The 42,358-nt window shown below is 68.9% G+C and carries 32 protein-coding genes; all 32 read right to left on the bottom strand.

Features of this window, described 5'->3' with window-relative positions:
- Positions 1-809: DNA translocase FtsK 4TM domain-containing protein (locus tag VGT00_01480; GenBank protein ID HEV8530071.1), on the bottom strand; the 809-nt coding region annotated here is incomplete at its 3' end.
- Positions 809-2,512 (bottom strand): ribonuclease J, encoded by a 1,704-nt coding sequence (locus VGT00_01475; GenBank protein HEV8530070.1) that lies wholly within the window; start codon positions 2,510-2,512, stop codon positions 809-811. The genes VGT00_01480 and VGT00_01475, both read right to left, overlap by 1 nt.
- 52 nt (positions 2,513-2,564) lie before the next feature.
- On the bottom strand, positions 2,565-3,422 hold the full coding sequence (gene rsmA / locus VGT00_01470) for a 16S rRNA (adenine(1518)-N(6)/adenine(1519)-N(6))-dimethyltransferase RsmA (GenBank protein HEV8530069.1): 858 nt from the start codon (positions 3,420-3,422) through the stop codon (positions 2,565-2,567).
- Positions 3,419-4,048: a dephospho-CoA kinase gene (coaE, locus tag VGT00_01465; protein ID HEV8530068.1), complete on the bottom strand. Its 630-nt coding sequence runs from the start codon at positions 4,046-4,048 to the stop codon at positions 3,419-3,421. Before coaE ends, rsmA begins: the two co-directional genes overlap by 4 nt.
- Positions 4,045-7,890 (bottom strand): DNA polymerase, encoded by a 3,846-nt coding sequence (locus tag VGT00_01460; GenBank protein HEV8530067.1) that lies wholly within the window; start codon positions 7,888-7,890, stop codon positions 4,045-4,047. Before VGT00_01460 ends, coaE begins: the two co-directional genes overlap by 4 nt.
- A gap of 296 nt (positions 7,891-8,186) precedes the next feature.
- A complete protein-coding gene (gene glnE, locus VGT00_01455; protein ID HEV8530066.1) occupies positions 8,187-11,246 on the bottom strand; it encodes a bifunctional [glutamate--ammonia ligase]-adenylyl-L-tyrosine phosphorylase/[glutamate--ammonia-ligase] adenylyltransferase in 3,060 nt (1,019 codons plus the stop codon).
- 129 nt (positions 11,247-11,375) lie between these two features.
- Positions 11,376-11,714: a P-II family nitrogen regulator gene (locus VGT00_01450; protein HEV8530065.1), complete on the bottom strand. Its 339-nt coding sequence runs from the start codon at positions 11,712-11,714 to the stop codon at positions 11,376-11,378.
- Positions 11,711-13,219 (bottom strand): glycogen synthase GlgA, encoded by a 1,509-nt coding sequence (gene glgA / locus VGT00_01445; protein ID HEV8530064.1) that lies wholly within the window; start codon positions 13,217-13,219, stop codon positions 11,711-11,713. The genes VGT00_01450 and glgA overlap by 4 nt, the downstream gene beginning before the upstream one ends.
- Positions 13,220-13,230: 11 nt before the next feature.
- The gene (locus VGT00_01440; protein HEV8530063.1) at positions 13,231-14,841 is read right to left on the bottom strand and encodes a Na/Pi cotransporter family protein; all 1,611 of its coding nucleotides are present in this window, start codon (positions 14,839-14,841) and stop codon (positions 13,231-13,233) included.
- Positions 14,838-15,605, bottom strand: a complete 768-nt coding sequence (locus VGT00_01435) for a histidine phosphatase family protein (GenBank protein HEV8530062.1) — start codon at positions 15,603-15,605, stop codon at positions 14,838-14,840. The genes VGT00_01440 and VGT00_01435 overlap by 4 nt, the downstream gene beginning before the upstream one ends.
- A complete protein-coding gene (gene gltX / locus VGT00_01430) occupies positions 15,602-17,023 on the bottom strand; it encodes a glutamate--tRNA ligase (GenBank protein ID HEV8530061.1) in 1,422 nt (473 codons plus the stop codon). The genes VGT00_01435 and gltX overlap by 4 nt, the downstream gene beginning before the upstream one ends.
- Before the next feature lie 19 nt (positions 17,024-17,042).
- Positions 17,043-17,780 carry an SDR family NAD(P)-dependent oxidoreductase gene (locus tag VGT00_01425; protein HEV8530060.1) on the bottom strand — a complete coding sequence of 246 codons (738 nt, stop codon included), beginning with the start codon at positions 17,778-17,780 and terminating at the stop codon, positions 17,043-17,045.
- On the bottom strand, positions 17,777-19,114 hold the full coding sequence (locus VGT00_01420; GenBank protein HEV8530059.1) for an FAD-binding oxidoreductase: 1,338 nt from the start codon (positions 19,112-19,114) through the stop codon (positions 17,777-17,779). The genes VGT00_01425 and VGT00_01420 overlap by 4 nt, the downstream gene beginning before the upstream one ends.
- Positions 19,102-19,989 (bottom strand): decaprenyl-phosphate phosphoribosyltransferase, encoded by an 888-nt coding sequence (locus tag VGT00_01415; protein ID HEV8530058.1) that lies wholly within the window; start codon positions 19,987-19,989, stop codon positions 19,102-19,104. Before VGT00_01415 ends, VGT00_01420 begins: the two co-directional genes overlap by 13 nt.
- A gap of 7 nt (positions 19,990-19,996) precedes the next feature.
- Positions 19,997-21,307 (bottom strand): nucleotide sugar dehydrogenase, encoded by a 1,311-nt coding sequence (locus VGT00_01410; protein HEV8530057.1) that lies wholly within the window; start codon positions 21,305-21,307, stop codon positions 19,997-19,999.
- A gap of 8 nt (positions 21,308-21,315) precedes the next feature.
- Complete coding sequence (locus VGT00_01405; GenBank protein HEV8530056.1) at positions 21,316-22,419, bottom strand: DegT/DnrJ/EryC1/StrS family aminotransferase; 1,104 nt, start codon at positions 22,417-22,419, stop codon at positions 21,316-21,318.
- The gene (lptD, locus tag VGT00_01400) at positions 22,416-24,656 is read right to left on the bottom strand and encodes an LPS assembly protein LptD (protein ID HEV8530055.1); all 2,241 of its coding nucleotides are present in this window, start codon (positions 24,654-24,656) and stop codon (positions 22,416-22,418) included. The genes VGT00_01405 and lptD overlap by 4 nt, the downstream gene beginning before the upstream one ends.
- 14 nt (positions 24,657-24,670) lie before the next feature.
- Positions 24,671-25,972 (bottom strand): Mur ligase family protein, encoded by a 1,302-nt coding sequence (locus VGT00_01395; GenBank protein HEV8530054.1) that lies wholly within the window; start codon positions 25,970-25,972, stop codon positions 24,671-24,673.
- On the bottom strand, positions 25,969-26,829 hold the full coding sequence (gene accD, locus VGT00_01390; protein HEV8530053.1) for an acetyl-CoA carboxylase, carboxyltransferase subunit beta: 861 nt from the start codon (positions 26,827-26,829) through the stop codon (positions 25,969-25,971). The genes VGT00_01395 and accD overlap by 4 nt, the downstream gene beginning before the upstream one ends.
- Before the next feature lie 251 nt (positions 26,830-27,080).
- Positions 27,081-27,899 (bottom strand): tryptophan synthase subunit alpha, encoded by an 819-nt coding sequence (trpA, locus tag VGT00_01385; protein HEV8530052.1) that lies wholly within the window; start codon positions 27,897-27,899, stop codon positions 27,081-27,083.
- Positions 27,896-29,155: a tryptophan synthase subunit beta gene (trpB, locus tag VGT00_01380; GenBank protein ID HEV8530051.1), complete on the bottom strand. Its 1,260-nt coding sequence runs from the start codon at positions 29,153-29,155 to the stop codon at positions 27,896-27,898. The genes trpA and trpB overlap by 4 nt, the downstream gene beginning before the upstream one ends.
- Positions 29,152-29,778: a phosphoribosylanthranilate isomerase gene (locus VGT00_01375; GenBank protein HEV8530050.1), complete on the bottom strand. Its 627-nt coding sequence runs from the start codon at positions 29,776-29,778 to the stop codon at positions 29,152-29,154. Before VGT00_01375 ends, trpB begins: the two co-directional genes overlap by 4 nt.
- Before the next feature lie 78 nt (positions 29,779-29,856).
- Positions 29,857-30,642: an indole-3-glycerol phosphate synthase TrpC gene (gene trpC, locus VGT00_01370; protein HEV8530049.1), complete on the bottom strand. Its 786-nt coding sequence runs from the start codon at positions 30,640-30,642 to the stop codon at positions 29,857-29,859.
- Positions 30,643-30,730: 88 nt separating this feature from the next.
- Positions 30,731-31,948: a nicotinate phosphoribosyltransferase gene (locus VGT00_01365; protein ID HEV8530048.1), complete on the bottom strand. Its 1,218-nt coding sequence runs from the start codon at positions 31,946-31,948 to the stop codon at positions 30,731-30,733.
- Between the two features lie 199 nt (positions 31,949-32,147).
- On the bottom strand, positions 32,148-33,017 hold the full coding sequence (gene galU / locus VGT00_01360) for a UTP--glucose-1-phosphate uridylyltransferase GalU (GenBank protein HEV8530047.1): 870 nt from the start codon (positions 33,015-33,017) through the stop codon (positions 32,148-32,150).
- A complete protein-coding gene (locus tag VGT00_01355; protein HEV8530046.1) occupies positions 33,014-33,889 on the bottom strand; it encodes a mechanosensitive ion channel family protein in 876 nt (291 codons plus the stop codon). Before VGT00_01355 ends, galU begins: the two co-directional genes overlap by 4 nt.
- On the bottom strand, positions 33,886-35,280 hold the full coding sequence (locus VGT00_01350) for a sigma-54 dependent transcriptional regulator (protein HEV8530045.1): 1,395 nt from the start codon (positions 35,278-35,280) through the stop codon (positions 33,886-33,888). The genes VGT00_01355 and VGT00_01350 overlap by 4 nt, the downstream gene beginning before the upstream one ends.
- Positions 35,277-36,737, bottom strand: a complete 1,461-nt coding sequence (locus VGT00_01345; GenBank protein HEV8530044.1) for an ATP-binding protein — start codon at positions 36,735-36,737, stop codon at positions 35,277-35,279. The genes VGT00_01350 and VGT00_01345 overlap by 4 nt, the downstream gene beginning before the upstream one ends.
- Before the next feature lie 13 nt (positions 36,738-36,750).
- The gene (locus VGT00_01340) at positions 36,751-38,010 is read right to left on the bottom strand and encodes a type II secretion system F family protein (protein HEV8530043.1); all 1,260 of its coding nucleotides are present in this window, start codon (positions 38,008-38,010) and stop codon (positions 36,751-36,753) included.
- Positions 38,011-38,013: 3 nt separating this feature from the next.
- Positions 38,014-39,756, bottom strand: coding sequence for an ATPase, T2SS/T4P/T4SS family (locus VGT00_01335; protein HEV8530042.1), 1,743 nt, complete (start codon positions 39,754-39,756; stop codon positions 38,014-38,016).
- The gene (locus tag VGT00_01330; protein ID HEV8530041.1) at positions 39,753-40,136 is read right to left on the bottom strand and encodes a tetratricopeptide repeat protein; all 384 of its coding nucleotides are present in this window, start codon (positions 40,134-40,136) and stop codon (positions 39,753-39,755) included. Before VGT00_01330 ends, VGT00_01335 begins: the two co-directional genes overlap by 4 nt.
- A 266-nt stretch (positions 40,137-40,402) precedes the next feature.
- Positions 40,403-42,358, bottom strand: a 1,956-nt coding sequence (locus tag VGT00_01325; GenBank protein HEV8530040.1) for an AAA family ATPase, incomplete at its 5' end; no start/stop codon positions are given.

Genomic DNA, 42,358 nt, shown 5'->3' with positions numbered 1-42,358 from the left:
TTGCCGAAGTCGAAGGTCTCCTGCCAGGCCAGGCCCTTCTCCACGAGGGAGCCCTTGAGCTTGGCGGGCTCCTTGACGACGAGACGAGGCGGATCGGCCGGCTCATCGGGCTCGACGGCGGGATCGAGTCTGCCGGGAGGGGGCCGCACCGCCGGGCTTGCCGTCTCGGTGCCGTGGAAGAAGAGGAGCGCGCGGAGCCGCGCACCCAGCGCGCTCGACATGACGTGGAGCGAGATCCGCGTGATGAGGAGCATGGCGACAGGGATGAGGACGAGCAGGATGATCCAGGCGCCCACGGTGCCGACGGAGGCGCGGAGAGCCTCGGAGACCGCCCAGCCGAGCACGCCGCCCTTGTGGATGCGCTGCTCGGAGAGGGTGTCGGACATCCGGGTGAGAATGCCCGTGGCGCTGATGAGGAGCAGGGCGAGGCCGAGGCCAGCGGGCCAGCCCGTGACCATGCGCGAGCGGATGAAGGCGGAGGCGCCATAGCCCGCCAGGAGCAGCGGGAAGAGAAATCCCGCATAGCCGAAGGCCCAGAAGAAGATCCAGCCGAGCCAGACCCCGACGGGGCCGACGGGACTCGACTGATCGAGCAGGTGCACCGTCGGCTCATAGGCAAAGAGGGCGACGCCGCTGAAACCGGCAAGGGCGAGAGCCAGGATACCTTTGACCTCCCGTACCCAGCGGCCCTGCTCGCGCCTGGCCCGGCGCGCCGCGCGCCCGGCCGCCTCGGCCCGCGCGCCGGCTCCCGGCCCCGTTCCCCGCTCGACCCCTCGGTCGGCCGGTCGTTCCGCCACTCGCTCGGCCATCAGACCTCCAGGACCAGCGGGATCACGACCGGCTTGCGGTCGAAGCGCTGGTTGATGAAGCGGCGCACCGCGCTCCGCACGATGGCGCCGATGAGCTCGCGATCGATCACCTCGGGCTCCTCTCGGGCCGCCAGCGCTTCGCGGACGGCGCGCTTGACCTCTTCCATCAGCTCGTCGGAGTCCTTCATGTAGACGAACCCGCGAGAGGCGATCTCGGGTCCCGCCACCACCGAGCCCGAGATCTTGTCTATGGTGAGGGCGACCACGACCATCCCCGCCTCGGCCAGGAGCTGGCGGTCCCGCAACACCACCTGCCCCACATCGCCGATACCCTTGCCGTCCACGAAGATTCGTCCGGTCGGGTACCCCGTGAGCACGCGGGCGCCAGATTTCGAGAGCTCGAGGCCCACCCCGTCCTCCACGAGGAAGACGCGGTCACGGGGAATACCCACGCTCTCGGCGAGGCGGGCGTGCTGGAGAAGATGACGGTACTCGCCGTGCACGGGCATGAAGTACCGCGGGCGCGTGAGCGCGAGCATGTGCTTCAGATCCTCCTGGCTGGCATGGCCCGAGACATGAACGAAGGCCACGTCCTCCCACAGCACCTCGGCGCCAAGGCGGAGGAGGGCATTGATCGCGCGTCCGATGACGCGCTCATTGCCCGGAATGACGCGCGAGGAGAAGATCACGAGGTCGCCCGCGCCCACCGAGACGTCCTTGTGCTCTCCCGCGGCGATGAGGGAGACGGCGGAATGGGTCTCGCCCTGGCTGCCCGTCGACAGGATCACCTGCCGGCGCGCGGGCAGCTCTCCCAGTTCCTCGAGAGAGACGAGGAGCCCGTCCGGCACCTTGAGGTAGCCGAGCTCGGAGGCCACGGCGACATTGGCGACCATGCTGCGCCCGAGCAGGGCGACCTTGCGCGAGGAGGCGGCGGCCAGATTGAGCACTTGCTGGATCCGGTGGATGTGTGACGCGAAGGTGGCAACGAGAATTCGTCCGTGCGCCTCGGCGAAGCGGCCCTCGAGGGCCGCCCCCACCTCCGTCTCCGAGCCGGTGCGCCCGGGGCGGCCGGCATTGGTCGAGTCCGAGCAGAGGGCGAGGACCCCGCGATTCCCCAGGGCACGGAACCGCGCGTAGTCGGGCTGCGCGGCGTCCACCGGGTGCTCGTCGAGCTTGAAGTCACCCGTGTGGATCACGGTGCCCACCGGCGTCTCGATGGCGAGCCCGATGCCGTCGGCGATGGAATGCGTCACCCGGATGGGCTCGACCACGAGCCCGCCCACCCGGATCTCGTCGCCCGGCTGATAGGGCCGGAGATCCGCGCTCGCGAGGGCGCCCAGCTCGGTCAGCCGGTGGCGGGCGATGGCGAGGGTGAGCGGGGTTCCGTAGACCGGCACGTCGAACTCGCGCAGGAGGTAAGCGAGGGCGCCGACATGGTCCTCGTGGCCATGGGTCAGGACGACGGCGCGAAAGCGGGCGCGCTGCTCGCGGAGATAGGTCCAGTCCGGGATGACATAGTCGACCCCCGGCATCTCATCATCGGGAAAGAGCAGGCCGCAGTCCACGGCGATGATGTCATCACCCGTTTCGACGAGCATCATGTTGAGCCCGATCTCACCCAGCCCGCCCAGCGGGATGAGGCGGACGGCGGGCTCGGCGGGAACATCGATGGGGACCGGTGAAGGCCTGTAAATAGTGCTCACGGCGGCGCATTCATGGTATCACCACGCGCCGTGGCGGCGAAAAAGCGAGGCGTCAGCCGTGCGTCCGCGCCAGCCTGGCAAACTCCGCGATGGTGAGGGTTTCCGCCCGCCGGCCAGGATCCACGTCGGCCGAATCGCAGAGGGAGCGCGCGCGCTCGGCCGCGATCCCAAGTCCCGCCGCCAGGGCATTGGCGAGGTTCTTCCGGCGCTGGCTGAAGGCCGCCAGCACGACCATACGAAAGCGCGCGCCCTCAGCCGCGGGCACCAGAGGCTCGGGGCGGCGACGCAGATGCACCACGGCGGAATCCACCTGAGGCGGCGGCCTGAAGGCGCCGGGCGGCACCGTGAAGACCAGATGCGACTCGCACGACACCTGGGTCAAGACGGAGAGGCTGCCGTAGGTCCTTCCGCCCGGCGACGCCTCGATGCGCTGGGCCACTTCCTTCTGGAGCATGAGGGCCATCTCGTCCACGACCGGTCCGGCGTCGACCAGGGCCTGGAGGATGGGCTTGGCCACACTGTAAGGGAGATTGGCGGCCACGATGACGCGGCCGCCGGCCTCCGGCTTGAGCCCAGCCATACTCGCGTAGTCGAACGTGCGGGCATCGGCGTCGCGGATCTCGACATGGGAGACCCCCGCGAAACGCTCACGGAGCGCGGAGGCCAGCGCGTGATCCACCTCGAGGGCCACCAGTCTCCCCGCGGCTCTGGCCAGGCGTCCTGTCAGGGCTCCCTGACCGGGCCCAATCTCGACCACCAGGTCTCGCGAGGTCGGCTGAACGAGCGCGACCATGCGCTCGGACACGGTCTCGTCGAGGAGAAAGTGCTGGCCGAGCGCGCGCGTCTTACCGGAAGCCGCGCGGCGCGCGGGACGGGGAGCCAGCGCGCGCGCGTTGCGGCGCGGGCTCACGCCGTGAGCCTGCTCTTGAGCTCGGCGAGGAGCGAGGCGTAGACCGCCCGCACCTGCCCTTCGGTCTCGGCGCGCGTGCCGGAATTGTCGATGACGTAGTCGGCGCGCTTGGCCTTGTCGGCCACGGGCATCTGGCTCGCGATCCGGGCGCGGCACTCGGCCTCGGGGCGGCCGTCGCGCGTCATGAGGCGGATCAGCTCGGTCTCGGGATCGGCGTAGACGACGACCACGCGATCCATCCGGGACACCCCGCCCGACTCGAAGAGCAAGGCCACGTCCCAGATGACGATGCCCTCGTGGCCTTCCTCCTCGAGGACGGAGAGGATGCGCTGCTGGCGGAGGCGTATGGCCGGATGCGTGATCTCCTCGAGCCGTTTGCGCTTGGCGGCATCGGCAAAGACGATGGCGCCGAGGGCCTTGCGGTCCAGGTGCCCGTCCTCCTGGACTATACCCGGGCCGAACTCCTCGACGATCTTCGTATAGGCGGGCTGGCCGGGCATGACCACCTCCCGCGCCAGGAGATCGGCGTCGATGACGCGCGCGCCCAGGTGCGCGAACATCTGGCTGACCGTGCTCTTGCCCGTGGCGATGCTGCCCGTGAGGCCGACGAGCAGGAAGCGCCTCACGCCTGTTCCCAGTCGGCTCCGGTCTTGATGTCCACCTTGAGCGGCACGTCGAGAGCCATGGCCGACTCCATCACCTCACGGGTCAGCGCCTCGAGCCGGGCCAGCTCGTCCTCCGGCGCCTCGAAGAGCAATTCATCGTGCACTTGAAGGAGCATCCGCGCCTTGAACCCGCCCTCCGCGAGGGCCTTGGCCATCCGCACCATGGCGATCTTGACGAGGTCGGCCGCGGTGCCCTGGATCGGCGCGTTGGTCGCCATGCGCTCGGCGAAGCCGCGGAGGTTGGGATTGCCGCTCTGGAGCTCCGGGATGTACCGTCGGCGGCCCAGCAGCGTCTGCACGAAGCCGCGCTGGCGCCCCTCGGCCACCGTGCGCTCGAGATAGGCCTTGACCTTCGCGTGGCGCCCGAAGAACCGGTCGAGAAACTCCTGCGCTTGCTTGGGAGTGAAAGATAGCTGGTTCGACAGGCCGAAGGCGGTGACGCCGTAGATCACGGCGAAGTTGGTGGTCTTGGCGATGGCGCGCTGCTCGGCCACGACCGCGGTGACCTCGACCCCGAAGACCTCGGCGGCCGTGCGCTGGTGAATGTCCTCGCCCGCGCGGAAGGCGGCGATGAGGCTCTCCTCGCCCGAGACGTGGGCCAGGATGCGGAGCTCGATCTGCGAGTAGTCCGCGGCGAGGAAGCGCCAGCCGGGCTCGGGCAGGAAGGCCGCGCGGATGCGACGACCGAGCTCCGTCCGGATCGGGATGTTCTGGAGGTTGGGCGCCGACGAATTGTGAACCACAATGCCGTCCGCAATGTACTCCTCGCCCTCGACAGCGATGTCGTACATGGGCACCGGTGGCTCCCAGGACACAGATCGCGCCGCGACCTCGAAGTACTGCCGAGATACCGCCTCGTCCAGGAATTCAGGCACATCAGTGTCGCCCGTCTTCAGAGCGCTTATGATCGACTCGGCTCGACGCAGCGTGCAGGTAGTTCGACCCGCGGCGAATCTATGGACAAAGACGTAGAGAGCCGGGAGACCTTTCCCGTCTGAACGCCTCTCGCAGTCATACAACGTCGACTTGCTGCTCAGGATCTCGTGAGGATTGGGAAGAGTTAGAACTTCCGCCGTGCTCCTCTCAGTGGGTTTGCTGAGCAGCCGATCGAGTTGACCTCGCTTCTTGGCAGAGATGAACCCAATCTGGTCGCGAAACGTGCGCTTGAATCTGTCCCCCAGCACAAACAAGGTGTGGCGCGGCGCGTATCCACGTGGATCGTCCCTGCCATCCGCGATGCTCGACGGTATTCCAAACAGACTTAGAAGGTGGTGAACTCCTTCCAGCATGTCGCGTGACACCGACCGCACCGAAAGAGCACGGGAAGCCGTTCCATCCCCCTCAAAGTATCCACGGAGGAATGAAGCCGCGATTTCTCTTGGCGCACTGAACAGTCCGGGAGGCACTTGAATGACCTTCGAGGTACCGCCCGCCCCGAGCTGCTCTAAGAGGCCGCACACGTCCATGCTCGACAGCATCAAGATCGGGCACGTTCGAGTCCTTCGGAAAGTCGGCGTCTTTCCGAACAACTCACGGATGACATGAGTGAAATGCCGAACCAGATCCTCGTCATGCCAGTCAAAGGCAAGGACTAGTTGGGCTGGCTTTCCATTGTAGTTGCTGTGCGCGATGTGGCCATCGGCCATCGCGTATCCAACTAACTCGGCGAGATCCTGGCTCCAGCCGGTGGGCAGAGAAGGCGTCTTGCGCGTGCGATAGGCTGCAGTCGGTTCCACTTCAAACTCGATCGAAGAACCGAACAACCCCGCAGTGAAGCTCATGTAGAGAGGATCGCCGGGCTTCAACGCGGACGCTTCGACCCACTGACCCAGGCTCCGCAGCTTATGATCAGGACTACAGCGGAATACCACTCCCGTGGAAAGGACAATCGCCACGACAGATTTCACGCCTGTCTGTTCGGAAGCGAGCACACGGCGCGGACCACGCGCCGTGCGTATGAAATCCCCTGGGCGGACGTCTTCGATGCCCACAAGTCCACTCTGGGTGTTTACTAGAGCGCCCGCGGGAAGACAGGACAGCCGGCCCGTGGCCGCGACGAGCTGATTGAAGGAGGTGTGGATGCGGCCGGTGGACGGATGGATCAGCCCCGGCAGGGCATCGGCGTAGGTGGACTTGAGCTTGGCGAGCGTGCGGTGCTCGATGATCTTGGCGGGCAGCTCGTGGCCGAGGGCGAGCTGCTCCAGGACGTCGGCATCGGTGGAATAGCCCGTCTTGGTCTTCTTGACGGGCGGCAGCTTGAGCTTCGCGAAGAGCACCTGGGCCAGCTGCTTGGGCGAGCCGATATTGAACTCGCCGCCCGCCAGCGAGTAAATCTGGCGCGTGAGACCGACGAGGGTGCCGTCGAGCTCCTTGGAGAATTCTTCGAGCCGCGCGGGGTCGACCCGGATGCCGTGGCGCTCCATGAGGGCGAGCACGGGCACGAGCGGGCGCTCGAGATCGTCGTAGAGCGCGTCGAGACCGACTTCGTTGAGCGCGCGCGGCAGCATCTCCCAGAGCTGCCACACCCAGCGGGCGCGCGTCCCGGGGGCGGCGAGGCCCGGCCCTTCGCCCAGCAGCTCGGCGCAGACCTCGTCGAGCTTGTAGCTCGTGCGGGCAGGATTGAGCAGGTAGGCGCCCACGGCCGTGTCCTCGAAGACCGGAACGATCCCGCCGCGGGACAGCCACCACTCGATCACCGGCTTGACGTCATGGCCGATGAGGCGACGGCCGCCGAAGTCGGGCGCCACCGTTCCGAGGGTCAAGACCGCGGCGCCCGCCGCCGGATGAAAGAGGCCGAGGGCTCCGAGGGCGGGTTCGGGCGGCGAGCCTTCCCCCACCCAGTCCACGGCGACGGGCGCATCGGCGGGGACATCGGCGAGCCAGCGCTCGAGCGCCTCGGGTCCCGTCAGGCTCGGGAGCGCCTCCGCGGTGATCTCGGGCGTGGCCGAGGCGGGAAGCTGGCGGATGAGCGTGTGGAACTCGAGCTCGCTCCAGAGCGCCCGCAGCCGCTCCCAGTCGGGCTCCTGGCGGCGGAAGTCCTCGAGACTCTGCGCGATGGGCACCCGCGTGCTCACGGTGGCGATCTCGCGCGAGAGAAGGGCGGCCTGGCGGTTCGCGGCCAGCGCCTCGCGGAGCTTGCCGGGCACGAGGGTGAGGTTCTCGTAGAGCCGCGACACGCCGCCGAACTGGCTGATGAGCTTGACGGCCGTCTTCTCTCCGATCCCCGGCACGCCGGGGATGTTGTCGATGCTGTCGCCCATCAGCGCCAGCAGGTCAGGAATCTGCTCTGGGGTCACGCCCCACTTGGCGGTGACGGCCGCCCCGTCGTACCACACGGGCTCCCCCCGGGCGTTGGCCGAGAGGACGCGGACACGCGGGCTCACGAGCTGGAGCATGTCCTTGTCGCTCGTGACGAGGACCATCTCGACCGGCTCGCTCTTCATGCGCTCCACCAGGGTGCCCAGCACATCATCGGCCTCGAAGCCCGGCACTTCCAGAAGCGGCAACCGGAGCGCCTCGAAGACGCGCATCACCAGGGCGATCTGGCTCCGGAGGTCGTCCGGCATCCCGGGACGCGTCTCCTTGTAGGTCGGCAGCTTCGCTTCCCTGAACGTCGGCCCCGGCGGGTCCCAGGCCACGGCGGCGTACTCCGGATTCTCATCACGGAGGAGCTTCCAGAGCATCGTGGACATGCCGAAGACGGCGTTGGAGGGCTGGCCCTTCGAGTTCGAAAGATAGGGCAGCGCGTGATACGCGCGGTAAAGATATCCGGGGCCGTCCACGACGAACAGGCGGGCGTTCATACCGCCTAATTGTTACACAGCCCGCGAGTCCCGTGCCGGGACAGTGCTGTCCGCTGTGGGTCAGTCTTGGCAGTGGCACTGGGGCAAGTTGCGAGCCAGACGAGGAGCGAGCGGGCCGGCAGCCCGAGGCGTACGTGGCCGTTCGAGCCGAGCAGCGCAGCCACGAGGCGAGGGCTGAATTGACGTACGTTGAGGGTTGCCGGCCCGCTCGCAACGTGGCAGTTCGAGCCGAGCGGCGCAGCCGCGAGGCGAGGGCTGAGTGGATCTGGCGAAGTAAATTGACCCAGTGCCTGCGGTCAGCCGGGCAGCACCACGCGATGGTAGAGCTCGCGCACCCACGCGGTGCGGCGCCGGTAGTCGTCGAGGAATTCCTTGCGCGAGGGGTACTCGAGGCTCTTGGCGAGCCGTGCCGGGATGGGCCCGGCCAGCTCGATCGTGTCGCTGGGGCGCGCTCCGAAGAGACGGAGATCCGCCGAGACGCGACGGAGGAATCGATAGTTGTCCGCGAGCTGCGTGGCCTCTTCCGCCGGCAGGAGTCCTGACCCTCCGATCGCCCGCAGCGCCGTCACCGTGTGCGGGCTGCGTATCGCCGGATGCTCACGCCCGTGGCGCATCTGGATGGCCTGGGTGATGAACTCGACGTCCACGAGCCCCCCGCGGCCGAACTTGACGTGCAGGCGCCCCGGCGTCTCCTTGCCGAGCTCCTTTTCCATGCGTCCCCGGAGCGCGCGCATCTCTTTGAGGTCCGGCGGAGGCGCCTCGGGTCCGTACACGAGGGCCTGGATGGCCTGGCGCACGGACCGCCCGAGGCGCGGATCGCCGCCCACGAGGCGTGCGCGCGTCAGCGTCTGGCGCTCCCACGGGTCCGCCCATTCGCGGTAGTACTGGCCGAGGGCCTCCAGGCTCGAGGCGAAGCCGCTGCCCTTGGATCCGGGACGAAGGCGCAGGTCCACGGGCACGACCACGCCGGCCGCGGTGACGTCGCCCAGGATCGAGGAGAGAGCCTCGACGGCGCGGTCGTAGAACACGTGGGCCTCGACGCGCTCGGGGCCGTCCGTCTCCCCCGCCCCACCGTAGATCACGAAGAGATCGAGGTCGGAGCCTGTCGACAGCTCGCGTCCACCGAACTTGCCGAGCCCGATGACGCTGGCGGGGACGAGCCGCCCAGCGGAATCCACGGGGACGCCGAGGGTCGCCGCCGCCTGGTCGAGGGCCATGAGCCAGCCCGCGGCCAGCGCCGCTTCCGCCAGCGCCGTCATCTCCCGAGAGAAGCGATCGGCATCGGTGACTCCAAGAAGCAGCCGCCAGATGATGCCCAGCTCTTCGGCCTGCTTGAGCCGGCGCAGCCGGTCCATGCGCTCGGGCAGCGCCAGCGCCGGAGCCAGCGCAGGGGCCAGCGCGCGTCGGAAGTCCGCCCGCCGTCTCGGTGCCGCGAAGGTGGCAGGATCGGCCAGCCGGCTCAGCAGCTCCGGCTGCGTCAGCAGGAGCTGGGTCAGGAGCTCGCCACGAGCGCAGAGCTTGACGAGATTCGTGTGCAGGTGGGGACGATCGGCCAGGAGCTCGAGATACGCCGTGCGCGGTCCCGCCGCGGCGATGAAGCGCTCGAACTGATTGAGCGCCTCATCCGGGTCGGGGCTCTGCCAGAGCGCGTCGAGGAGCACGGGGAACATGGTCCGGATGGCGCGTCGCATGGGCTCGACGTAGGGGACGAGAGGCCGCCCCTCGAGGACGAGCCGCAGGTTCTGGCGCGCGCGGTCGGGATCGACGAAGCCGGTGGCCTTGAGGGCCGTGTACGTGGGGACCCGAGGGGCCGACTCCTTTGCCTCGGGTGGCGCGGCGAAGAAGGCGGCGAAGGCCTGGTGCACGCCGTCGGTGACCCGCCGGTATTCAGCCTCGAAGGCGCGGCGGGCCGCTGCGGGAGGAAGCGTGGAGCCGAGCCGCCGGGCCAGCCGGCCCAGCGCCACGGGGTCCTCGGGAAGCGTGTGAGTCTGGAACTCGTTGACGATCTGCAGCCGGTGCTCGACGGTGCGCAGAAAGACGAGGGCGTCGCCCAGGAAGCGGCCGAGGGACTGCGAGAGGTAGCCGCGCTCCGTGAGCCGGAAGATCGCGCGCAGGCTGTTCCGCTCGCGCAGCCAGGAATCATCGCCCGAGTAGAGGAGCTGGAGGGCCTGGACGAGGAACTCGACCTCGCGGATGCCCCCGCGCCCGAGCTTGACGTGGCGACGCTCGATGCCCTTGCCGCTGAGCGATCGGTCGATCTGGCGCTTCATGCCTCGCACGGCGGCCACGATGTCTGGATCGAGGCCGGGCCGGAAGACGAATGGCCGGATCAGGTCGAAGAAGCGGTCCGCCACCTGGGCGTCGCCCGCGCAGAAGCGCGCTTTGATCAGCGCCTGGCGCTCCCAGAGCTCGGCGCGCTCGGCCAGATAGGTCCGGTAGCCGCCGAGCGACAGGATGATCCCGCCCATCCGGCCCTCGGGCCGGAGACGGAGATCCACGCGGAAGGCGTACCCTTCCTCGGTCACGGACTCGAGGGCGGCCACGATGTCCCGCGCGGCGGCGGCGAAGTAGTCGCCGTTCGGGAGGCGGCCCTCCGACCCGCCTGAGGTCTCCCCGTCCTCTCCGTAGACGAAGACCAGATCGATGTCCGAGGAGTAGTTCAGCTCATCGCCCCCGAGCTTGCCCATGCCGATGACGGCGAGGCCCGTGGGCGCGCCCTCGGACCCCTGGGGGACGCCGAAGCGCTCGCGCAGACGCTCCTCGGCCCATCGCCACGCGGCCTCCACACACACATCGGCGAGCCGCGAGAGCTCTTCGGTGGTCACGGTCAGATCGGCGTCACCCAGCAGATCGCGGGAGCCTATGCGCAGGAGCTGGCGGTACTTGAACCGGCGGAGCGCGTTCCAGCGCGCGTCGAGCCGCTCGAAGGCGCTCGTGTCCTGCTCGAGGACGGCGGCGAGCTCGTCGCCATGCCACTGCCGCATGGTCCGGCCCTCGAGGAGCCAGGGGAAGAGCGTGGGATGCCGGCGCAGCGTGTCGGCCAGGAACTGGCTGGTGCCGCCGAGCCTCGCCATGAGATGGAGGGCGCCGGGGTGCGAGCCGAGGAGACGGAACAGCGCGATGCGATCGCCCTGGGCGGCCAGGCGCTCCAAATTGTTGAGCGCCATGTCAGGATCGGGCGACTCCGCCAGTGCCTGAAGCAGCCGCGGGAGGAGCGGGGCCAGGAGCTCGGCATCCCGCGGCTCCGGCGTGAGCGCGTGGAGGTTGGCTAGGGCGGCGCGCGGGTCAGCGAAGCCCAGCCGCTTGAGCTCGGCCAGCGCTTTGCGATCGCGCGGAGCCGCGGTGAGCAGGTTCATGGAGGCGCTGATCCTCGGATCATCTGCTACCACCGCCCCTCACCTTACTCAGCCCTCGCCTCGTCGCTCGAGGCGAGCGTCTCGGCTCGAACTGCAGCCCTCTCCCCCGAGGGGGGAGAGGGAATCTTTTCAGATGGCCGCTTCGCCCGTCTCGCCGGTGCGGATGCGGATGGCGTCGCCCATGGGCAGGACGAAGACCTTGCCGTCGCCGATGGAGCCCGTGCGGGCGGCGGAGGCGATGAGGGCCACGATCTTGTCGACCTGCTGGTCGGGCACCACCACCTCGATCTTGACCTTGGGCAGGAAGTCGATGGTGTACTCCGAGCCGCGATAGAGCTCGGTGTGGCCCTTCTGCCGGCCGAAACCGCGCACCTCGGTCACCGTCATGCCGATGACGCCCACCTCGGTCAGCGCTTCCTTGACGTCGTCCAGCTTGAACGGCTTGATGATGGCTTCGATCTTCTTCATCGCGACCTCCGTGGCGACCGGGCGCCGTACTGGCGGAGCACCTTTCGGTACAGGGTAACGTACTCGCGGGCGGAAGCGTCCCACGAGAAATCCTGCGTCATGGCGTTGTGGACGAGGGTCTCCCACTGGCGTGGCTCACGGAACACCGCGACGGCCCGCCCTACCGCCTCCCGCAAGGCGTCCACGGAAAAGTCGTCGAAGATGAATCCCGTGCCTGTCCCAAGCCGGGCATCCCACTCCTCCACCGTGTCGGCGAGGCCCCCCGTGCGCCTCACGATGGGAATGGTCCCGTAGCGCAGGGCGATGAGCTGCCCCAGCCCGCACGGCTCGTAGCGGGAGGGCATGAGGAAGCAGTCGCCGCCCGCGTACATGCGCGAGGCCAGCTCGGCGTCGTAGCCGACCCGCACGGCCACGCGGCCCGGATGCTCGGCGGCGGCCTCCTGCCACGCCGTCTCGAGCGGCGTCTCGCCCGAGCCGAGGAGGGCGATCTGGCAACCAGCCTCGAGGAGTCCGGGTAGCCCTTCCAGCACGAGGTCGAGCCCCTTCTGGTCGGCCAGGCGCGTGACCATGGTGATCAGCATGGAGCGATCGGCCTCGAGCCCCAGCTCGCGGCGGAGCGCTTCACGGCACAGAACCTTGTCCTCGGGCTGCGCAGCGGAGTAATGGCACGTGAGGGCGGGATCCTTCGTGGGATTCCAGGTCTCATAGTCGATCCCGTTGATCACGCCGAAGAGGTCCGCGCTTCGGTCCTCGATCACGCCTTCGAGCCCGATGCCGAAGGCCGGCGTGCGGATCTCCGCGGCGTACGTCCGACTCACCGTGGTGAGGAGATCGGCGAAGGCCAGCCCGGCCTTGAGGAAATTGATCTTGCCGTAGAACTCGATGCCGGCCGGGGTGAAGAGGTCCCAGCCGAGGCCGGTCATGGGCATGTCGTAGTGCCAGAACACGCCCTGGTAGGCGAGGTTGTGGATGGTGAAGAGCGTGCCCAGCCCGCCGAGCTCCGGGTGATCGCGGTAGAGCGTTTTGAGGTACACGGGGATGAGCCCCGTCTGCCAGTCGTTGGCGTGGATGAGCTGAGGCCGCCAGGGCGAGGCTCCCTCGCGGCCGAGAGCGATGAGGGCCTCGAGGGTGCCCCGGCAGAAGAACGTGAAGCGCTCGCAATTGTCCAGGTAGTCGCCGTCCGCGGTGCCGTAGAGCGCCTCGCGATCGAAGTAGGAATCCTGCGCGAGGAAGTAAACGGGCACGCCGCCCAGCCCCGTCGTCTCGAGGAGCTGGCCCTCGACGAGGCCGTCGCCGATGGGGACGAACACGCGCTCGATCACCGTCCGCATCCCCGCCCCCTGCTGCTTTACATCCCGGTAGCGGGGAATCAGGACGCGCACGTCGTGGCCGAGGGCGTGGAGGGCCTGAGGCAGCGCGCCCGCCACGTCGCCCAGGCCGCCCGTCTTGGCGAAGGGCGACGCCTCGGAAGCCACCACGAGCACGCGGAGTCGCGGAAACGGCATGTCCAGATCCCCTATGCGTCCTCTTCTAGGATGGGGAAGACGAGCTGGGTGATGTGCGAGGAGATACGCTTCAGATTGGTCAGCACGTCGAGGTGGATCTCGGAGGTTTCGAGCGACTCCGCCAGCCCCTGCCGGAGCCGGGCCAGGTGCGAGCTTCGAAGCTCGCGCTCGCGCTGACGGATGAACGGTCGCTGGTCGAGCACTTCCTGGGCGAGGGCCCGGTCGCTCGCCGCGAAGGCCGCGATGGCGCGCTCGAGGTTCTTGGAGATCATGCCGTGGAACTCCAGCAGCTCGGCCTCCCCCGCCTCCGAGAAGCGCCGCCCCTGATAGAGCTTCTTGCGGGCGAGCTCCATGAGGTTCTTGTCGATGATGTCGCCGATGTTCTCGAGATTGCCGATCATGGAGATGAGCCCGATCTCCTTGCGGGTCAGGTCCGGGGACATGGTCTCCTGACCCAGGCGCGAGAGGAAGAGCTTGATCTCCCGTTCGAGGTAGTCGAGCTGGTCGTCGCGCCGCTCGACGTCTTCCAGGAGCTCCTGGTTGTCGCTGCGCAGGACGAGCATGGCGTCCCGCAGCATGCCCTGGGCCACGTCGCCCATGCGCAGAGCCTCGCGCGTCGCCTGCCCCAGGGCCAGCCCGGGCTGGTCGAGGTAGCGGTCGTCGAGATAGCGGGTCTTGAAGGGGTTGTCGGCGGTGGTGATGTCGTCGGGCACCATGGCCGTGATCATGCGCGCGGCCCATGGCGCGAAGGGCAGGAACACGGCGCTGATCGCCACATTGAAGAGCGTATGCGTGTTGGCAACCTGGCGCGCGGCATCGCTCGCCGTGGCGCCCACGAGGACAGCCAGGGGGTGAATGAAGGGGAACACGAGGGCCACCCCGAGCACCTTGAAGGCGATGTGGGCGAAGGCCACGCGCCGGGCCTCGGCCGAGGAGCGCAGGCTCGCCGTCAGCGCGGTGGCGCACGTCCCGATATTGGCGCCGAGCACCACGGGAATCGCGCCGCTGAGAGGCAGGAGCCCCTGGTTCGCGAGCGAGAGAATGATCCCGATGGTCGCGGCCGACGAGGACATGCCGGCGCTGAATGCCGCGCCGACGAGAAGGCCCAGGCCGGCATTCGCCGACAGCGCCACCAGCACCTGTCGCGCCAGCCCGCTCTCCGCCACCGGAGCCACCGCCTCGGTCATGAGGCGCATCCCGAGGAAGACGAAGCCGAAGCCCAGCACGGCCTGGCCCACGCTCTTGACGAGGCCGCGCCGGCCAAAGAAGGTGAGCCCGAATCCCGCCGCCACGAGGAGCAGGGCCAGATCCTGGATCTTGAAGGCGAGGAGCTGGACGGTGAGGGTCGTGCCGATGTCGGCGCCCAGAATGACGCCCAGCGACTGACGGAACGTCATGAGTCCGGCCGAGACGAAGCCGATGACCATCAGCGTGGTCGCCGAGGAAGACTGCAGGAGAACCGTGGCCAGCGCGCCGGAGCACACGGCGTTGAGCCGCGTGCGCGTGGCGCTCGTCAGCAAGTGCCGCAGGTGGCCTCCCGCCGCGCGCTGGAGCCCTTCGCCACAGAGCTGCATGCCGTAGAGGAGCAGGGCCACGCCGCCGAAGAGGGCCAGGAGGATCATGGGGCGCGAGGCGTGGGCGTCGGGTAGCCCAGGGCGATGTCTGACTCAGCCCTCGGCTCGCCTTCGGCTGCACCTCGAACGATCAACTCAGCCCTCGGCTCGCCTTCGGCTGCACCTCGAACGATCAACTCAGCCCTCGGCTCGCCTTCGGCTGCACCTCGAACTACAGCTGCCAGATGCCGGGTGTTGTTGACGGAGTGTACGCGCGGCGGCCTCACTTCGGTAAGCGAGCCGTTGGATACCGTCAGTCGCCAGATCGAGGACAGGGGCAGCCCGAGGCAATGGGCGAGATAAGCGCTGATGACGCCGCCGTGGCACACCACCAGCACTTGCCGGCCATTGGGATGCGCCCGGGCGATCTCGGCCATGGCCCTGACCACGCGAGCTTGCACGTCCGCAAGCGGCTCGCCTCCCGGAGGCAGACAGGCGACGGGATCCCGCACCCACTGGGCGTAAGGATCGCCCGGCAAGGCGCGGATCTCCTCGACCGTCCGCCCCTCCCACTCCCCCAGACAAAGCTCGCGGAGATCCTCGACGGGCGTGACGGGCACATCGGTGCCGGCCGCGGCGATCTCGGCCGTGCGTCGTGCCCGCGCGAGCGGGCTCGTGTAGACGGCGACCACGGGCCGGCTCTGGAGAACGCGCGCCAGCGCCTCGGCCTGGCGCGCGCCGAGATCCGACAGCTCCACGTCCTGGCTGCCCTGGAAGCGGCGGATGGCGTTCGAGACCGACTGCCCGTGCCGGGCCAGGAGAAGATGGCTCATCGTCGGCGCTCCACCGCAGTCAGGGCCGCCTCGAGCCGGGCCAGCGTCTCCGCCTTGCCCAGGAGCGCCGCCACCTGGAAGATGGGCGGGCTTTCGGTCTTGCCCGTGATGGCGATGCGCGTGAGCTGGGCCAGGTCCACGAGCTTGAGCCCCATCTCGGCGGCCAGGCCGCGAACGAGAGCCTCGAGGCTCGCGGGGTCGAAAGCTTCCTGAGCCTGGATGCGCTTGATCAGCACGGCATAGCGATGCGGCGCCTCGGCCGTCCAGAACTTCGCGGCGGCCTGCGGATCATAGGCCGGGGGCGGACGGAAATAGAACGCGGCCTGCTCGGCCATCTCGACGAAGGTGTGCGAGCGCTCCTTGAGGCTGTCGGCGATCCGGGCGAGGTGCACGCGATCGGCAGGGACGGGCAGCCCGGCCCGCGCGAGAAAGGGCTCGAGCTCGACGGCCAGGCGCTCGGGCGGCATCATCTTGATCCACTCGAGGGAGAGCCAGAGGAGCTTGTCGCGGTCGAAGACGGCGCCCGCCTTGCCGACATGGGCGAGATCGAAGTGCGCGGCGATCTCCTCGGGCGAGAGAATCTCCTGGTCCCCGTGGGACCAACCGAGCCGCGCCAGGTAATTGACGAGGGCCTCCCGCGGAATGCCCTGATCCCTGTACTCCTCGACGGTGGTGGCGCCGTGGCGCTTGGACATCTTGCTGCGGTCGGCGGCCAGGATCATGGGCAGGTGGGCGAAGACGGGGGCGGGATAGCCCAGGGCCGCATAGCAGGCGAGCTGCTTGGGCGTGTTGTTGAGGTGATCATTGCCCCGGATGACGTGGGTGATCTTCATGGTCAGGTCATCGACGACCACGCAGAAGTTATAGGTCGGCGTGCCGTCGGTGCGCACGAGGATCCAGTCGTCGAGCGTGTCGTTGTCGAAGGTGACGGTGCCCAGTACGGCGTCCTCGACCACCGTCTGCCCGCCCGTCGGCACCTTGAGCCTCAGCGCGTGGGGCTCGGAGGCGGGAACCTTCGCGTCGCGGCAGGTGCCGGGGTAGCGGAAGGTCTCGCCGCGCGCCTGCGCCTCTTTCCGCAACGCGTTGAGGATCTCGGGCGTGCAGCGGCAGCGATAGGCGCCGCCCTCCGCGAGGAGCCGCTCGGCGTGCGCGCGGTAGATCTCGAAGCGCTCGGTCTGGCGATAGCCGGGAGCGGGCGGCCCCTCGTCCCATTCGAGCCCGAGCCAGCGGAGGACGTCGAGGATGGGGGCGAGGTACTCCTCGGTCGAGCGCGAGCGGTCCGTGTCCTCGATGCGCAGCACGAACACGCCCTGGTGCCGCCGGGCGAAGGCCCAGTTGAAGAGCGCGGTGCGAGCGCTGCCCACGTGAAAGGAGCCCGTGGGACTCGGCGCGAAACGAACTCTGACGGTGTCAGGCATACGTGATCATCTTACCGCGTTAGAAGCGAGCCCGGCGCATGACCGCACGCGGAAGCAGCCGGATGACGAGCATCACCCAGCGCCAGATGGGCGGAGCATAGACCACCGGCTTTCCCCGGTCGAGGGCGCGGAGAACCACGCGCGCCACCGACTCCGGCTCACCCGCGAAGGGAGGCACGGGCAGCCCCACCGTCATGGCCGTCTTGACGAAACCGGGTCGCACCGAGACCACGCGTACTCCGCGGTCGGCGTAGGCGAGCCCGAGTCCGTCGAGATAAGCTGACAGGCCCGCCTTGGAGGCGCCGTACAGATAGTTGCCTCGCCGTGCCCGATCGCCCGCCACCGAGCTGAACGCGCAGATCGTGCCGCCACCGCGGCGGGCCAGCCGCTCGGCGGTCTGCTGGCAGAGCACCACCGTGCCCGTGAAATTGACCTCGAGGAGCCGGGCGAGACGCGCGGTGTCGCGCTCGAGCGTCTCCTGGGGGGCGAAGTCGCCGCCCGTCACGATCAGCGCGTCGAAGCTGCCCAGGGCGCGATCGGCCGCGTCGAGGGCTGCCTCGAAGCCCGCGGGCTCCGCCAGGTCGAGATGGCCCGTCGGCACCGGTCCGCTCGCGCCGCGCGCCACGAGATCCCGGGAGGACGTCAGGAGCTCATTCGGGTCCCGTCCGAGGAGGGCCAGGGCGTCGCCGCGGCCGGCGAGAAGCCGCGCCAGGGCCCGTCCCATGCCGCGCGTGGCACCAACCATCACGGCCTTCACGATTCATCTCCGAGCAGGCGCGCCGACAGGGCCGAGCCGAATCGATGCTCCGGATCCCACCGATCCCGCACGCGCCGCCACTCGGGCAGCCGAGGCACCATGCGCTCGAAATCCTCCCGGCGGGTGGCGGCGTCCTTGGCCAGATAGATCCGGCCCCCCGCGCGGATCACCGTGGCGTTGAGCAGATGGACGAGGTCCTCGGTGGCGGGGCCACGGTACGGCAGATCCAGCGCGAGCGTCGTGCCCTCGAGGGGAAAGGACAGATACGCGTCGGACTCCGGGCCAAAATCCTTGATCACCGCGAGAAAGGACGCCGCCCCGGCCCGGCTCAGACGATCGAGGAGCTCCGAGAGCACGGGCGCGCCCGCCGCGCGCGGCACCACACACTGGTACTGGAGAAAGCCGTGGCGGCCATAGAGGCGGTTCCAGTCCCGGAGGGAGTCGAGCGGGTAGAAGAAGGCGTCATGGGACACGAGGCGCCCGCCCGTTCTCCGGCACTGGATCCGGTAGTAGGCCGTGTTGAAGGCCCGCATGAGCGCCGGGCTCAAGAGCCATGCGGGCCCGTCGAAGGGGACGGCGCGCGGAGTGTTCTCGCGAGGCGGAACGCCCGGCGCCTCGCCGCGCGAGGCGTGGCGGCCGCGGATCACGATGCCGCGCCCGAGGCCGGACCCGGTGGCCAGGCAGTCGATCCAGCCCACGGTATACGGCCAGTCCTTGCCGGCATGTCTCAGCCGATCGAGCATCTCGGTCAGTCCGGCGGCCGGTTCTGTTTCAACGAACATCCACGGCGTCTCGATGGGCTTGAGGCGGATCGTCGCCTCCGTGATCAGCCCCGTCAGTCCCATGCCGCCGACCGTGGCGAGAAAGAGCTCACGCTCGCGGTCGGGGCCGCATTCCACGAGGCGCCCGTCGGCCGTCTCGATCACGAGGCGGCCCACGAATCCGCCGAAGGATCCGTCACGGTGATGGTTCTTGCCGTGCACGTCGGAGGCGACGCAGCCGCCCACGGTCACGAACTTCGTCCCCGGGCTCACCGGCGTGAACCAGCCCCGCGGCACGAAGACCCGGAGAATCTCCGCGAGCGAGAGCCCCGCCTCGCAGGTCAGGGCCCCCGTGGAAGGCTCGAAGGCCAGGATGCGGTCGGCCCGCACCGTCTCGAGAACGAGGGACTGGGCGGAGGCGGGCACCGCGGCGTCGCCATAGGACCGCCCGAGCCCGCGCGGAAGCACGCGGCCGGCGCGCGGAAGCCTCAATCGCTCCGGTCGCGCCACCGCCGCGCGGCAGACCGGATGGCGACCCCAGCCCGCGACGGTCTCGAGGCTCAGCCCATCCATCGCGGGCCGTAGATGATGGCGAGGGTGGCGAGCATCCAGAGAACGGCATCGAGGAGGAGCGCGCGGTCGGTCACGAGCAGATCGGAGGGATTGCCCCCGAGATCCCGCCGGTACAGGAGGTAGAGGTAGCGGAAGATGCCGTAGAGCACGAAGGGCAGGGTGAGGGGCAGAAGCCGCGTGTGAAACTTGGCCACGGTGTCCGCCGACATGGTGTAGAGGGCATAGGCCGTCACCGTCGAGGCGGTGACCACCGAGATCATCTGGTCCAGGAAGCCCTCGCTGTACTCGGCCAGGATGGGCCGGTGGGCCGCCGCCTCCCCCGTGAGGGACAGGAATTCGTGGCGGCGCTTGCCGAGAGCCAGGAAGAGCGCGATCTGGATGGTGCAGATGAGGAGCCAGCCCGAGATTTCCACGTCCACCGCCACCGCCCCCGCCACCGCGCGCAGCACGAAGCCGGTGGCCACGGTCAGCACGTCCAGGATGACGAGGTGCTTGAGCCAGGCCGAGTACGCGGTCAGGAGAAGGGCATAGCCGAGCGCGGTCAGGCCGAAGACGGGCGAGAGCGAGAAAGCGGCGGCCAGGCAGGCGGCGGAGAGCACGACGCCGATGGCCACGGCCGCGCGGATGGACAGCGCGCCCGCGGCGACGGGGCGCAGCTTTTTCTGCGGGTGCAAGCGGTCCTTGTCGACGTCGGCGACATCGTTGAACAGATATATGGCCCCGCTGAGCCCGCAGAAGATGACGAAGGCGGCGGCGGCGCGCCAGGCCAGCGGCGTGAATACCTGTTGCGCGAAGACCACGCCGGCAAAGACGAAGAGGTTCTTGACCCACTGGCGGGGACGGAGCGACCTCAGGACGGCGGCAAGGATGCTCATCCCGTCCTTACAAGCGGATCACATGCGGCTGGGCACCCAGCGGTCCCGTGAGATTGCGCGTGTCGAGGACCAGCCGCGCTTCGCGCACGAGGCGGACGGGGTCGAACTCGCGATGGGCGGTCAGGACGAGCACCAGATCGTAGGATCCGAGGGCCGCCGTCCAGTCCACCGCGGTCAGCGACCGGCTCCCCACCGTGAGCGTGGGCACGTGGGGGTCGGCATAGTCCACGCGCGCCCCCCGCAGGACGAGGGCGTCGATGATCTCCACCGCGGGCGAATCGCGCACGTCCCCCACCCCCGCCTTGTAGGCGACCCCGAGCACGAGCAGGCGTGAGCCCTTGAGGGGGCGGCCCAGGTCATTGAGGGCGTCCGTGGCAAGCTGTACGGTGTAGGCCGGCATGCCCCGGTTGATCTCGTCGGCGAAGGCGATGAAGCGGGCCTCGTAGCCCATCATGCGCGCCCGCCACGAGAGGTAGTAGGGATCGCTGGGCAAGCAGTGGCCGCCGATGCCGGGTCCGGGCTGGAAGGACATGAAGCCGAAGGGCTTGGTGGAGGCGGCCTCGATGATCTCCCACACCGAGAGCCCGAGCCGCCGGCACATGATGGCCAGCTCATTGACGAGCGCGATATTGACGCTGCGGAATATGTTCTCGAAGAGCTTGACCAGCTCCGCCGCCTGGGGCGAGGAGACGGGCACGATGCGCTCGACGATCTGCCCGTAGAGCGCGGAGGCCAGGGCCAGGCAGGACGAGGTGACGCCCCCCACGACCTTGGGAATGTTGGTGAGCCCGTACCGGCGGTTGCCAGGATCGATGCGCTCCGGGGAGAAGGCGAGGAAGAACTGGTGGCCGACCGTGAGCCCCGAGGCGGCGAAGCGGGGCAGCAGCACTTCCTCGGTCGTCCCTGGATACGTCGTGGACTCCAGCACGATGAGCTGGCCAGCGCGCAGGATGCGCGCCACATCTTCCGCGGCCGCCACGATGTGGGAGATGTCGGGCTCCTTGGACTTGCCCAGCGGCGTGGGCACGCAGATGATGATGGCGTCGGCGGCCGTGAGCGCCTCGATCCCGTCGGCCACGACCAGACGCTTCGCGGTGACGAGGGGCGCCAGTTCGTCGCTCGGCACGTCCTCGACCGGACTCACCCCGGCCCGAATCATCGCCGCGCGGCCCGGGTCCGCGTCGACCCCGATCACGGGCAGGCCCGCCTTGGCAAAGGCCACGGCCAGAGGCAGCCCGACATAGCCGAGCCCGATGATGCCGATGGTGGCGTCCCGCCGCTCGAGCCGCTGCTTGAGGTCCTCCCCCACCTGGCCCATGGGCGCGCTCAATGAAGCCGCCCGAGCGCGTCGCGGATCACGCGGGCGATCAGCTCGACCTCCGCGTCGGTCAGCTCCGGAAAGCACGGCAGGGACAGCACCTCGGCGGAGGCCCGCGTGGCGTGCGCGAAGGTCCGATCGGGATCAGCCACGGCGAACATGGGCTGATCGGGAATGGCGATCGGGTAGTGGACAGCGGTGCCGATGCCGGAATCGGCCAGGGCCATGGCGAGGGCGTCTCGCTTCGGCGTCCGCACGGTGAACTGGTGGTAGACGTGGCGAGCGGGCGCGCGCTCCTCGGGCAGAACGAGCGGCGCCCCCCTCAGCAGCTCCCGGTAGCGGGAGGCGATCCTTCGTCGCGACTGGTTCCACTCCTCGAGGCGCCGGAGCTTCACCCGGAGGAGCGCGGCCTGGAGCTCGTCCAGTCGGCTCGAGTAGCCGAGCTCCACGTGCTCGTACTTGCGCGCCGATCCATGATCACGGAGCCGGCGCACCTGCTGGGCCACGTCCTCACGCGGGGTCAGGATCATGCCCCCGTCGCCGCAGCCGCCGAGGTTCTTCGTGGGATAGAACGACAGGCACGCGGCGTCGCCCCAGGCCCCGGCCGGCTTGTCGCCATACGAGGCTCCCACCGCCTGCGCGGCGTCCTCCACCACGGCCAGGCCGTGGGCGCGGCCGAGAGCGGCGATCGCGTCCATGGCGGCGGGCTGACCATAGAGGTGGACGGGCACGATGGCGCGAGTGCGCGGCGTCACCGCCTTTTCCGCCAGCGCGGGATCCAGGTTGTAGGTCGCGGGATCGATGTCCACGAAGACCGGCCGCGCCCCCACCATGAGCACGGCGGTCGCCGAAGCCACGAAGGAAAAGGCCGAGGTGATGACCTCGTCCCCTGGCCGCACGCCAACCGCCCTGAGGGCAATGACGAGGGCGTCGGTGCCCGACGCGACCCCCATGCCGTGCGCGACGCCGCAGAGCCGGGCCAGCTCGCTCTCGAGGGCCGCGCCCTCGGGCCCGAGGATGAACCGGCAAGAGCCGAGCACGCGCTCTGCCGCCGCCATCAGCTCGGCTTTCAGCGCATCGTGCTGCCGCTTGAGGTCGATCTGGGGGATCATCGGCTGGCCGCGCGACCGCTCGTGCCCACCTGACCGACCCCGAGGAGATTGACGGAGAACCGGATCTCATCGTCCGAGGCGTAGCGGTGAATGACTTCTACGCTGATCGCCCAGCAGTCGAAGTGGATGTCGAGCCCTCCTCGGGCCTCCGTGGCCCTGCCGTTGGTCAAGTCCCAGTAGCTAGCGGTTTTGACGTTCAGAAAGCGTGTCAGCCGCGCGGTCGCGGAAGCCTGGAGGAAGCGGAAGCCCCCCTGCTCGTTGAAGCGCGGCCCCAGGGTGACCGAGAAGTCGCGGAAGATGGCGCTGATATCGGCGTTCGCGTCCCGGACACCCAGGCCGTAGACATTGTACCGGGCATCGGCGCGGAAACGGAGGTGCTCGTTGGGCTGGATCAAGATCTCGGCCACCGCGTCCTTGAAAGGCTCGGAGACGGGCAGGAAATTGTAGGTCTGGCTCAGGGTGAGGCGCGCGAGCTCCCATCGCACCGGCTCCTCGTTGGGACCCGAGACCGTGCGCGCGTTCAACCGATTGACGAGGGTGTACGTGACCTCGTGGGCCTTGTTCTGGGCGTCGATGCCGGTCCGCGCCTCGTAGCCCGGATCCAGACCGACCGAGGGGCCGCCCCCGGGCTCGTACTGCGGATTGTCCTTCTGGTTGATGCCGCGAATCTCGAGGAAAGTGGCGCGCGGCTCGATCACGTGCTGCAGCGCGGAGATGCCGGCGACCCCGTCCGTATTGAACACGCGCGAGACGCGGGTCTCCAGCTGTACCCCAGCCTCGACCTGCTGGCGGACCCGGTCATCGGCGACCGTCTTCTCGACACTGACCGGATAGCCATTGCCGGGGCCCTGCGAGATCTCGCTCGCGACCACCCGCTTGTTGTAGTAGGTCAGACGCCCCCCCAGGAAAGGCGTCACGGTGAAGAGCCCCGCCACGGGAATCGGGTAGAGGAGCCGGGGGTGGAAGTCGCCTCGCACGCCCTCGCTTCCGATCTCGCGAATGAAGCTGACGAAGGAAGCCTGGGTCTCGTAGAGGAGCCCGGGTACTCCGGGTACGGGCTGGCGGAGGCCCTCTAGCTTGATCTCGGGCGCCCGCTGCAGCTCCACGGGCCGCGGGGTGGTCAGATCCTGGTACCAGTACACGCGGCCGACGAGGTTCCACGACTCCCACCGCTGCGTCAGGAAGACATTGGTCTCGGCCCGCTGCCGCACCCGGGCGCCTGTCGAGTCGGCGTACGTCTTGTAGATGTCGTCGTCAGAGGTGACGTTCGAGTCGATCTTGAGCGACATGCTCGGCGTGATCTGCCAGCCGTGCCTGATCTGGATCCAGCCGCGGTTCTCGTCGAGCCCTTTCGAGCCGCGCGAGTCGAGGAAGGATTCGTTCACGCCGAAGGCGGTGATCTGCCCCTGCGTCTCGCGCGACACGATGTAGCGATAGTCGAGCTCCAGGCCCATCCCCCGCTTCGTGAAGGTATCGAGGGCAATCGTCAGGTCCTGGCTGTCGCTGATGGCCCAGTAGTACGGCACCCGGGCGAAGTATCCCTTCCGCGAGTTCTGACCGAACTCGGGAAAGAGGAAGCCCGACTGGCGCTCGCGTCTGAGGGCCGCCGCGAAGAAAGGCCACCAGGGAATGACGGGCACGCTCTTGACCCAGAAGGAGGCGTCGCGCCCGAAGATTATCCCGTCGAGGTCGGCCTGCCCTGAGCCCAGATGGACGGACCAGTCGGGCACGTCGCCTTCACACGTCGTGAACACGCCCTGGCGCAGGCCGTACACGCTCTCCCCCATCCGGTCGAAGCGCTCCGCGGAGAGGCGATAGTAAGGCGGGATCTGGGCCGAGCCCTTGTAGACGACGCCCGTGCCGGTATTGAGGTTGTAGTCGACGCGCTCGCCGACGAGCCGGTCCTGCCCGTCGAAGAAGACGACCTTGCCCTGGGCCACCGCCTCACCCGTGGTGCGGTTGAGCTCGACCCGATCGGCGATGAGGCGGCTGCCTCCGCGCGTGATCTCTACGTTGCCGGTGGCCAGGAGCAGATTCGAATCGCCACCGATCTGCTGGATGCGGTCCGCGACGACGCTCGTCTCGCCACCGCTATCCTGGAGTGTCAGGGGAGGCTGCTGGGCCCAGGTCTCCGCGTGCGGGTAGAGGCCGCAGAGCACGGCCACCAGGGCCAGTGGGCCGAGCCGTGTCGCAAGTCTCGCGGGCAGACAGGGATTGGGCGTCTTTTTTAGAGACACAGGCCCTCATCCTATCAGCGGCCGGAGTTGCCTTCGCTAAAAATATCTGTCTTTTCAGTGGCTTGGACGAGAGTCGGACCAATGAGGGATAGAGAACCCGCCACACAAACCATGGGGGTAAGTGGATCGGAAAGCGCCATCTGTAGGGCCTCAGCGGGAGTGGGAGCCAGCTCGGTCATGAGGCCCGGGCGCAGTCTCTCGGCCAGAGCCTTGACTGAGGCCGCTGGAGCCGCCCGCGGGTGCTCGCTGGCGGTGAAGATGACACGCCGAGCCAAAGGCAAGAGGGGGAGCAGGATGCCAGCCTGATCCTTGTCGGAAAAGATCCCGATGATGAAAGTGCCGCGCCGCCCCGGGAAATACGCTTCGAGCGAGGCGGCCAGGGCCCTCGCGCCGGCCGGATTGTGCGCCCCATCGAGCACGAGGGGAGGCGGCCCCGGCAAAATCTGGAAGCGCCCGGGCCAGCGGGCGGCCCCAAGGCCGGCGCGGACGGCGGCTTCGGACACGCCAAGGAGATGCGCGGCGGTGGTGGCCAGGAGCGCATTGCCCGGTTGAAAAACTCCGAGGAGGCCCACGCGCACGTCCCGGAGGTCGAAGCGCGGCCCCTCGAGATCGAGCCACAAGCCATCGAGCCCGCTCCGGCGCACCCGGGCGTGAAGATCCCGTCCCTCGAGGAGGAGGGGCACCCCGGCCTCGGCCGCGCGCCTGACGATCACCGACTCGGCGCCGGGCTCCTGTCTAGCTGACACCGCGGATCCGCTGCGGATGATGGCTGCTTTCTCCGCGGCGATGGCTTCGATGGTGTCGCCCAGGTAGGCCTGGTGATCGAGGTCGATGCGGCTCACGACCTCGACGGCCGGGCGGCCCACCGTGGTCGAGTCGAGCCGCCCACCCAGGCCGACCTCGAGCACGGCCACCTCGACTCCTTCACGGGCGAAGTGATCAAGGGCAAGGGCGGTCAGCGCCTCGAACATGGTCGCGTCGAGGCGGGCGACGAGGGTGCCGAGCGCCTCCACGCCGTCGGCGAAATCGGGTTCGGAGATCGAGCGGCCGTCGACGCGAATGCGCTCGCGGATATCGATGAGGTGGGGCGAGGTGTAGAGCCCGACCCGGCGCCCCGCGGCCTGGAGGATGGCCGCCAGCATGGCGCACACCGAGCCCTTGCCATTGGTGCCACCGACCTGGACCAGGGTCATCGCCCGCTCGGGGTGGCCCGCAGCCTCGAGCAGGGTCTCGATGCGCTCGAGGCCGGGGCGCATCCCGGCCATCTCGCCGCCCCGCAGCCCGGTGATGCGGGCCACGGCCTCGCGGTAGGTCATGGAGCCGGCTGGGAGGGACCCGCGAAGAAAGCGAGAATGCGGCGGAGCGTGTCTCGGAGCTCTTGGCGCTCGATCACGAGGTCGATCTGGCCGTGCTCGAGGAGGAACTCGGAGCGCTGGAAGCCCTCGGGCAGGGGCTGGCGTATCGTCTCGGCGATGACGCGCGGGCCGGCGAAGCCGATGAGGGCGCGGGGCTCGGCCAGCACGAGATCGCCCAGCATGGCGAAGCTGGCCGTGACGCCGCCCGTCGTCGGATCCGTGAGCAGCGAGATATAGGGGAGACGCTCGTCGGCCAGCCGCTTGAGGGCGGAGGCGGTCTTGGCCATCTGCATGAGCGATAGGATGCCCTCCTGCATCCGTGCCCCTCCGGAGGCCGACACGATGAAGACGGGCACGCGCTTCTGCACGGCGAGCTCGATGAGGCGCGTGAGCTTCTCCCCGACCACCGAGGCCATGCTCCCGCCGAGGAAGTCGAACTCGAACACTCCCACCGCGACCTCGTAGCCGGCGATGCGGCCGAGTCCGGTGATGACGGCTTCCTCCAGACCCGTCTTGCCGCGCGCCGCCTTGAGGCGGTCGACGTAGCGCTTGGTGTCCTTGAAGCCGAGGGGATCGCGCGAGCGAAGTCCCATCTCGCGCTCCTCGAAGGAGCCCGCGTCCAGCAGCGAGGCGATGCGCTCCGGGGCGGTGATGCGGAAGGGGTAACGGCACTTCGGGCAGACGCGCCCGGCGCGGTCCACCTCGGCGCGATAGACGATCTCCTTGCAGGAGTCGCACTTGACCCAGAGGCCCTCGGCGATATTGACCTTCTTGGGCCTCTCCTCTTGCTCTCCCTTGCCCTTGAAGAACCAGGCCATGGCTACGTAGCTCGGAGGAGGGCTCCGCCCCCCTTCCGAAACCTCCCCCCGACGCAGGGCGAGCCGCAGGACGTCGTGGGCGCATTGCGAGCCGCAGCACGGCCGGGGGCGGGGGCCCCCGCGTACGAGGCGAGCCATACGAGGAAGCCCCGCCGTCCGAGGCGAGCAATCTGAGTACTGCGCCGGCCAAGCCGGCGCTCGAAGCGGAACACTCCTGCTCGCGAGAGCATGGAAATCATTGGGCCAGCCTCCTAGGCCGACACCCTCAGCGGCTCTTTGAGCGAAGCGATGAAGTCCCCTACCCGGCCGACCAGCTCCTCGGAGCCGCCATAGCGTTCGACGAGCTGAACGATGGCCGAGCCCACGATGACGCCGTCGGCCGCGCGTCCCACCGCGGCCGCCTGCGCGGGAGTGCCGATGCCGAAGCCCACGCAGATGGGCTTGGTGGTGATGCCGCGAAGCGTGCGCAGGTGCTGCAGGAGATCGGGCGGCAGCTCGGCGCGCGCGCCCGTGACGCCGGTCAAGGAGACCATGTAGAGGAAGCCGGTGGCCGCCCGCGCGATCGCGCGCATCCGATCGGGCGTGGAGGTCGGGGCGACGAAGTGGATGAGGTCGAGACCCGCGGCCTCGGCTTCCCGTCGCAGGGGGCGGGCTTCCTCGGGCGGCAGGTCGGCCACCATGACGCCGTCGACGCCGCACTCTACCGCCGTCACGCAGAAGGCCTTGAGACCGAAGGCCAGGAGGGGGTTGTAGTACGTGAGGAAGACGACGGGCACGGGCGTGTCGCCGCGGAGATCGCGCGCCAGCTCGAGCACGCGGGGCAGCGTGACTCCGGCCTGGAGCGCCCGCTGAGTGGCCCGCTGGATGACCGGCCCGTCGGCCAGAGGATCCGAGAAGGGCACGCCCAGCTCGACGATATCCGCGCCCCGCCGCGCGGCTTCGATCACGAGCCGCTTCGTGAGCGATACGGACGGGTCGCCCGCGGTGAAGTACGGGATGAGCGCGCGCTCACCCCGCTCTCGGAGCGCGGCGAACGTGGTGGCCAGGCGCCCGGTCGCCGTCGTGGTCACCGCCGGCCTGCCGCCGAGGCGGCCCGCGCCGCCGCCACCCCGTGTCCATTCCCGGCGAGCGCCTGCTCGACCGTGTGCACGTCCTTGTCGCCCCGACCCGAGAGCCCGACCACGATGAGCTGGCTCTTTTTCATCCCGCCGGCCACGCGCATCGCATAGGCCACCGCATGCGCGGACTCTAGCGCGGGCATGATGCCCTCGAGCTTGGCGAGGGCCTGGAAGGCGTCGAGGGCCTCGGCGTCGGTGGCCGACTCGTACTCGAAGCGGCCCTGCTCCTTGTAGTACGCGTGCTCGGGTCCCACGCCTGGGTAGTCGAGCCCCGCCGAGATCGAATGCGCCTCGGAGATCTGGCCGTCGTCGTTCTGGAGAAGATAGCTCATGCTGCCGTGGAGCACGCCCACCACCCCCGCCCCGAGCGCGGCGCCGTGGCGACCCGTGGAAAGACCGTGACCCGCGGGCTCCACGCCCACGATGCGCACGCGCGGGTCGCGGATGAAGGGCCAGAAGAGGCCGATGGCGTTGGAGCCCCCGCCCACGCAGGCCACGAGAAGATCAGGGAGCTTGCCCGTCAGCTTCCGCGCTTGCCCTCGCGTCTCCTCGCCGATGACGCGGTGGAAATCGCGCACCATCATGGGATAGGGATGCGGGCCCATGGCCGAGCCCAGAAGGTAGTACGTCGTCCGGACATTGGTCACCCAGTCGCGCAGCGCCTCGTTGACGGCATCCTTGAGCGTGCGCGAGCCGCTCTCCACCGGGATGACGGTGGCGCCCAGCAGCTTCATGCGAAACACATTGAGGGCCTGGCGCTCGATGTCCACGCTGCCCATGTAGACCTGGCACTCGAGCCCGAGGAGCGCCGCGGCCGTGGCGGCGGCCACCCCGTGCTGGCCGGCCCCTGTCTCCGCGATGACCCGGCGCTTGTCCATCCGCTCGGCCAGGAGGGCCTGCCCCAGGACATTGTTGATCTTGTGCGCTCCCGTGTGGCACAGGTCTTCGCGCTTGAGGTAGATCCGGGCCCCGCCGCATCGCTTGGTGAGCCGCTCGGCGAAGTAGAGGGGCGTGGGCCGGCCCGCGTAGGTCGCGAGAAGCTGCCGGAGACGCGTCCGGAACCGGGCGTCCCCGCTCGCGGCGCGATACGCCTTGTCGAGCTGGAGGAGCGGGGCCATGAGCGTCTCCGGAACGAAGCGCCCGCCGAAGCGGCCGAAGTGGCCCGCGGCATCGGGCAGGGCGGAGGGATTGCCGATCCGCCTCGTCACGAGGCCTCCAGGGGTGCCGACTTGGCGGCGGCCACGAAGCGACGCACCTTGTCCGGACTCTTGGTCCCGGGCCGGTCCTCGACGCCGGAATCCACATCCACTCCCCAGGGGCGCGCCACGGCGATGGCGCGGGCGACATTGTCCGGGGTCAGCCCGGCCGAGAGAATGACGGGATGGCGCCGCGGCACGCGGCGGGCGAGCTCCCACGGGACGGGCTCTCGTCTCTCGCCATCGCTCCACCGGGCGGGCGAGTCGAGGAGGAAGGCGGCCACGCGGTAGCGCTCGAGTCCGTCGAGGTCGGCGGGGCCGCCCACCTTGATGGTCTTGATCAGGGGCAGCGTGAAGCCGGCCAATGCCTCGGGGGGCTCGTCGCCATGGAATTGCAGGGCGCCCAGACGGCACTCCTCCGCCACGGCCTTGACGTGGCCAGCGGCATGATCCCAGAACACTCCCACGGGCGTCACGAAGGGCGGCAGGCCGGCGATGATCTCCGCGGCGGCCGCGGGCGCGATATACCGCGGCGTCCCCTCGACGAAGATGAAGCCGAGCGCGTCGGCGCCCGCCTCCACGGCCACGCGCGCGTCCGCGGCATTGGTGATCCCGCAGATCTTGACTCGGGTCATATTAGCCCTCGCCTCACCGGGCTCCTCGCCTGCTGCTCGTCGGCCCCGTCTCAGCTCGAACTCCCATTAGCCCTCGCGTCATCTTAGGGTGAGCTCGCGCACCTTGGCGGCGATGTCGATAGCCCGCACCAGGCCTTCCCCCACGAGCACCGCGTGGGCGCCTGCCTCCACCACCCGCCGGACGTCGGCAGCGGTGAAGATCCCGCTCTCGCTGACGGCGGTGTGCGCGCGCGGCACCCGCGGCAACAGATCGAGCGAGGGCTGGAGACTGGTCTCGAGCGTCTGGAGATTGCGGTTGTTGACGCCGATCACGGGCGCGCCCAGCGCCACCGCGCGCTCGAGCTCGGCGGCCGTGTGAACCTCCACAAGGGTGGAGAGCCCGACGTCCTTGGCCGCGTGGTGGAGATCGTGCAGCCGGGCCTCGTCGAGGGCGGCCACGATGAGCAGCACCGCATCCGCGCCGGCCGCCCGAGACTCCCAGAGCTGATACTCCTCGAGGATGAACTCCTTGCGGAGAAGCGGCACCTCGACGGCGGCCCGCACGGCGACCAGGTCTTCCAGCGAGCCGCGGAAGTACTTCTGGTCGGTGAGCACGGAGATGACTGCGGCTCCCGCCGCGGCATAGTCACGAGCCTGGCTCGCCGGGTCGAGGGCCGCATTGAGGGTGCCCTTGGATGGAGACGCTCTCTTCACCTCGGCGATGAGCCGGACACCACCCGCCGCCTGCGGCCGAAGGGCCGCCTCGAACTCGCGCGCGGGGCCGAGGCCTCGGCACGCGGCCTCCAGCTCGGCCTGCGGCCGCTCGGCGCGGAGGCGTCGGAGTTCCTCGCGCTTGTTCGCGACAATCTCATCGAGCACGCCCATTGAACGACCTAGTGGGCGACTTGGTGGGCCGATGCGGTGAGCCCGGGGGCAGGATTGGCCCGGCCCGACATCGCCCCGCGTCGCCGAGTTAGTAGTCGCCGCGGAGCCCGTGCTCGCGGGCGGGAGTGAGCTCGATGCGCGCCATCTGCTCGAGCACGTGCTCGCGGAGCGTTCGGGGAGGCGGCAGGTCGCGGACAATCCTACCCCCCGCCACCAGCGGCTTGAGCAAGGCCTCGGCGGGCCGCCCGTCTGACCCGATGGGTGCCGCCTTGCCCGCGGGCAGCACGATGTTCCGGCACGTCCCGGGCATCCGCCAGACCTGCTTGGCGCCCGATCGCTTGCCGCGCTTGGCCATGGGCCGCCCCTCGATCTCCATGATGTCGAGCGCAAAGGAGAGGACGGGGGCATTGGCAATTGATGTCCCCACGCCGTAACCGTCCACCAGAGGGTTGAGCTTGAGGATCTCGTACTCGTCGATACCGCCCGAGGCCAGGATCTTGACGTGCTCGAAGCCGCGGATGTCGAGCTCCCACCGCACCTCTTCGATGATGCGGAAGAAGTCGCCCCGGCGAGATGACGGGGTGTCGAGCCGCACGGCGTAGAGATCCTTGCCGAGCGCCTCCGCCACGCGGATCGCCTCGAACTTCTCGTCCTGGAGGGTGTCGATGAGCGCCACGCGACGCACCTTGGGATCGATGACCTCGTGAAAGGCCTTGAGCGCCTCCACCGTGTCGCCGAACATGAGCACGAGGGCGTGGGGGATGGTTCCCGTTGGGTCGGCATCGATCAGCTCCGCCGCCTTGGTCACCGCCACGCCGTCGCAGCCGCCCACGAAGGCATTGCGCTCGATCATGGGGGCCAGCGCCGGGTGCATGCGCCGGGCCCCGAAGGAGATCACCGCTCGCTCGCCCGCCGCGCGCTTGCACCGGGCGGCCTTGGTGGCGATGCCGGAAGCCTGGCAGAGCAAGCCCAGGAGCGCCGTCTCGTACTCCGCCCACTGGACGTAGGTGCCCTCGATCACGAGCACGGGCTCGTGCGGGCCGAAGATCGTGCCCTCGTCCATGGCCCAGACGTCGACGGGCAACCCCTCCAGCAGCACCGCCGCCTCTTCGATGCCGGCCAGGATGCCGAAGGTCCAGTCCGCTTGTGGAAAGCTCTTGAGTCGGATCTCAGCCTTGACGCGCTTCGTGATGCCCTTGGCCTTGAGGATCTGGATGGTCCGCTGGAAGTAGACATCCGACACCTGGCCCGCCTTGATCTCGGGCTCGGATGCCGTGTGGAAGGCGCGCCTCGGTTGGTTCGCCATGCTGATGGAGGGCGCGAGATGCCGACCCTCAAGTGGGCGGATTGTCCCAGAATCCCTCGGGGAAGTCAAACGGCGGAGGGGCCTCGACGAGACGCAAGTCCACGCGCGGAAAGGACTTTGTTCAGCCCTCACCTCGCCGCTCCCCTCGCCTTCGGCTCGGGCCGCGTCTCAGCTCGAACTGCCAAGCCTTCGTCTCGAGCTACTCCAGGTTCAGGCCCTTGAGGTAGGCGCGGAACGCATCGGCCAGATCAGGCCGGGAGAGCGCGAACTCGACGGTGGCCTTGAGGAAACCGAGTTTTTCTCCCGTGTCGTGGCGCCGTCCCTCGAACTCGACGGCATAGATCGGCCGGCGGCCCCGGAGTGTCCTGAGCCCGTTGGTCAGCTGTATCTCTCCGCGCGAGTCGGGAGGCGTGTCGGCCAGGATAGGAAAGAGATCCGGCGTGAGCACATAGCGGCCGATGATGGCCAGGTCTGACGGAGCGTCCTTGGGCTCCGGCTTCTCGACGAGATCCAGCACCTCGAAGACGCCGCCCCCCACGCCTCGGGGCACGATGACGCCGTAGCGGCCGATCTCTTCCTTGGGGATGCGCATGACGGCCAGCACGGGGCCCTGGTGACGCTCGAAGACGTCGAGGAGCTGCCGCATGCACGGCACCCGGGAGACGATGATGTCGTCGCCGAGGAAGACCCCAAAAGGCTCGTCCCCCACCAGAGGCCGGGCGCAAAGAATCGCGTGACCGAGCCCGAGCGGCTCCTTCTGCCGCACGTAGGAGACGGAGGCCATCTCCGAAATGGTCTTGATCTGGGCCAGCTCCTCGACCTTGCCCCGGTCCTGGAGGTAGTACTCGAGCTCGAAGGCCGCGTCGAAGTGGTCCTCGATGGCGCGCTTGTTGCGCCCCGTGACGAGAATGATCTCGTCGAGCCCGGAGGCGACCGCCTCCTCCACCACGTACTGGATGGTGGGCTTGTCGACGAGCGGCAGCATCTCCTTGGGCTGCGCCTTCGTGGCGGGGAGGAAGCGGGTGCCCAGGCCCGCGGCGGGGAAGACGGCCTTGCGAACCCGCGTCATGCCCGTGCCTCCTGCGGCTTGAGGTAGATGGCCCGCTGGGGAGCAGCCAGCTCAAGCCCATCGCGGTCGAAAGCTTCCTTGATCCGGCGTCGGAGGTCGGACTCCGCGTCCCCGCGCTCGGGCGGAGCGACCTTGACCGAGAGTCGCAGTCCCACCTCCGTCTCGCCGAAGCGGACGATACCCTGAGCCAGCGGGGCGTCGAGTCCCAGCCCTGTCTCGGCCGCCCACTCACGGCCGACCCGCTCCAGGACCTCCAGGGCCCGTCGCACATTGGTGTCGTAGGTGACGCCGACATCCACGACGGCGCGGGCCCAGCCCCTATTGTAGTTGGCGAATTGCGTCAAATCCCCGTTTGGCACGATGCGCTGGGCGCCATTGAAGAGGCGCAGCTTGGTGACGCGAAGCCCGATGGCCTCGACCACGCCGGTGTGCCCTCCCACTTCGATCACGTCGCCAACCTTGACGAGGCCCTCGAAGAGGATGAAGAAGCCCGTGATCACATCCTTGATGAGGCTCTGGGCGCCGAAGCCCACGGCCAGTCCGAGCACGCCGGCCGAGACGGCGAGGGCCCGGACATCCACGCCCACTTCCTGGAGCACGACGATGGCGACGACGAAGGACAGCGCGTAGAGCGCGAGGTTGTTGAGGAGGGGGGCCAGCGTCTGGACACGCTGGACCCGTCCCGGCTCATCGGCGCCCGCGGCCCGGCGCAGCACGCGATCGACCACGTGACCGAGGATGCGGTAGGTCGCGAAGGCCAGGAGGAGGATCAGCGCGACCGCCACGAGCCGGGCCAGTACCGCGACGCCCGGGCCTTCGAGGTGCGTGAGCCGCCCGACCAGCTCGGCCACGCCTTCCGCCAGGCCGCTCATGCGCTCTCCGGGCTCTCCCCCGCCATGCGGACCTGGATCTTGAGCTTCTTGACGCGGTACCAGAGGCTGCGCTCGGTGATCCCGAGGATCTTGGCCGCGCGGGCCTGGACACCGTGGGCCTTCTGGAGGGCGTCCAGAATGGCGCGCCGCTCCCACTCCTCGAGCGCTTCGTCGAGGGAGCCCTGCACGGCGAGCGCCGCCTCGCCCGGGGCGGCGGGCTTGGCCCCGCGTTGCACGGCCGGCGGCAAGTGCTCGGGCAGAATGACGCCATCGGAGAGCACCATCGCCCCTTCGAGCACGTGCTGGAGCTCGCGGATGTTCCCCGGCCACGGATACGTCCACAGGCAGCGGAGCGCCTCCGTGGACAGGGTGGCCGGCTGCCGCCACAGACGCTGCGCGGCCCGGTCGAGGAGATGGGTGACGAGCTGGGGCAGGTCGTCGACTCGGTCGCGGAGCGCGGGCATCATGAGACGCACGCCCTGGAGGCGGTAGAAGAGGTCCGAGCGGAACCTGCCCTCGGGCGCGAGGCTTTCCAGGTCCTGATGGGTGGCCGCGATGATGCGGACGTCGGCGCCGATGGATCGGGTGCCCCCCACGCGCTCGAACTGTCGCTCCTGGAGCACGCGGAGAATCTTTGACTGCATGGCGAGCGGCATGTCGCCGATCTCGTCGAGGAACAGCGTGCCCTCGCGCGCCAGCTCGAAGCGTCCGGGCCGGGCCCGGATGGCCCCCGTGAACGCGCCGCGCTCGTGGCCGAAGAGCTCGGACTCCAGGAGACCCTCGGGGATGGCCGCGCAGTTGACGGGGATGAAGGGCCCGTCCTTGCGAGGGCTGAGCCGATGAATGGCCCGGGCCATGAGCTCCTTGCCCGTGCCGCTCTCGCCCTGGATGAGCACCGTCAGGTCCGTGGGCGCGGCGCGCTGAGCCATGTCGAGCACGCGCTTGAGAGACTCGCTCTTGCCGATCAAGTCATCGAAGCCGCCCGCGGCCTGCCCTTCCCGGAGCGCCCGCACCTGCATCTGCAGGCGTCGCCGGTCGAGGGCGCGGGCGACCACGACCTGGAACTCGGCCATCTTGAGCGGCTTGGTGAAGAAGTCGTACGCCCCGCGCGTGATGGCATTGATGGCGATCTGCCGCGTGCCGTGGGCGGTCATCACGATGATGGGCGTCTCCGGCGCGAGATCCCGGACGCGCGGGATGGCGTCGAGGCCGTCCATGTCGGGGAGCCGGACGTCGAGCAAGATGAGATCGTACTGGGCGGCCTTGAGCTTGTCGAGGAGGGCGCCCGCCGTGGGCGCCACCTCGGCCTCATAGCCCTGACGCACGAGCGCCTCGCGGATCACGAACGCGAGGTCCTCGTCGTCCTCCGTGATCAGGATCTTCTCGCTCACGGCTTGGCTCCGGCGGTCATCACGGGCGCCGTGGTGGGGAGCTCGGCGACAAAGCTGGTCTCCGACTTGCCGTCGCTCTCCACGGTGAGGGTGCCCCGGTGAGCCTCGATGATCTGGCGCGCGATGGGCAGCCCCAATCCCGTCCCCCGCGCCTTGGTCGTGAAGAACGGCTGGAAAATGCGCTCGAGAAGCTCGGGGGCAATGCCCGCGCCGGAGTTCCAGACGAGGACGCGGACATAGTCCCCTCCGCGAGGCTCGACCCGCACCCGGACCGTCCCGCCCTCGGGCGCGGCCTCCAGCGCATTCTGGATGAGGTTGGTGAAGACCTCGGACAGGTGAAAGGGGTCGCCCCAGACGGGCGGCACGGCATCGGAGTCGACTCGATCCAGCACCAGCCGGGAATCGGGCGGCAGCATCCGGATCAGCTCCTCGAGGGTTTCCGGCAGCGATACCGCCTGCCACGTTCCGGGCTCCGGCTGGGCCAGGGTCAGCAGGTTCTCCACGAGGCGGTTCTGGCGGTCCACGCCGAGGAGCACCCGGTCGATGTACTGGCGACGATTGTCGCCCGCGGGCAGATCGGCCTGAAGCAATTCGAGGAGCCCGCGGATGGTGGCGAGCGGCGTCCGGATCTCGTGCGCGATGCGGGCGGCCATGCCGCCCAGGAAGGCGAGCTGGTCGGCGCGGCGGATCTGCTCGCGGATGCGCCGCTTCTCCGAGGCGTCACGGACGACGAGAACCTGGGCCGTCGCCGCGCGCCCCCAGTCACGGCGCTGAGCCGTGATCTCGAGCAGCAAGGCATCCCCCTTGGCCGTGACGATGGCGACCTCGGTCTCGTGGACGGGATCGAGCCCGCCCGCCTCGTCCTCGAGCAGACGGGCCAGCGGGTCATTGCCGGCGGACCGGGGCAGGGCCCCCGTCTCCGACAGGATAGGCTCGCCCCGATACGCCTCGAGCGACAGTCCGAGAAGCGCCTCCGCGGTGGTGTTAAAGGATACGAGGGTGGCCGAGGGTCCGAGGAGCAGCATGCCTTCGGGCAGCCGGGCCAGGATGTCGCTGTCGCGGATGAATCGGTCCATGGACAGGGTGAGCCGGTCGACCGACGCGTCGAGCACGCCCAGCTCGTCCCGCACCGTGGTCGGCTTCCTCCGCACGCCGGGCTCGTCATCCAGATGCGGTGACAGCGCCTCCGCTTTCTCGACGATGCCCCGGATGCGCCCGGCCAGGTTCAGGCCGACGATGAGGCCGCCAATGGCCGCGAGGGCGCCGGCTACGGCGGAACCCGTGAAGAGCAGCACGGTCAGCTGTCGGGTCTGAGGGCCGGAGAGCTCGGCGGCAAAGGGGCGGGCCAGGTACAGCATGAAGAGGCCGCTGGCCGCCGCCGCGGCGGCCATGAGCAATGAAAACACCACGTAGAGACGGAGCGATACGCGGTACGCAGGGCTCGCCGGGCTCGTCATGATCCCAGGGCCGCTACCTGCCTCTCATCGCCTGACCGAGATTGAAGATGGGCAGATAGAGCGCGAAGATCACGCCCCCCGCGATACCGCCCATGATCACGATCATGATCGGCTCGATCAGCGAGGACAGGGTGGCCACGGCCTGATCCACCTGCTGCTCGTAGTAGGCAGCGGCCTTGGAGAGCATGCCGGGCAGCGTGCCGCTCTCCTCGCCCGTGGACACGAGCTGGGTGACCATGCTCGGGAAATGACCGGTCTGGCGGAGCGTCTCGGCGATGGTGCCGCCGTCGCGCATGCGCTGGGTCGCGTCCGTCAAGGCCTGTTCGATGACCGAATTGCCGGCGACCTTGGAGACCGTCTCCATGGCCTCGATGAGCGGGATGCCCGCGTTGAGGAGCACGCTGAGGGTGCGGCAGGTGCGCGCCAGGATCGCCTTGCGGATGAGGCCCCCGAAGAGCGGCATCTTGAGCTTGCAGGTGTCGAAAAAGCGGCGTCCGCCGTGAGTCTGGTACAGCGCGAAGAGCAGCGCGGCCATCACCAGCACGGCGAGGACGACGAGGAGCAGCCAGTTCCGCATGATACTGCTGATCTGGATGAGGATGCGGGTGGGCAGGGGGAGCAGAGCCCCCGCCTTCGAATAGACGCTCTCGAAGACCGGCACGATCTTGATGATCATGAAGATGACGATGAGGGTCGCCACGACCAGGATCACCGCGGGGTAGGCGATGGCGCCCTTGACCTTGCGCCGGATGGACTCGGTCTTCTCCAGATAGGTGGTGAGCGTGTCGAGCACGACGGGGAGCGAGCCCGAGACCTCGCCCGCGCGCACGATCGAGACGTAGAGGCGGTTGAAGACGTGGGGGTGCTGCGCCAGCGAGTCGGCGAAGGTCGCCCCGGCCGTGATGTCGTCCCGCACCCGCTCCAGCACCTTGCTGAAGACCTTGTGGGTCGACTCCGCCGCGAGGGCGGTCAGGATGCGCACGAGGTGGAGGCCGCCGCCCAGCATGGCGGCCAGCTGTCCGGTGAAGAGCAGGATGATGCTGAGGTTGACGCCGCTGGACATCCGCTTGAAGGACTGGCGGAAGGCCTCGCCGACCGATTCCCTCCCGATCCCGCTGGTCGCGGCACGGCCGCCCGCCGTCTCCCGTAGGGACAGCACCACCTGGCCCCGCTCGCGGAAGCGGTTGATGAGCTCGGCCTGCTCGACCGCCTCGGCGGTACCCCGGCTCACCGCGCCCTTGCGGTCGGCGATCTCGTACTGGAAAACCGGCATGGCCTAGTCGATGTCCGCGGCCACGGTCAGGACCTCTTCGAGGGAGGTCAGGCCCCGCGCGGCCTGGCGAAAGCCGCACTTGCGAAGGGTGACCATCCCCGATCCCATCGCGTAGCGCTGGATCTTGTCTCCATCCGCGCCGTCGATCAGCATGCGACGGACCTCAGAGTCCACCGCGAACACTTCGTAGAGGGCCATCCGGCCCGCGTAGCCCACGTTGCGGCAGCTCTTGCAGCCGCGGCCGCGATAGAGCACCTCGGGCCCGGGATCCGGCGCGAACAGGGCCATCTCGTCCGCGCTCGGTTTGTACGACTCCTTGCAGTCCTTGCAGATCTTGCGCACCAGGCGCTGCGCCGCGGCAATGTTGACGGCCGAGGCGACCAGAAACGGCTCCACGCCGATATTGACGAGCCGGATCAGGGTGGACACGGCGTCATTGGTGTGCAGGGTCGAGAGCACGAGGTGGCCGGTGAGGGCCGCCTTGACCGCGATCTGCGCCGTCTCCTGGTCGCGGATCTCACCGACCATGATGATGTCGGGATCCTGGCGGAGGATCGAGCGGAGAGAGCGCGCGAAGTCGAAGCCAATCTCGCTCTTCACCTGCACCTGCTGGATGCCGGGCTGACGGTACTCGACCGGATCCTCGACGGTGACGATGTTCTTCCGCGGGGACTTGATGAACTTGAGCGCGGTGTGGAGCGTCGTTGACTTGCCGCTGCCCGTCGGGCCCGTCATCAGCACCATGCCCCACGGGCGGCGGATGCCTTTCAGGAACAGCTCGAGCTGCTCCGCCTCGAAGCCGAGGTTTTCGATGCTGTAGCGCTCGACCACCGCGGCCTTCTCGAGGAGGCGGAGCACAACTTTTTCGCCATAGAGCGTGGGGAGAGTGGAGACGCGGAAGTCGAACTCCTGCCCGTGGATGCGGGAGGAGAAGCTGCCGTCCTGGGGCAAGCGTCGCTCGGCGATGTCGAGCCGCGAAATGATCTTGATGCGTGAGACCACGGCCAGGTGGAGCTGGCGGGGGATCTCGAGCAGGTCGAAGAGCAGGCCGTCGATGCGATAGCGGACGCGCGTACGGTCGTCGTGCGGCTCCACATGGATGTCGGAGGCGCCGTCGAGCGCCGCGCGGCCAAGCACGTAGTTGACCACGCGCACGACGGGAGGATCGTCGGCCTGCGTCTGCAGCTGCTTGATGTCGACCACGCCCTCGGCCACGCTGGTGGCGGGACCGACGTTGAGTCCGAGATCGACCTTGAGAGCGTCGTCCAGCCCCTCGGCACTGACGCCCTGGGTGGCCTTGCGGTAGGTTTTCTCGATCGCCTCCTGGATAGCGCTGGCCGGCCCGATCCGGAAGTCGACCTCGAGGCCCGTGGCGCGCCGGAGATCGTCTATGGCCATGACATTCAGCGGGTCCGCCGTGGCGACGATGAGCCGTCGTCCCGAGCGCTGCGAGGCGATGACCCCGTATTGCCGGGCCACCTCCTCGGGCACGAGCTTGACGACGTCCGGGTCGAGGGCGGCCAGCTCCTGGCGCGTGATCGAGTCCTTGCGGAACTGCGCGCCCAGGTACCTGAGCAGGATGTCCTCGTCGATCAGCTTCATGTCGATGAGGATCTGCCCCAGCCGCTCGCGGGTCTTGCGCTGCCGCTCCAGAGCCTGGTTGAGCTGCTCGGTGGACAGAAGCTTGTCGCTGACGAGCATCTGGCCCAGCGGGCTCCATGCCCAGCGGTCGGGGGCCGTGCTCATTCGCCCGCCCTGCGCGCTCCGAGCTCTTCGAGGCGGGCGAGCACTTGGGCACGCTCGGAGCCGCCGGCGCCCTTCTGCGAGAGGAACGCGCGGTAGTGTCGCGTCGCCTCCGCCACTCGCCCTTGCCGGTCGAGGGCCACGGCCAGATTGCGGTGGGCCTCAAAATGGCCCGGGACGACGCGCAGGGCGCGACGGAAGCATTCGATGCCCCTGCCGGCGTCGCCGGCCCGGACCAGGACCACGCCCAGGCTATTCCAGGCTTCGGCGTCGGTGGGATCCAGGTCGACGGCCTTGCGGAAGGCAATCGCGGCCTCGTCCATCTGGCCACCCTGAGCGGCTTCGGTGCCCTCGCGCACCAGGCGCGCCACCCGGTCAGCCACGGATGGGGCTCGCGGTATCTCGGCGACCGCTGTGTCAGCAGCCGTTGCCGTCCCGACCGGCGCGACGACGGAGCGGGACGAGATCGGATGGGGTCGGAGCACGATTCCGGTGGCGAAAATACCCATTAGAACCAGAATAACCAAAGTCCCCACGATAAGCCATTGTCGGCGTGGCTCGGCCGACTCCCCCAGGTGGGGGATACCCCCCAGGCCCGGCCGGGGCGTCCGCCGCTCATCCATGCCCATGAGGCGGTCAGCCAGGCGGCTCACTGGGTCCCGCCTTCGAGGATAGTTGGGTTGAACCGGCCACCGACCACCCGCGACAGCGCCATGGTCGTGCGGGGACCGACGACGCCATCCTCTTGGAGGCCCCCGACTGCCTTCTGAAAGCGCCTCACCGCTTGCTGGAATCGGCCGTCATAAGTCCCGGGAAGAGGCCCCGACAGGTAGCCAAGCTTCTGGAGGCGCAGGGCGAGGGTGGTGAGCACCGTTGGATTCATGGCCTGCCAGGGATCCGGCGGCAGCTGGTCGACATTGCGCCATACGATCCAGGCCGAGCGTGTCCATGCGGGGTCGAGCGAGTTGAGGGCGAAGCGGGCCTCCTCGCCGGAGGGGGAGATGAGGGTGGCTGTCTCGGCTCCGATCGACTTCAACAGATAGGGGCGCCCCGCCGGTGCGTCGGCGAGCTCGACCAGCGCGGGCAACCCTATGGCTCGGAGATCAGCAAGCGTCGTCGATGGCAGAAAGGTGGCCGCGAGCTGATAGCGCGCCGCCGTTCCGGCGATGTCGAGGCCGCCGTCCGGCAACATCGGCCATGCCGGGAGTGTTCGATCGGTCGAGACGTCCGCCAGTCCCCACAGCCCGAGCAGTCGGGCCATGAGCTGGCGCTGGGCCTCGAGGACGGGACTGCTCAACCTCGCGTCGATGGGAGCGCTGAGGGCAACTGCGGAAGCCGCCACGGAAGGAGACACGGGCGGGGCGACGCCTGGAGCGACGGGCGCGGGCAGCGGGCGCGGCATGGCGGGTACCGCGGGCGCGAACGGAGCCGCCGGGGTGCCGTGCGAAGCCAGCGCGGCCGCGCCGGGCGCGGACTTCGGGACCGGTGTGGCCGTGGGCTCGGGCGTCGGAGGAAGAAGCGGGCGCCCGCCTGCCTCTTGAGCCGCTAGGTTGGGCGCGATCATGGGCGCCCACGCCGGTGGTGTCGACGCGGGAAATGCCGGCACGGGAGCTGCGGGAGCCGGAGGCGCCGGGGAAGCTGGCGCCGCGGGTACCGTGGCCGCGCGCGTGATCGCCGCGGGTGCCTGGACAGGGGCCGGCTTCGCGAGGCGCCCCGTCAGCTTGAGCGGGCCTGGATGCCATCCGCCCCAGTACGCCGCCGCTCCGCCCGCGCCCAGAAGCACGGTGAGGGCGCCCGCGACGATCGCGGCGCGGCGCAGCTTGCCCCGGGGCGACCATGTCCGCGTGTAGCGGTTGCGTCCACGACGGCCGCCCTCGAGATTGCGCACCGCGCTCGTGACGAGGGTCGGCGTGATCTCCCGGACACGGTTGCTGAAGCCGGCCATCAGCGCGCGGTCACAAACGAGGTTGATGACGCGCGGGATTCCGTGGCTGTACTGATGGATCTTGGCGAGGGCGGAGCGGTTGAAGGGCAGCTCTCCCGGCAACCCCGCGATGCGCATCCGGTGCTCGACGTAGCGGAACGTTTCCTTGCGCGGCAGAGGCTTGAGATAGCAGCGGATGCCGATGCGCTGGTCGAGCTGACGGAGCTCGTTGAGCTTGAGCTTCTCCTCGAGCTCCGGCTGGCCCACGAGCAGGATTTGCAGGAGCTTGCGCGTGGCCGTCTCGAGGTTGGAGAGGATGCGGATCTGCTCGAGAGACTCCACGCTCATCTGCTGCGCCTCGTCGACGATCACGAGGACGGTCTTGCCCTCGCCACCCGCGGCGAGCAGGTACTGCGACAGCGTGGCCAGCAGCTCGCCCTTGGCGGTGCCCCGGCGCTCGACGCCCAGATCGTCGAGAATGGTCCCGATGAGCTCGGCGTCGGAGAGGTGCGGATTCAGCACCAGAGCGCTCTGCACGCTGTCCGGCAGCTCGCGCAAGAGCGTCCGACACAGCGTGGTCTTGCCCGTGCCGACATCGCCCACGAGCGCCATGAGCCCCTTCTGGCTCGTGATGCCGTAGAGCAGGGCGGCCAGGATCTCGTGGTGGCCCTTGGACCGGAG

The organism is Candidatus Methylomirabilota bacterium, assembly GCA_036002485.1.
Classification (GTDB): Bacteria; Methylomirabilota; Methylomirabilia; order Rokubacteriales; family CSP1-6; genus AR37.
The sequence above is the reverse complement of the archived record's forward strand: the minus strand, read 5'-3'. Positions and strand labels throughout refer to the sequence as shown.

Bases quoted from the DNA above. Each gene is read 5' to 3' on its own strand.
- VGT00_01460 (HEV8530067.1), bottom strand. From the start codon at position 7,890: ATGAACGCCCGCCTGTTCGTCGTGGACGGCCCCGGATATCTTTACCGC.
- glnE (HEV8530066.1), bottom strand. From the start codon at position 11,246: ATGAACCTGCTCACCGCGGCTCCGCGCGATCGCAAAGCGCTGGCCGAG.
- VGT00_01450 (HEV8530065.1), bottom strand. From the start codon at position 11,714: ATGAAGAAGATCGAAGCCATCATCAAGCCGTTCAAGCTGGACGACGTC.
- glgA (HEV8530064.1), bottom strand. From the start codon at position 13,219: ATGCCGTTTCCGCGACTCCGCGTGCTCGTGGTGGCTTCCGAGGCGTCG.
- VGT00_01440 (HEV8530063.1), bottom strand. From the start codon at position 14,841: ATGATCCTCCTGGCCCTCTTCGGCGGCGTGGCCCTGCTCCTCTACGGC.
- VGT00_01435 (HEV8530062.1), bottom strand. From the start codon at position 15,605: ATGAGCCATCTTCTCCTGGCCCGGCACGGGCAGTCGGTCTCGAACGCC.
- gltX (HEV8530061.1), bottom strand. From the start codon at position 17,023: ATGCCTGACACCGTCAGAGTTCGTTTCGCGCCGAGTCCCACGGGCTCC.
- VGT00_01420 (HEV8530059.1), bottom strand. From the start codon at position 19,114: ATGGATGGGCTGAGCCTCGAGACCGTCGCGGGCTGGGGTCGCCATCCG.
- VGT00_01415 (HEV8530058.1), bottom strand. From the start codon at position 19,989: ATGAGCATCCTTGCCGCCGTCCTGAGGTCGCTCCGTCCCCGCCAGTGG.
- VGT00_01410 (HEV8530057.1), bottom strand. From the start codon at position 21,307: ATGGGCCAGGTGGGGGAGGACCTCAAGCAGCGGCTCGAGCGGCGGGAC.
- VGT00_01405 (HEV8530056.1), bottom strand. From the start codon at position 22,419: ATGATCCCCCAGATCGACCTCAAGCGGCAGCACGATGCGCTGAAAGCC.
- VGT00_01395 (HEV8530054.1), bottom strand. From the start codon at position 25,972: ATGACCTACCGCGAGGCCGTGGCCCGCATCACCGGGCTGCGGGGCGGC.
- accD (HEV8530053.1), bottom strand. From the start codon at position 26,829: ATGGCCTGGTTCTTCAAGGGCAAGGGAGAGCAAGAGGAGAGGCCCAAG.
- VGT00_01375 (HEV8530050.1), bottom strand. From the start codon at position 29,778: ATGACCCGAGTCAAGATCTGCGGGATCACCAATGCCGCGGACGCGCGC.
- trpC (HEV8530049.1), bottom strand. From the start codon at position 30,642: ATGGGCGTGCTCGATGAGATTGTCGCGAACAAGCGCGAGGAACTCCGA.
- VGT00_01365 (HEV8530048.1), bottom strand. From the start codon at position 31,948: ATGGCGAACCAACCGAGGCGCGCCTTCCACACGGCATCCGAGCCCGAG.
- galU (HEV8530047.1), bottom strand. From the start codon at position 33,017: ATGACGCGGGTTCGCAAGGCCGTCTTCCCCGCCGCGGGCCTGGGCACC.
- VGT00_01355 (HEV8530046.1), bottom strand. From the start codon at position 33,889: ATGAGCGGCCTGGCGGAAGGCGTGGCCGAGCTGGTCGGGCGGCTCACG.
- VGT00_01345 (HEV8530044.1), bottom strand. From the start codon at position 36,737: ATGACGAGCCCGGCGAGCCCTGCGTACCGCGTATCGCTCCGTCTCTAC.
- VGT00_01340 (HEV8530043.1), bottom strand. From the start codon at position 38,010: ATGCCGGTTTTCCAGTACGAGATCGCCGACCGCAAGGGCGCGGTGAGC.
- VGT00_01335 (HEV8530042.1), bottom strand. From the start codon at position 39,756: ATGAGCACGGCCCCCGACCGCTGGGCATGGAGCCCGCTGGGCCAGATG.